The sequence below is a fragment of the Streptomyces sp. NPDC001401 genome (assembly GCF_042895385.1).
Classification (GTDB): Bacteria; Actinomycetota; Actinomycetes; order Streptomycetales; family Streptomycetaceae; genus Streptomyces.
Window position 1 is genome coordinate 1 of record NZ_JBIAWI010000022.1, and the last position, 45,012, is coordinate 45,012.

Here is a 45,012-nt window from a genome sequence, read left to right on the forward strand (position 1 = left end):
TCGAGGCCGAGCCTCACGGGGCCAGGCATCCTATCGAACAGACAGGAAAACGGCGGCCGGCCCCGGCCCGGCCCGCCTCAGAACACCAGGCCGCCGTCGACGCCCAGGACCTGCCCGGAGATGTAGCGGGCGCGATCGGAGACCAGGAAGGAGACGAGATCGGCCACCTCGCCCGCTGCGCCGAAGCGGCCCAGCGGAATCGCGTCGAGGATGTCCTTTTTGGCCGCCTCGCTCAAAGCGGCGGTCATGTCGGTGTCGATGAGGCCGGGTGCGACCACGTTGGCGCGCACACCGTACTTTCCGCACTCCTTGGCGAGGGACTTGGTGAAGCCGATGATGCCCGCTTTGGACGCCGCGTAGTTGCTCTGCATGGCGTGGCCGTGCACACCGACGGCGGACGACAGCGTCACCACGCAGCCGGTGCGGCGCGTCATGAACGAGAAGACGGCCGCGCGGCAGACGTTGTAGGTGCCGTCGAGGTTGGTCGCCATCACCGCCCGCCAGTCCTCGCCGGACATCCCCAGCAAGGGGGTGTCGCGGATCAGCCCCGCGCACGTCACCACGGCGTCCAGCGGCCCCAGTTCGCTCTCCGCGGCCTCGGTGAAGGCCCGCACCTCCTCGAGCGACGCGACGTCGACGCGGTGGGCGACCACGCGCGCTCCGCTGCCGGCGGCCGCCTCGACGGCCTCGGCGGCCGCGCCGGCGTTCGCCCGGTAGCAGAACGCGACGTCGAACCCGTCGTGTGCCAGCCGCACCACGACGGCGCGGCCGATGCCCCGGGAGCCTCCCGACACCAGGGCCACCGGCCGCCGCCTGTGCGGCGCCGGCTCCTCCCGAGTGCCGCTCACGCCGGGCCGGAGGCGCACGGGGCCGCGCGCCTGGCGGAGACCAGCTCCAGGATCTGCGGGAGGGACGTGAGGTGCTTCAGGTCGCTCTCCACCAGCCGGATGCCGTACTGCCGCTGCAGCCGGACCACGATCTCCAGCGCCATCAGGGAATCGAGATCCAGGTCTTGCACGAAGTGCGTGTCATCGGTGATCTCCTCCACGCCGAGTTCGAGGACCCGTGCCAGCAAGCAGCGCAGCTCCTCCCTGTCGACGGCGACATCGACGGCAACGGCGACGCCGGGTGCGACGGCGGGTGCGACGCCGGGTGCGGCAGCGGGTGCGGCGGCGGGTGCGGCAGCGGGTGCGGCGGCGGGTGCGGCCTGGGTGTGGGCGGTCATGCGGGGGCATCCCTTCGAAGACGTGTCGGTTGACGTGCGGCCGGCAGCGGCGGCCCGGCGTGGGTCAGCGGCGCCTGGCGGTCACCGGCACGCCGTGCCGCGGGCGGATGGTGATCCTGGCCACCGTGTCGACCGGAATCCCGGGAACGGGCTCGAACTCCCAGTGCCGCCCCAGGGTGGCCAGCGCCATGACGCCTTCCATCTGCGAGAAGGCGCTGCCGATGCACTGGCGCGGGCCGGCGCCGAAGGGGAGGTAGGCCAGGCGCGGGCGGCCGGGCTGCACCGCGTGGCCGGTCAGCTCGTCCGCCGTGTCGGCGCCCTGCGGGTTCTTCAGCCAGCGCTGCGGGGCGAAACGCTCCGGCTGCGGCCACCACGCGGGGTCGCGGTGGTTCACCCACGGGACGAGCGCGACGAAGCTGTCCTTGGGGATGCGGTAGCCGCACAGCTCAAAGTCGTCGAGGGGACGGCGGGCCATCCCCATGATCGGCGGGTACAGGCGCATCGCCTCGCAGAGCACGGCGTCGGTCCACGGCAGGCGGGGCAGGTCCTCAACGGTGGGCAGCCGGCCGTCGAGCACCTCGTCGATCTCCCGGTGCATCCGCTCCCGCGCCCGGGGGTGGTGGCCCAAAAGATGGAAGGACCAGGCGAGCGCGTTGGCGGTGGTCTCGTGACCGGCCATCAGCATGGTGATGGCCTCGTCGCGCACCTGATAGTCCTCCAACGGCTCGCCGGTGTCGGCGTCGCGCGCCGCGAGCAGCAGGGAGAGCAGGTCGCCGCCCCGGCCGTCGCCCTTCCTGCGCTCCTCTATGAGCCCGTAGACGATGGCGTCGAGCTTGTCGCGGCCCTCGAAGAAACGCTTGTTGCCGGGCAGCGGCAGCTTCGACAGGTAGCGGGCGAAGGGCAGCGAGTCCCAGCGCAGCGGGCCCTCGTCGCGCGGGATGCCGGTGCGGACGGTGCGGGCCGCCTCGCTGTCGAGCGAGACGTCGAAGAGGGTGCGGGCCACGACGGCGAGCGTCAGCTCGGTCATCTCCACGGACAGGTCGAGCCGGTCCCCGTCCGTCCAGCCGGACTGGACGGCGTCGGAGATCTCGGCGAAGGCACGGCCGTAGCCGGCGACCCGCTCGTGATGGAACATCGGCTGGATCAGCCTGCGCTGCTTGCGGTGGTAGTCGCCGTCGCTGGTGGTCAGACTGTTGCCGAAGATCACCGAGAGCGGGGCGACCCACTCGCCGCCGCCGGCGCTCATGGTGGCCTTGGTGAAGTTGCGGTGCGAGGTGACCAGCACCTCGTGGACCGCCTCCGGGTCGCTGACCAGGTACAGGTCACGGAAGCCGAGCGGGACGCGCACGACGGGCCCGTACTGTTCACGCAGATCGTTGAAGTAGTCCAGCGGATTGCCGGACATCGACAGCAGGGCGCGCAGCTTGCCGGTGGGACCGGGAACGGCGGCCACGGGGGCGGTGGACAGCGCAGTCATCAAAAAGCCTTCCTCGAAAGTGGTCACCGGTGAGCGGGCCCGCCGCGCGCTGGGCGGGCGGGCCGCTCACCGGCCGACGAAGCGTCGAAGGGCGAGCGTGACGTTCTGCCCGCCGAAGGCGAACGAGTTGGACAAAGCCGCCGACACCTCGTGGGGACGGGCGGTGTTCGGCACGTAGTCGAGGTCGCACACGGGGTCGGCCGCGTCCGCGTCCTGGTTGATGGTGGGCGGGATGACCGAGCGGTCGATGGCCAGGGCGCAGAACGCCGCCTCGGTCGCGCCGGCCGCGCCGAGCAGATGCCCGGTCATCGACTTGGTGGAGGTGACGGCCAGCCGGCTGCTGTGCGCGCCGAAGGCGGACTTGATCGCTTTCGTCTCGGCGGCGTCGGAGAACACGGTGGAGGTGCCGTGCGCGTTGATGTGGTCGATCTCGGCGGGCTTGAGATCCGCCTCGCGCAGGGCGGCGAGCATGGCGCGGGCGGCGCTGCGCCCGGTGGGGTCGGGGGCGGTGACGTGGTAGGCGTCGCTGGTCTGCCCGTAGCCGCAGATCTCGGCGTAGACGTGGACGCCGCGCGCCAGCGCCGACTCGGCGGTCTCCAGGAGCAGGACGGTGGCGCCCTCCCCCATGACGAAACCGTCACGGTCGGCGGTGAACGGGCGGCAGGCGCGGTGCGGTTCGTCGTTGCGGCGCGAGAGGGCGCGCAGGTTGGCGAAGCCCGCGATCAGCGGCGAGGCGATGCACGCCTCGGCGCCGCCGGCGAGCGCGGCCTGGGCATAGCCGTCGCGGACCAGGCGGTAGGCCTGCCCGACCGCGTCGGCCGACGAGGCGCAGGCGGTGACCGGTGCGAGGCCGGGGCCGCGGAAGCCGAAGCGCTGGGAGACCGTGCCCGCGCCCATGTTGACGATGGAGCTGGGCACGAAGAACGGGGAGACCATGTTCGGCGCCGCCACGTCCTGGAGCACCCCCGCCACCATGGTGGCGGCGCCGCCGATGGCGCTGCCGATCACGGTGGCGGCGCCGTCCGGGTCGATGCCGTCCAGGCCCGCCCGCTCCACGGCGAGTTCGGCCGCGGCGAGCGCGAAGTGGCAAAACCGGTCCAGACGCCGGGCCTCCTTGCGGGTCAGCCACATCGTCGCCTCGAAGCCCCTCACCTCGGCGGCGATGCGCACCGGCAGCCGGCCGGCGTCGAAACCCCGGATCGGCCCCACGCCACTGGTCGCGGAAAGCAGCCGCGCCCAGACCGTCTCGGTGCCGATGCCCAGCGGGTTGACCATGCCGATGCCCGTCACCACCACCCGGTGGCGTGCCGGCAGGGCACTCATTGCGGCGCACCCGGCGCGGCGAGCCCGAAGAGCAACTCCATCCGCATCGCCAGCTGCACGTCGCCGCTGATGTGCAGCCGTCCCTCGAGCAGCAGGTCCATGCCCTGTGCCGCGGCCGAGGCCATCTCCACGAAACCGACGGCATCCAGGGTGAGGGTGAGCGCGGGCTCGCCCGCGCTGCCCGGCTCGCGCACCTCGCAAACGTCCTCGGCCAGGATGAGGTCGTAGACCACGGTGGCGGCCCCTTCCCTGCGCACCTGCCAACGGGCAGTTTGCGCAGGGCCCGTGAGGCCTCCGATGTAGCGGGCGGGCATCTGCGCGAAGACCGCACGCAGCATGTCCTCGCCGTCGGGCGTGGCCAGCCAGGCCGCCAGGTCCTCGCGCGCCAGCAAGGCCAGGGCGGCGCGGACCTCGGTGAGGGAGGCGAAGCGCAGCTGCGCGAGCCGCTGCGGGGAGAAGGCGGGTTCGGCGGTCATGACAGCCCTTCCGCTGGGTGGGGCGCCCGCCCGCTGTCGGCGGTGCGGTCGGCGGCCTGCCGCAGTTCCTGCCGCGGCGAGGCGCCGGGCAGCCGGGCCAGGACATGGCCGTCGGGCCGGACGAGAACGGCCTGCGCCCCCTTGAGGGCGTAGCGGTCGGCGAAGGCGCCGGTGACATCACGCAGTCCGGGCCCGTCCGCGGTGATCACGGCCGCGGTCAGGGGCAGCCCCAGGAAGGTCTTGGCCTCCTCGGCCGCGTCCAGCCAGCGCCTTCCCCCGGCCCCGGTGAGCAGGGCGAAGCCGGTACGGGCCAGATCGGTTGTGGAGATCCGCCCGCCGGGCCCCTCCAGCCAGGCGTGCGGGGCCCGGTGGCCGGCCTCGGCGGTGGGCACGTAGGTCACCACGTCCCTGACCACCGGCTCGCCCGGGCCCGGTGCATAGCAAAAGCCCAGCGTCTGCCCCTCGAAGTCGAAGTGCGGCCGGTGCTGTTCGATGTCCGCCGCGAAGTGGGCCGCATCGGCGTCGGACTGCAGCAGCGCCCGCTTCTGCAGGGCGTTGATCTCACTGTGCCGGGCGTTGAACTCGGCGACCGGGCGCCGCTCGCGCTCGTAGGAGTCAAGGAGCGTGTCGCCGGCGCCGCCGCGCAGCACCGCGGCCAGCTTCCAGGCGAGGTTGTGCGCGTCCTGGATGCCGGTGTTCATGCCGAAGCCGCCGGTGGGCGGGAAGGTGTGGGCGGCGTCCCCGGCGGCAAGCACCCGGCCGTCGGCGCTGCGCCAGCGGTCGAGCCCGGTCGAGCCCATCACCCAGTCCCGTACCGAGTGGATGCGCAGCCCCCTGATCGCGTCGCCCGTCTTCCCGACGGCGGCCTCGATCAGCCTGCGGTGGTCGACGTCCCGCTCGAAATAGGTGCGTTCCTCCTCGGGGGTGAGGGCGGGGATCTCCAGCAACCACTCCCCGCGCCCCGGGTCGACGGTGATCAGGACGCCGCGCACGGTGTCGTTGAGGACCCAGTACAGGGCGCTCTCCCGACCCGCCGTCCAGGGCGACAGGTCGGCGCTGAAGTGGATGTCCAGGAGCCTGCCCAGCGGCGCGGCTGCGGTGTGCCCAAGGCCCACCGACTCGCGCAGCGAGCCGTGCAGCCCCTCGGCCAGGACGGCGTAGCGGGCCTCGACGACGACGGGCTGCTCGCCCGAGGCCCTCACCCGGACACCGGACGGAGTGGGGGTCAGCTCCTTGGCCCTGACACCGCGGATCAGTCGTGCGTCCTGGGGCAGCCGGTCGACGAGCAGCGCTTCCACCCGGTTCTGCGAGCAGATGACGGGCAGGACCGGGCTGTTGGCGGCGCGCTGCATCAGGGCGCCCGCCGAGGCGATGATGTCGAGGCCGGCCAGCTCGGTGCCGGCCAGCTCGGTGCACCAGGTGATGCGTGCGGTGTTCTCCAGCGGGACGCCCACCCGGCGCACCTCGGCGTCGACACCCAGGTGCCTGAGCAGCTCCATGGTGCGCGAGTTGATGACCGTGGCACGCGGGTGAGAGGACGGAGTGGAACGCTGTTCCAGGACGACGGTGCGGACCTCGTGCTGCGCCAGGAAGTGGGCCGCGGCAAGCCCGGTGGGCCCGCCGCCGATCACCACCACGTCGCATTCCAGCTGCGCGGCCGCGCGGGGCGGCTGCGGGGCGGCTGCGGTCATGAGCGCACCTCCGAGAGAGCGGCGACGACCGGCGCCAGGCGCCGGGCCACCGCGGCGTCGAATCCGGCCTTGAACAGCACGCGGGCGACGGCGACCGCGGGCAGCCCGGCGAACACGGCGCCGGTCAGCCACAGCACGAACGCCCCGGTGAGCGCGGCACGCTGAACCTCACCGCGGCGGCCCGCGGCGCGGATGACCCGGCCCCAGACCCGAAAAGCCCGGCCGGCCAGCAGATCGGCCGCGGCCAGCGAGTAATTCACCGGAGCCGCGTCATGGGCGGCGAGCAGACCGCTGACCCCATCGGCCAGGGCGTCCTCGAACGCCGGGCCGGACGCGGCGTCCTCGAAAACGGGGCCGGACGCGGGGTCCTCGAACCCGCAGCCGGACGCGGGGTCCTCGGCCGCGGGGCCGGACGCGGGCCGGGCCCGGTCCGGGGCGACCTCGGGCTGCTGCGGGGCGCGTTCGGGCCCCGGTGAGGTGCCATCGCCCGGCGCGGGGGCGCGTTCGGGCCCGTGTGAGGTGCCATCGCCCCGCTTGGGGGCGAGTGCGGCGATGCGCTCGCCCAGCAGCGCGAGCCGCTCCAGCTCGTCGCCGGCGACGCCGGCGCGCGGGAACCCCCAGGACGCCTCCCGCCGGCCGGCCAGCAGCCAGCGCAGCGTGGTGACGAAGGTGACGGCGGCGGGGGCGGTGTCCACCGCGGCGATCGTGCCCACATAGCGGCCGCCCGCGGCCCCGATCAGCCGCTGCACCTCCAGGGCGGCGGAATACCACATGTTCCGGCAGGCCACGAGACCGATGACGGCACGCCCGGCGAACGCCTCCGGTGCGCTGCCGACAAGCGCCCGCATCGGCGGCGCCGGAGCCAGATACCAGACGGGGTAGGCGAAGACGACCAGGTCCACCTCGTCGTCTGCGGCCACCGGCGGCCGGGCGGTGATACCCGGCGCCCCGCCGGGATCGACCGAGGCGGCGAACACACCGAAGAAGCGGCGTATCGGCCAGGGGAAGGGAAAAGCGTCACGGGGCCTGACCTCGACCCTGCGGACATCCCACCCCGCCTTCTGAAGCGGGCCGGTGAACGCGGACACCGCTTCCACAAGCTGACCGGTCTGCGAGTACCAGTAGACCCTCACCCGGGGCTGTGCACCCATGACCTCAGGCCTCCTCGGCAAAGCCGGCGCCGACGGCCGTCAGATGCGCGAAGGACACCGCGAACCGGCCGGACTCGGGAACCATCACCAAAAGCTTGTCGCCGGCGGCCACCAGGCCCTCGCGGAGCATCTCCTCCAGGATGACGTAGATGCTGGCGGAGCCCATGTTCCCGACCCGGGTCAGATTGCTGTACCACTTCTCCACGGAGGGGCCCCTGACCTTCTTGCGCTCGATCTCCTTGAGCACCATGGACTTCATGCGCTCGCTGGAGTAGTGCGCGGGAAACCAGGCCAGCTCGTCCGGGTCGAAGCGGCCCTCCTTGAGCAGGCGCTGGTACTCCCTGACGCCGATCCGCACGAGGTGCGGCAGCAGGCCCAGGTTCTGCCGCAGCGCCAGCGTGCCCTCGACCGCCGCCTCGGCCGCCGAGGGGTAGTCCCACCAGCTGTGCCCGGCCCCACCATCAACCGCACCATCGGCCGCACCCATGTACATGCAGGTCTGCTCGGTGCTGGCGTAGGACGTCAGCGAAATCCAGTCGATCCGCAGACTCACCCCCCCGGCCGCCGGACGGTCCTGCACCAGCGCGGCACCCGCACCGTCCGAGAGCATGTACCGCAAGAACGCCATCTCCATGGCGATCGCACCGTCCTCGGAGATGGGCCTCACGTCGGCGAACCGGTCGCTCTTGAGGAAACGCGAGGCCAGTTCGGACGCGCAGGCGATGGCGTTCTTCTTCTCCCCGGCCGCCACCTGCAGGTAGGCGTTCTTCAGCGCCATCATTCCGGTGCTGCAGATACCGTGGGTGGTGACGATCTCACAGGGCGGGCCGCCCAGTTGGCCGTGGATGCCGCTGGCGATGCCCGGCGCGATCAGATCCGGCACCGCGGTACCCGCCGCAATCAGATCGATATCGTCGACCGTGATCCCCGAACGGTCCACCGCCTGCCGGACAGCCGCAACCGCCATATCGGTATTGGAAAACAACGTCCTGCGCTGCTTGTCGATCGCGTAATACCGCGACGTGATCCCGCAACTGTCCAAAATCCGCTCACGCAACAGCGAACTCGCGGCGCCCACACTGCCGATATAGTCCTCGATCTCCTCGTTCGGCACCGGATCCCCAGGCAGAAAACGCCCCATGGCGGTGATATAGGCAGGCATGACCCACACTCCCCGTGAACTAGACGGCCCGCTTGGACTCGATCTTGGACAGGGCGAACTCCACGACATCCCCCACCGTCCGCAGCCCGCCCACCCGCTCGTCGTCCATCTCGATACCGTGCGCACCCCGAAGGGCCTGCGCCATCGCCACCAGATCCAGCGAATCGATCCCGACGTCGTCATAGAGATCAGACGCAGCCGACAGCCCCTCCGGGTCCGCATCACACCTGGCCAGCAGGAACCCCGTGACCTCCGCGTAGAGTTCGGCCCTCACCGACATGTCCACCTCCCACGCCCCACCCCCTGTGCGGCACACGAACCACTCTGGCCAACACCGCACGACGGGGCATCAGAGCGATTCACGAGACCACCCTGAATATTTCCCACCCCCACCCCACACGCGCAGGCCCAGCCCCGGGGCGCCCGGCCGTGACCCGCACCCACACCGCCACGACCGACCACACACCTCACCACCACCAGCCCCGGGCCCAGCACCGTCACACCACACCGTCACGGCCGACCACACGCCTGACCACCACCGGCCCGTCCGGGCCCAGCTCCAGGACGTCCTCACACACGGCACTGCACACGATCGTCAGAGTGATTCACGAGACCACCCTGAAATTCTTCCCGCCCCCGCCCCAGGCGCGCGGGCCCCGACCGGGGCGTGAGGCCGTGTCCGGCGCCGTCACACCACGTCGTCGCGGCTGACCACACGCCTGACCACCACCGGCCCGTCCGGGCCCACTTCCAGGACGTCCTCACACGTGGCGCTGCACAGGATGGTCGCTTGACCGCCGCGCGGGGTCTCGACGAGCAGCACGTAGAAGCGGACGGACACCGTCGTTTCCTCCTGCCCGATCACCGCCACCGTGCCCAGCACATGACGACGCCGGATACCCTGCGCCGTCACATACTCGACCGCCTGCCGGGCACCCGCCGCCAACGCCTGCCGGCCCACCGTCGGCTCCGGCTGTGCATTCGACACGAAGACACAATCCTCGGTGAAGGTGCACGCCCACGCATCCACCTCACCACTGTCCAGCAACTGCATCTGCCGCCCATAAAACTGCTGCACCTGCAGGCACAACTCCACCCAGGACCGCGCTCCCCCCACCGGGGCCTGCTGCACACTCATCGAAACTCCTCCCGTCGCCGGCCCGGGCCCAACACCCGCACCCACCCCCACCCTCCAGCCAACCCCTCGCACCCCCCTCAACAACCAATCAACCCCCCACACGACACCCACCCCCGCCCCCGGCCGGGCCGGCACCCCTGCCCCCGCCCCCCCCCCCAAGCCCCACCCCGACCCCGACCCCGGCGACGACACGACACCCAGCCACGACACGGCACCCGCCGCCGACCACACGCAACCCGCCGCTACCCACCACCCCCCACAACCACCAGGCCTCCCCCCTGCGCCGTGAACGCCCTCACCCCCAGGCCGGCAAAGCCCGCGAGCGGATGACGTGCATCCAGCCGGGGCGGCACAACCCCCGGCCGCCGCTCAACTCCCCCCGCCCGCACACGAACCTCGGCGTACATGGCCTTCACGTACCCGAGCATCCCCGCGCCGCCATCCTCGATCGCCTTGTCCCGGACGTCCTTGGCCTGACTCATCGGTGCGGGTGAGTCAGACCCCCAAGGTTCACGGGAAGGGGCTTTCACGGGGCAGGAGTTGCCGTGCAGAGTCCAGCTCTCCGTCCCTTACTTGGGCGAGGGATCCCATTGCACTCGGGCCGGGCCCGCTTCAACTGGCGCTTCCAGGAGGCGCGGTCGGCGTGGTCCAACTTCCTGGCCGAGATCAGCGATGAAGCCATAAACGTGATACTCGCCGCTTTCGCCACGGTCCCATCGCCGATGACCACGGTGATCATCGAGCACAATGGCGACGGCGCGATGAACCGAGTCGGCCCGGACCAGACCGCGTTCGGTCACCGGGACTGGTCCTACAACCTCCTCATCACCTCCCTGTGGGCGGACCCCGCGCACGCGGAGACGAACATCGCCTGGACACGCGCGCTCTGGGAGGCGGTGCAGCCGTTCACCCGTGACGGGGTCTACGTGAACTACCTGGGCGCAGAAGGGCAGGACAGGGTACGTGCGGCGTACGGCCCCAACTTCGACCGGCTGGTTGCCATCAAGAACAAATACGACCCCGCGAATGTCTTCCGTCTCAACCAGAACATCGAACCGACCGTGGGCGCAGCGGCCGCATGACAGAAGCAAGTGCCAACTCGCATACAGACACTGCCGACTCGCACGACAGACTCTTCTCCCGGACCAGCCTGCAGACCCATGTCATTCCGTCCCGCTGCCACACCGCCGGGAAACGGCCCTCCGGGGCCGCCCCAGTCACTATCGACGAGGGTCCACTGAGGAATGTGACTTCGAGCGATAGGCGGCCAGGGGCACTCGGATCCTCCCTGGTCAGCCCTCCGTAACGATTCGCACGACACGGTCGTCACCCGCCGGTCACTCGACCACCCCGTCCACGAGCTGTTTCCCGGCCTGCCACGGCAGAAGTGGAAGCGCCCTTCCTGCGGCGCGGGAGCTCACGGTTGGCGGATCTTCGACTAGGGCCTGTCTGACAATGCCCAGGGCCGTATCGACGGTGTCTATGGGGGCGGTGTGGGACGCGGTCTAGGACGCGCCGTCGCTGGCAGCCTCGCTGCGGTGCGGCTCCAGGCGATCGACCGCTTGCTCGCTCCATGCCCGGATGACTGATGCCTGATCGGGGGTCAGTGAGTCGAGGAAGTGGCGGCGGATGTTGCCGCCGTGCACGAGGATGGCGCTCTGGGCGGCGCGGCGGCCCTCGGCGGTCAGCCCGATCCCCGCGCGGCGACCATCGGCCCCGTACTGGGTGCGCTTGACGAAGCCGCGTTTTTCCATGCGCGTCAGCTGGTGTGAGACGCGGCTCTTGTCCCAGTCGAGCGACTCGGCGAGCTCGCCGACACGCATCTCACGGCCGGCGGCCTGCCACAGCGTCACCAGCACGCTGAACTCGGCCTTCGAGATGTCGCAGTCATGCTGGAGACCACGCTCCAGCTCCCTGGTGAGCAGGCGCTGCGCGCGCATCCAGGTATCCCAGAACTCCCACTCCTCGGGTTCCAGCGATTGAGTCTCCGTCATGTCGCCGAGGATATCGCGACCAGCAGAGTTGTCACTTCAACTCCCTCCAATCTAGAGTTGACGTGACAACTCTCTTGGAAGGAAGTCCATGTCACTTCGCATCGCAGTCATCCTCGGAAGCACCCGCCCCGGACGCCGCGGCGACCAGATCGCCGCCTGGGCGCTGGAGGCCGCCCGTGCCCACGGCGGCGCCGACTACGAACTCATCGACCTCGCCGACCACGACCTCGGCAACCTCGACGAGCCCGGCAACCCGAACCTCCAGCAGTACCAGCACGACCACACCCGCGCCTGGGGCGCACTCATCGACAGCTTCGACGGCTACATCTTCCTCGTCCCCGAGTACAACCGCTCCTACCCCGGAGCCCTGAAGAACGCCCTGGACTACGTCTACCGGGAGTGGAACGACAAGGCCGCCGGGATCATCAGCTACGGCGGCTGGGTCGCCGGGGCCCGGGCCGCCGAGGCGCTGCGGCTCGTCCTCGCCGAACTCCAGGTGGCCACGGTCCGCGCCCAGCCCACCATCTCGACACACCCCTCGTTCCACACCGGCACCTTCGTCCCCCAGGAGGGCCTCGACACCGCCGTGGGCGACATGTTCGACCAGGTGATCGCCTGGTCCGGCGCCCTGCGCGGGGTGCGCCAGGCCAAGACACAGACGCCGACGGCTGCATGAGGCCCAGTTCGTGACCGAGCACGTGACAGGACACGGCGAGCTGACGGACGCAGCACGGAGGCGCTGAAGCCCCTGCTGCCGGCTACCGATGGACCAGGCCGTCCGTGGCGCGACCACCGGCAGGTAATCAACGGCGTGTTATGGCGGTTGCGCACCGGTGCTCCCTGGCGTGACCTGCCGGAACACTACGGACCGTGGCAGACGGTCTATGAGCGGTTCGCCCATTGGGAGCGGGACGGGACCTCGGCCCGCCTCCTGGAGCAGATTCAGGCGCGGGACGACTCCGTCGGAGCGGTGGAATAGACGGTGTCGGTGGACTCCACCATCAACCGCTCCCACCAGCACGCGGCCGGCGCCCGGAAAAGGGGGCGGGCGCGAACGGCGGGCTGGAAGGTTCGGCACGCTCGGCGGCCGACCAGGCACTGGGCCGCTCCCGCGGCTAGCTGACCACCAAAGTCCATCTCGCCTGCGACGGCCGGGGCCTGCCCCCGGGCTGTCGTCCTCACCCCCGGCAACGTCAACGACTGCACCGTGTTCAAAGCGGTACTGGAATCTGTGCGGGTGCCTCGGACATGCGCCGGGCGGCCGCGGCAAAGACCCGCCCGGCCCAACCGGCCAACCCACACATGCGTATGAGACGCACGCCTCCCGCAAGAACCGCGCCTACCTGCGCCGACGTGGTATCCGCTGCACCATCCCGGACCAGGCCGACCATGCCCGCAACCGCAAGAAACGCGGCTCCCGCGGCGGTCGGCCGCCGAAGTTCGACCCGGCGGACTACAAGGCGCGGCATGCAGTGGAGTGCGGCATCAATCGCCTCAAGAGGCACCGTGCCGTGACGACGCGCTATGACAAGCTCGCGGTCCGCTACGAGGCGACCGTCCTCGTAGTGGCCATCAACGAATGGCTGTGACCACTCACGCGGCTCGTTCCATGCAGACCAACTGGTCCCGCTCGTCCCACGACTCGGTGACGGTGAATCCGAGCCGCTCGTACAGGGCGATCGCGCCTGCCCGCCATTTCCACACCGACAGCCGTACCGTGCGGACGCCGCTTTCCGCAGCATGCACGAGCGCGGCGCTGACCAGGCTGGACGCAATGCCCCGCCCCCGGAACGCCGGGTCCGTCCAGAGCCTTTTGACCTCGGACCGTCCGTCGACAGAGGCGGTCACCACCAGGCAGCCCACCGCGGTGTCTGCGCTCAACGCCAGCAGCACGACATCGTCAACGAACACGGCCTGTGGATCCGCGATCTCCACCCGGTAGCGGTCCGGCAACCCATCCACACCGGCGACGGCCTCACCCTTCTCGGCCTGCGTCTGCAGATGGTAGGCCGCCAGCAGATCCGCCAGCCCATCCTGGGCGGAAGGGGCCTGGCCTGGCCAGCGGACGATGACAACCTCACGTTGATCAGTCACGACGTGAGCATCGCATGACACATGCCAGGGCCAGAACAAGTATCTTGATCCACTTTCGGTACACGCCCTAGCTTGTCTTTTGACCTCCGTGCGCCTGGGGCTGCGGGTGGCTCTCCGTAGAGTGCGGTTTCTGATCACACGGACGGGGAGAGCTGTCCGCGCACCCATTCGGGGTCGGGGTTGGTGTGTGGCTGGCCCGCCACGATGACGGTCGGCACGGTCTCGTTGCCGTCGTTGGCTGCTCTCACCGTTGCGGCTCCTGCCGGGTCGCGCCAGATGTTGACCCAGTGCAACTGGTAGGCGCCGCGGCCCAGCCGGATGCGCAGTCGTATGCAGTACTTGCAGCCGGGCCGCCAGAAGACGACCGGTCGGCCGTCGACCGCGCTGCGGCGTTGTGCCTCCTGCGCACCGATCGACCTCGGGAAGATCAGGGGTGAGTTCACGCCGGCGAGCGCCAGGAACGCCAGCAGGAATGCTGCGGCTGTGCCGGGGCTCCCCTGGAAGATCTGCCCGGCCGCGACGGCTGAGCCGCTGAGCACAAGCAGCATCGGCAGGATCCAAGCGCGCATCATGGTGATGCAGGTTACCGGCGAGTCGAATTGGTCCTCGAACTAGGTCGTTCACCTGGGTGTTCGCCGGACGGTGAGGCGGCCTTCGTCTGATCATGTGCTCCGACCAAGGATGCACGTGACCACGACGAAGGCCCTGAAGGTGAGTCTGCTGCCTGACCATGCTCGGGGGAAGCGGCCGATCCGACGAGTGCTCGCTGGCCTCAGGCACGTCGGTGAGTCTCGTGCGCTCCTCGGGGGCTTCCGAGCGCCATCACGCCGGGAATACCGGTACAGCAGGGCCGCGACCGGGAATACTCCCAGCCCATTCACACCTGTGCCAACGAGCACACATTTTCAGGAAGCCTGCCACATGACCCCTGTACGCCGGTTCGTCACCGCGGGAGCAGCAACCGTCCTTCTCGCACTTGGCAGTATCACGCTAGCCACCCCCGCTCAGGCCGCTCCTGGCCCACTTGGAGGGGTCGCGGACGGCGTCTGGAACGTCACCGAGTCAACCGTAGGCCTCCTCGGGAAACCTGTGAGTCTTTGAGGGGGGATGAACGGCTAGCTTGATCTTTAACCTGTGCGCCGTGGGCGAGGGGTGGTTGACTTCTTCTTCTTCCGTTTCGCAGTGTCCGTTTTGCGGACTGTGTGGACGTCGTGGCGCGGGGTCGGGCGAGCGTTCTTGCGGCCTGGCGGCCGCCCTGGCCCTGGGCTGGTGGGTTTCGGTGCACCAGCCGGGCAGATGGCCTTCGGCCGGTGCCGAAAGTCGCGCCGGACGCGGGCGGGAGTGAGCTTGTGCGGTTCGCTGGGCCTCTCCCAGGGGCGTCGCAGATCGGCTGCCAACGGGCGGGCGAGCCGGAGCTGGGCATAGACGGCGAGGATCAGCCAGGTCCATCGGTCAGCCGCCTCGGGGGTGCGGATCTTCGGGCAGGTCCAGCCCAGGGTCTGCTTGAAGAACCGGAAGGTGTGCTCGATGTCGAAGCGCCGCAGGAACGCCTGCCAGAGCCGGTCGACCCCCGCGGCGGTAGCGCCGGTGCCCGACCACCACAGCCACACCGGCTTCGGGGTGGCCCCGCTGGGCAGGTGCTCGACCCGCAGATGGATCACAGTGCCCTCAATGACCGGGAGGGCGCCCAGCTGGGCGGTCCAGGCGGCGCCGCCTGGCAGAAGGAAGGCATTTTCGACCAGCTCAACGGCCTGCTGCGTCGATTGGTGCGTGAGGCCGAAGGCCGGGATGCCGAGCCGAGCGCCTGCGTGCTGGACGCAAACACGTGGCCGACGAGTTCGTTGATCCGCGTCAGCGGTCCAGGCGCACCCGTCAGGAAAGACTCCAACGCTGGCTCGTCGCGCCTGTGCCCGTTTCTTGCGCCACCGCCGCCCCGCTGGTGGTCGAGGCGTTCGCGACACTGATTTCCAGGTCGCTGCCCACGCCGGCGAGCATGTAGGTGCTGCCGGTGGAGCTGCCGACCAGGTCGAGGAACCACTGCTGGTTGGTCCCGCCGTTACAGGTCCACTGCTCCAACTGGACGCCGGTGTCGGTCGAATGGCTCGGTACGTCCAGGCACAGGCCGCTCCTCACGCTCTTGAGCGTGTAGATGTTGTCCGCCACCCGCGTGAGCGTCCACTGCTGGTTGGTGCCGCCGTTGGACGGCCACTGGATGATCTTGGCGCCGTTCGCCGTGGAGCCGCTCGACACGTCCATCAGCAGAGAGCTGTTGACGTTTTTCAGGGTGTGGACACCCTCAGCGGGGATCCCGCTGTCGGCCGTCCAGGTTCCCGCCGAGGTGTCGAGTGACCAGGAGGGGTACTGGCCGAGGTTCACCGTGGTGCCCCTGATGGTCAGGGGCAGCCAGATCAGTTTCGACGCGCCGAGGTCGGAGGTGTTCCAGCGGTCGCCGGCGTAGATGTAGGTGGTGCCGGAGGAGCCCTGGACGGTGATGACGTTCGCCGTCTGGCTGCCGTAGGTGTGGGTGCCGGGCGCGGCCAGGTTCCGGAAGGACGACCAGGGGCCGGCCAGTGACGTGGCGGTGGCGTAGATGTTGTCGTTGAGGCTCCAGCCCGTCAGGCGGGAGCCGAAGACGTAGTAGGTGCCGTCTTTCTTGATCATGGCGGGGGCCTCGACGCTGCCGCTGCTGCCGCTGCTGCCGAGCACCGCCACCGCGCTGTCCACGGACAGGTAGTCGGCGGACAGTTTGTCGATGCGCAGGCCGTTGTTGCGGTCCTCGCTCAGCAGGTAGCCGGTGCCGTCGGTGTCCTGGAACAGGCCGAGGTCACGGCTGACGTTGCCCAGCGGCCGGAAGCTTCCCCGGTAGGTGTAGGGGCCGCACGGGGTGCTGCTGGTCGCCACGCCGACCTTGGCCTCGGAGTAGTTCTTGCTGTCGATGTGCATGTACATCACGTATGTGCTGGTCGACTTGTTGTAGATGACCTTGGGTCGCTCCACGATGCGGCTGGGGCCGAGGTCGCCGCTGCTCTGCCGGCTCAGCGCCTGGCCCTGGTAGGCCCAGTCGGCGAGATTGGTGGAGGAGTAGCAGGCGATGTCCTGGAAGGACGTGTCCGACGAGGTCTCGCCGGTCTTGTCCTCGCCGAAGCCGTACCAGGTGTTGCCCACCTTGATGATGCCGAGGCCGTGCAGCTGCAGGGTGTTGCCGTTCTGGTCGGTGCGTGCGGCACCCGTGGTGAACGACACCGTGGCCGCGTGCGCCTCGGTCGCCGGAAGCAGCAGCGCCGCAAGGCCTCCCAGGAGGGTCAGGAACGCTGCGGCCCCGCGCCACCATCGGCCGGCGGGCGGCCGGGGAACTCCCTTGAACATGTGCGTCCCTCTCGGTCGAGGTTCGACGATCCGTTGATGTCGCGGGGACCAATGAGAGTCGTGGCACGTTCGTGGCGTCAAGGATCGCGTTCGAGTTTGTTTAATTCGTGACCCGCTCTGGGAGCACCTAGTGGGGCTCGTAGGGGTCGCAAGTCGCCCGTACCGTACGGGATTTCGGACATGTGGGGAGTGGATGCGAGGGGTTGACCTTTAGGTCGGGGGAGGCGTAGAAACTTCGCGACGGTCAGAATCTGTTACTTGCTGGTTGAGTTTGTTGGAAACCATATCCAAGCGAGGTGGACCGGCTGTGAACATGCCAGGGCGTCAGGAACCTTCCCGCCGCAGGGTGCTCAAGGGCGCGGCTGTCACCGCCGCAACGGCCGCGCTGGGCATCGGCAGCACGTATCCGGCCGAGGCCGCAGACGCCTCGGTCACCGCGACGTCGCTCGACGGCACCACCAGCATCGCCATGTCGCTGACGGGCGGCTCGCTCCAGTGGTCGGCCCGGCGTAACGGCGAGACAGTCGTGGCCAGTTCGGCCATGGGGCTGCGGCTGAGCGACGGAACCACCCTCGGCACCGACGCCGTTCTGACGAACTATCAGCACTGGCACGTCGACACCACCTGGAACCCGTTGTACGGGCGCAACGCGACCGTCTCCGACGCCTACCAGGAGATGCGCTGGAACCTCCGGGACAACCGCACCTCCATCAACTTCGGTGTCCAGATCCGGGCCTACGCGACCGGCGTCGCGTTCCGTTACGTCCTGCTGGACTCGGGCACCGCCACCATCGCCGGTGAACTGACGACGTTCGTCTTCCCGGACGGCACACTCGTCTACAGCGCGCGGGACGAGGACGACTACAACCCGGTCGCGCCCGGCTCCATCCCGTCCACCGGAACCTCATCCACGGACACCGGTCCCCTGACCGACCTCCCCCTCACCGCGACCTACAGCAGCGGGCTCATCGCCTGCGTCTGCGAGTCGGCCCGCACCAACTACCCCCGCACGATGCTCAGTTCGGTCTCCGGACAGCCCAACACCCTCGCGGCGTACCTGATGCGGCACACGGCCCGCGGCTCGGGACCGGTCCAGACGACCTCCGCCGTCACCACACCGTTCGCCACGTCCTGGCGCGCCGTGGTGATCGGCTCCACCCACGCCGAACTGGTCGACAACGCGGAGCTGGTACTCAACCTGGCCCCGGCCGGCGCCCTCGCCGACACGTCGTGGATCAAGCCGGGCAAGGTCTTCCGGTGCAATCTGACCACCGCGGACGGGCTGGCGGGCGTCGACTTCGCCGCCGCCCGCGGCCTGCAGTACATCGAGTACGACTCGGGGTGGTACGGCCCCGAGCACACCTCGACCGACGCCACGCAGCCGATCCCCGCCATCGACATGCCCAAGGTCATCTCCTACGCCGCCGGCAAGGGAATCGGCGTCTTCCTCTACGTCAACCCCATGGCCATGAGCAGCTCGGACAGCCTGTTCGCCCTGTACCGGAGCTGGGGCGTGGCGGGCGTCAAGCTGGGCTTCATCAACGACGGCACCCAGGCGATGACGAACCAGATCATCGCCTGGGCCAGGACGGCGGCGACGCACAAGCTGCTGATCGACATGCACGACGACGTGCGGCCGTTCGGCTACGAGCGGACCTACCCCAACTGGATCAGCCTGGAGGGCGTGCGGGGCAACGAGCACTTCCCCACCGCCACCCACAACGTCACCCTGCCCTTCGCCCGCAACATCGGCGGGCCGATGGACTACACCATCTGCTACGGCCAGTCCCGCGACCGGACGACCAACGCCCACCAGATGGCGATGGCCGCCGTGTACTACCAGCCCCTGAACTTCCTGTACTGGTACAGCACCCCCTCGCAGTACTCCACCCCCGCCAACTGGCCCGGGCTGCCCTGGTTCGACGCCATCCCCACCGTCTGGGACCAGAGCCGGACCCTGGCCGGTTCGATCGGCGAGTACATCGCCGTCGCCCGGCGCAGCGGCACCACCTGGTACCTGGGGGCGATGACCAACGAGACCGCCCGGACCCTCTCGATCCCGCTGTCCTTCCTCGGCAGCGGCACCTACACCGCCACGATCTACGCCGACGGAACGCCGGGCAGCAGCCCGTACCAGACCCCCGTCGCAGTGAGCACACGGACCGTGACCTCGTCGACCACGCTGCGCGTCGCGATGGCCCCCGCGGGCGGCCAGGCAGTCGTCCTGAGCCATGAATGAGCGGCCGTAACCTGGGATTTCGCCGGATCGGGGCTGGCCCGCAGGGGGTGTCCGCCCCCCTGCACGCCCTACGGCACCCAGCTCGATGTCCTCGTCCACCGCAGCGGGCGACCTCGTGGCCCGTTTTACGACAGCAGTACGGTCCGTCTCGGCGAAGAACGGGCGACTGTCCATCAACCGCGCCAAGGTCAAGGCCGAGAGCGTCTCGACGGCAGTACTTGCTGACCTTCTCGCACGGCTGCTGATTTCGCCCGAGCGGGGGCACCCCCACCGAGGGCTCTCTGCGCCTTGCGATGCGCATGATCCTGCGGCACCACGGCTGGGTGCTACCACGCCTGACCCGATCGGAGGACCGGTGCCGCCCGGCACGGTAGCCGGTCCGGGACCATCGGCGCCTGGCGCGTAGACATGCCATGTTTTCGCATTGAGTAACCGGCAGTTTTGCAGACACAAACGGAGAAAAGCGCAGCCTGAACGTGCTTTTCATCCCTGCACACCCGTTGACACGGGCATGGCGAGTGCCGCAGTTTCATGCGTGACATCAGGCACACGCAGCTAAAGGGTCTCCGAGAAGATCCAGGAGCCGAAAGGGCACGCGGCGGTGCTGCCGTACGGGAACGGAGTGAGGACATGCCGTCGGGAAGCTGCTCCACCGCAGGCCCCCTGGAGTCCGCAAACTCTGTCGCCGTTCGCAGCGGCGGACGCGCTCCATCCACCCGGCTCCCGCAGCAGACATCGTCGCCCGCAAGCCGTGGCGCCGCGTCAGCCGCCCGCCGACCGCGCCCGGTCCGGGGTGCGTCGCGTACGTCGCACTCACCGTCACCGGAAGTACGCCCCCTGGTCACAGGCCCTGGTCTCCCACCACAGCTCCGACCTCCCACCACAGCTCTGAACGACCAAGCATCGCTCTCCCGTCACGGAAAGGTGCAAGATGTCTTCCTCCGTCAGCAGACGGCGCCTCCTGCAAGTGGCGGGGGCCACCGCCGCCGCTTCTGCCACCGGATCCTTCATCGGCGCATCTCCCGCCCAGGCGGCGATACCTCCCGCACGGGCCGACATCGGAGTCTCCGCGCACCCCTTCGAACTCGGCCGGGTCCGGCTCACCGCGAGCCGGTGGCTGGACAACCAGAACCGTACGTGGAACTACCTGCGGTTCGTCGACGTCGACCGGCTGCTGTACAACTTCCGCGCCAACCACCTGCTGTCCACCAACGGTGCGGCTGCCACCGGCGGTTGGGACGCGCCGACGTTTCCCTTCCGCACCCACGTCCAAGGGCACTTCCTAACGGCATGGGCGCAGCTGTACGCCGTGACCGGGGACACCACCTGCCGGGACAAGGCAACCCACATGGTTGCGGAGTTGGCCAAATGCCAGGCCAACAACAGCGCCGCCGGTTTCAACGCCGGGTACCTCTCCGGCTACCCCGAGTCCGACTTCACCGCTCTTGAGCAGCGGACCCTGACCAACGGCAACGTGCCGTACTACACCATCCACAAGACCCTCGCCGGCCTCCTGGACGTATGGCGCCACATCGGCAGCACACAGGCCCGGGACGTGCTGCTCGCCCTGGCGGGATGGGTCGATTGGCGCACCGGCCGACTGAGCAGCCAGCAGATGCAGGCCATGCTGGGAACGGAGTTCGGCGGCATGAACACCGTGCTGACCGATCTCTACCAGCAGACAGGCGACGCACGGTGGCTCACCGTCGCTCAGCGCTTCGACCACGCCGCGGTGTTCGACCCCCTGGCGTCCAACGAGGACCAGCTCAGCGGACTGCACGCCAACACCCAGGTACCCAAGTGGATCGGGGCCGCCCGGGAATACAAGGCCACTGGCACGACCCGCTACCGCGACATCGCCTCCAATGCCTGGAAGTTCTGCGTCAATGCGCACACCTATGCCATCGGCGGGAACAGTCAGGCGGAGCACTTCCGCGCGCCGAATGCCATCTCCGGCTATCTGAACAAGGACACGTGCGAAAGCTGCAACACCATCAACATGCTCACCCTCACCCGGGAACTGTTCACGCTGGACCCGGACCGGGTCGCACTGTTCGACTACTACGAGCGGGCCTGGCTGAACCAGATGATCGGCCAGCAGAACCCGGCCGACGACCACGGCCACGTCACCTACTTCACTTCGCTCAACCCGGGAGGCCGGCGCGGTGTGGGCCCGGCGTGGGGCGGCGGCACCTGGAGCACCGACTACGGCACCTTCTGGTGCTGCCAGGGCACGGGCCTGGAGATGCACACCAGGCTGATGGACTCCGTCTACTTCCGCAGTGACAACACCCTGATCGTGAACCTGTTCGTGCCCTCGGTGCTCAACTGGTCGGAGCGGGGAATCACGGTCACCCAGACCACGTCGTACCCCGTCAGCGACACCACGACCCTGCAGGTCACCGGCAGCGTCAGCGGAACGTGGGCGATGCGCATCCGCATCCCGGGCTGGACCACCGGGGCCACCATCAGTGTCAACGGCGTCGCGCAGAACATCACCACCACGCCCGGCAGTTACGCCACCCTGAGCCGCTCGTGGACCTCCGGCGACGCGGTCACCGTCCGCCTGCCCATGCGGGTCGTCATGCGAGCAGCCAACGACAACGCGAACGTCGCCACGATCACCTACGGCCCGGTGGTCCTGTCCGGCAACTACGGCGACACCGCGCTCAGCGCCCTTCCTACGCTGAACACGTCCTCGATCACACGGACCAGCAGCAGTTCGCTCGCCTTCACCGCCACCGCCAACGGCTCCACCGTCAACCTGGGCCCGTTCCACGACGCACACGGCTTCAACTACACCGTCTACTGGAACACCAGCGCCACCGTCCGTCTCGCCAATGTGGGCAGCGGTCTCCTGCTGGGCATCCAGAACATGTCCACGGCCGACGGTGGCCGCGCTCTGCAGTGGTCGGACAACGGCACCGCCGACCACAACTGGCAAATGATCACCGACGGAAACGCGGTCCGCTTCCGCAATGCCCACAGCGGCAAGGTGCTTGGCGTCTTGAACATGTCCACGGCAGACGGAGCGACCGCCCTGCAGTGGTCGGACAACGGCACCGCCGACCACAAGTGGACGCTGCTCGACCAGGGCGACGGGACCTACAAGATCCGCAACGTGAACAGCGGCAAGCTGCTCGCCATCGCGGACAACTCCACCGCGGTCGGCGCGTTCGCGGTCCAGGACGCGGACGACGGCACCGCCGACAACCGGTGGCGCATCTTGCCGAACTAGGCCGGTTGCGGAACTTGGCCGCTCTCCACCCTCCAGCCCGCCCGACATTTCGACCATCGTTCGGCATTACGAACACTACTCAAGGATGATGAGGTCCCCCATGCACCGACTCAGTTTCAGCCGCAGACGCCCGTCAGCGGTGCTCGCCACCGCGGTTGCGGCCCTGGTCTCGTTGGCGGCGCTGCTCGTCGCCAGTCCGGCCCAGGCGGCCACCACCGGCGCCTTGAAGGGTGCCGCTTCCGGTCGGTGTCTCGATGTGCCGGGCGCCAGCCAGAGCGACGGCACGAACGTGCAGATCTGGGACTGCACGGGCGGGTCCAACCAGCAGTGGACGCTCACCGACAGCAGCCGGCTGACCGTGTACGGCAACAAGTGCCTGGACGTCCCGGGCCACGCCACCACGGCCGGGACCAAGGTGGAGATCTGGTCCTGCAACGGCGGCGCGAACCAGCAGTGGCGGGTGAACACCGACGGCACGATCACCGGCGTGGAGTCCGGGCTGTGCCTGGACGTGTCGGGTGCCGGAACGGCCAACGGCACGGCGGTGCAGCTCTGGAACTGCACCGGCGCCGGCAACCAGAAGTGGACCGGCCTGTCGGGGACGACCAACTCGTGTGCTCTTCCGTCGACGTACCGGTGGACCTCGACCGGTCCGCTGGCGCAGCCGGCCAACGGGTGGCTCTCGCTGAAGGACTTCACCACCACGACGTACAACGGCAAGCACCTGGTCTACGCGACCTATTCCGACGGCAACTGGCACTCGATGGGCTTCAGCCCCTTCACGAACTGGTCGGACATGGCGTCGGCCGGGCAGACCGCGATGAACTCGTCCGCTGTGGCGCCCCAGGTGTTCTACTTCGCGCCCAAGAACATCTGGGTGATGGCCTCTCTGGGGTGGGGTACCGCCTGGCCCTTCACCTACCGCACGTCCAGCGACCCCACCAACCCCAACGGCTGGTCCGCGCCGCAGGCGCTGTTCACCGGCAGCCTCCCCAGCGGCGGCCCGATCGACCCGACCCTGATCGCCGACGACCAGAACATGTACCTGTTCTTCGCCAATGACAACGGCAGCATCTTCAAGTCGACCATCCCGATCGGGAACTTCCCGGGCAGCTTCGGCTCCTCGTACACCACGGTCATGACCGACACGGTGAAGAACCTGTTCGAGGCGCCGCAGGTCTACAAGGTCCAGGGCCAGAACCAGTACCTCATGATCGTCGAGGCTCGCGGTGCGAATGAGGACCGCTTCTTCCGTTCGTTCATGGCCTCCAGCCTGAACGGTCCGTGGACCGCACAGGCCGCCACCGAGAGCAACCCCTTCGCGGGCAAGGCCAACAGCGGCGCCACCTGGACCAACAGCATCAGCCACGGTGACCTGGTCCGCAACAACCCCGACCAGACCATGACCATCGACCCCTGCAACCTGCAGTTCCTCTACCAGGGCCTGGACCCCAACACACCGAGCACCACCCCCTACGAGAGGCTGCCGTACCGGCCGGGCCTGCTCACCCTGCAGCGCTGACCCGCGCCCGCCTGACCAGAAGCTTGTGACCGTGCCTGTCAGGGACGGTCACAAGCGGCTTCCGCGCTGTCTCCCAGGAAGGAATCCTGCATGGTTCCCATGCACAGACGACTGCTGCGTCTCCTCACAGCCACCGCGCTGACGCTCTCCGCCTGCGTCACCGCCTCCGCCGGCGCGACCGCCGAGGCCGCACCGGGCAGCCCCGCGCTCACCCCGCCGCTGGGCTGGAACAGCTGGAACAGCTTCGGATGCGGTGTCGACGAGACGCAGGTCCGCCAGGCCGCCGACGCGATGGTGTCCTCGGGCATGAAGGACGCGGGCTACCGATACGTCGTCGTCGACGACTGCTGGTTCGACCCGCAGCGTGACAGCGCGGGCAACCTGCGGGCCGACCCGGCCAAGTTCCCCAGTGGGATGAAGGCGCTCGGGGACTACATCCACAGCAAGGGGCTGAAGTTCGGCATCTACGAGGCGCCCAACGAGCGCACGTGCGCGCAGGGCGTGGGCACCTACCCCGGCTCCACCGGCAGCAAGGGCCACGAGGCCCAGGACGCCGCCACGTTCGCCTCATGGGGCGTGGACTACCTCAAGTACGACTGGTGTTCCTCCAGCGGCACCCTGGACCAGCAGGTCGCGCAGTTCACCCTCATGCGCGACGCCCTGCGCGCCACCGGGCGGCCGATCGTCTACAGCATCAACCCCAACAGCTTCCACGCCATCACCGGCGCCACCTACAACTGGGGCGAGGTCGCCGACCTGTGGCGGACGACCGAGGATCTGCTCGACATCTGGCAGAACGGCAACACCAACAGCTACCCGATGGGCGTGGGAAACGTCCTCGACATCGACGCGCCGCTGGCCGCTCAGTCGGGTCCGGGACACTGGAACGACCCCGACATGCTCGTAGTCGGCCGTCCCGGTCTGTCACTGAACGAGTCCCGCTCCCACTTCGCCCTGTGGTCGCTGCTCTCGGCCCCCCTCATCGCAGGCAACGACATCCGCACCATGTCCAGCGACGTGAGCGCGATCCTGCGCAACCCCCGCCTGTTGGCGGTCAACCAGGACTCGCTCGGCGCGGGCGGGCGCAGGGTGCGCGACGACGGTGACACCGAGGTGTTCGCCAAGCCCCTGTCCGACGGCTCGGTCGCCGTGGGCCTGTTCAACCGCGGGAGCGGCACCGCGACCGTCACCGCCACGGCCGCACAGGTCGGCCTCACCGGAGGGCCGTTCACCCTCACCGACCTGTGGACCGGCGGCACGTCGAGCACCTCCGGCCAGATCTCGGCAAGCGTCCCGGCGCACGGTGTCGCCGTGTTCAAGATGACCGGCGGCAGTCCGCTGGCCTCCACCACCGCACGCCTGCGCGGTACCGGGTCCGGCCGCTGCCTGGACGTGGATCGCGCCTCCACCACGGCCGGGACGACGACGCTGATCTGGGACTGCCACACCGCCGCCAACCAGCTGTGGACCACGTGGGCCGGAGGCGAGATCCGCGTCTACGGCGACAAGTGCCTGGACGCCTCCAACCAGGGCACCACCAACGGTACGCCGGTCATCATCTGGCCCTGCAACGGCCAGGACAACCAGAAGTGGACCACGCAAGCCGACGGGTCGATCCGCAACGTCCACGCCGGGCTGTGCCTGGACGCCCAGCAGGCAGGAACCGCGAACGGGACCTCAGCCATCCTGTGGACCTGCAGCGGCCAGAACAACCAGAAGTGGACCGCGCTCCCGTAACCCGCCACCCCCGCCCGCGCAGGCAGATACCCGATCGGAAGAGGGCAGTCCCAAGACAGCAAGTCACGCTGTGGGGACTGCCCTCTCGCGGGACCGCCCATCGCCGTAGTCACCGCCCGGACCTCTGACCGCCCAGCCAGCTCAACAGCGGGTTGATGCGGCCGTCGCCGCAGTCGCCCTGCCCGATCTCGCCGGTGACCAGCGGGCTACTCCGCGATGACCGGGGCGCTCTGGCTGTTCCAGCAGGACGCGGTGTTACACGCGTTGAAGCCGGAGGAGTGCCAGCACGCGGCCAAGTTGCCCTTGGGATCACCGGGCCTGTACTGGTTCCACTGCGCTCCACCAACCACCTCTTGGGCAGCACGATGAACCCCCAGATGTCGTCGGTGCGCTTGACCACCGTCAACGCCATCCCAAGGACGCGGTGGGCGAAGTCGACCAGCTGCCCGACGTAGCCGCCGTCGGCCCGCACCTCCGTGAGCCTCCAGTGCCGTTCGCGCAGCGGTCGCCCGAGAAGCGCGTGCATCCGGCGCCTGTGCGCGCCGGATGCACGTTTCTTTCGATCCTCTGTCAGGAGGGGGTGATCTGCCACTGCTGCTGGGGGATGGCGGTGTAGGTCCACTGGTTGATGGCGGCTCCGTCGGCGGTGGAGCCGCTGTCGACGTTGAGGGAGAGGCCGCTGAGCCGGTTGGTGAGGAGGTAGTAGCCGTCGCCGGTGGGGGTGATGGCCCACTGCTGCTGTGGCGCGCCGGCGTCGCTCCAGATGTCGGCGGTTCCGCCGTCCACGCGGGAGAGTCCGCCGATTTCCATGAGCGTGCCGCTGTTGACGTTGCGGATCTTGTAGTAGCCGCTGTCGGCCGGGACGATGGTCCACTTCTGGTTGGCGTGGTTCTGCCAGGGCCACTGCAGGATGGCGGTGTTGTTCGCGGTCTTGGCCCCCGAGACATCGGCGACCTTGCCGCTGTGGCGGGTGACGAGGCGGTACACGGTGCCGTCGCCGGGGAAGAGGGCGGAGACCAGGGCGGGTGCCGCGGTGCGGCCGCCGACGCGCAGGTTGCCGATGTTGGCGTAGCCGCCGGTGCCGGCGGTGACCTGGATGCGGACGAAGGCGGCGTTGCGGGCCGGCCATTCGACGACTTTGGTGGTGCGGTCACCGGCCCAGCGGGCGGTGGCGGCCTGGGTGAAGGTGGTGCCGTCGGTGCTGGTCGAGATGGTGCAGGCGGTGATGTCACCGTCGGTGGTGTTGCTGCGGTTCCACTGCTTGGGCAGGTACTCCAGGGTGGAGATGTTGCTCCACACGCCGCCGAGGTCGATGGTGATGCTCTGGGGCAGCGTGAGGCTCCAAGTGGACCAGCAGGTCTCGAAGTTCTTGTCGCTGAGGCCGTCGATGGCATTCATGGGGCCTTCGCCGGTGTGGTAATCGGTGGCGTAGGCGGCCACGGGGGTGACCGGGTGTTCGGCGCGGAGCATCTGGGCGGGCAGGGGCGGCCGGGAGGTGTCGGGGCCGCTCCAGGCGGCGCCGACCTCGGAAAGCCGGTTGACGATGTTGGTATCCAGCACACCATTGCGGTTGGGCGGGCAGTTGAGGATGAACGAGGTGTACTTGGGCTCCAGATCCGCCAGATGCGACAGGATCGCCGCCTTGCTCATCGGATCGGACGTGGGCGTCGTCGGATGCCAGAACCACCCGTTGCTGATCGTCTGGCCCTGCAGCGAGGCGTAGGTGTTGCCTGCCGGTGAGCTGATGCCGAGGGGCTCCTCGAAGTAGATCGCGTCGCCGAGGTAGGGCACCGACAGCCCGCCGTGGTCGATCATCACGATGTCGGGCTGCAGGGACTTCACATGTTCTCTGATGCGCTGGTAGGGGACGGACTGCTGGCCCATCTGCCAGGCGTAGCCGTCGGTGACGAACATGTCGATGGTGCCGTAGTTGGTGAGCAGTTCGGTGATCTGGTTGAGGATGTAGGTGATGTCACCTGGCTGGATGGCCTGGTCGGAGGCGACTTTGTGGCGGGTGTCGTAGGCCTGCACGTTGTAGGTGCGGTCCCAGATGGAGAAGTACAGGCCGACCTTCAGGCCCTGGGACCGGAAGGCGGTCACGTACTGCGCGACAACGTCATGCTTGTAGGAACTGTTGGAGACGTTGTAGGTGTTGTAGGCGCTGGGCCACAGGCAGAAGCCGTCGTGGTGCTTGGTGGTCAGGACCCCGTAGCTCATCTTCGCCGCCGCCGCGGCCGCCGCCCACTGGGCGCAGTCGACTGCCGTCGGCGCGAACAGAGCCGGGTTCTGGTTCGGGGCGGCCCACTCCTGGTTGGTGAACGTCCCCATGTTGAAGTGGTTGAACATGCCGAACCGCATGTTCACCAGGTTGCTGAGATTGGTCTGCAGGTCCGCAGCGGCCGCCTGAGGGAGCAGGCGGGAGAAGCCGGGAGCCACGGACAACGCGCTCGCGGCCACAGCGGCACCCGCGGAGCCCAGCAGGGTACGACGGGACAGTCTTCCTGACGACATGGGTGTACTCCCGGGTGTTGGGCGGCTCTGATACGTCGGGGCCCACGGCCCGAAGGGCTTCAGGCCGCGACCCTGCCTCTGGACTCCGAGTGCCGGACGTTACGCATGAAGTTCGATGACGTAACTGCTCCGTGTCAACAGGTAAGTGGATGAAAGTAGACAGGCGACGGGCAGAAGAGGCCATTTTGTTAGCTTTAGCGGCTATTCAATCTGCTGAAACATGCCATGTTTCAGCAGATGTTCAGGGCGCGAAGCCTCGCCCCACGCGGCCAACCCACACTGCAGCCCCCGCAAGGGCGTTCACCGTCCCATGACGTGAGAGGGCGTGAGAGGTCGACGGTGACAGGGTCCACTAAATGAGTACTACTCATTTTGGGAGGGTGGTCATTGGCTGGGCTGGCCGCAGTCGGTCGATCGCCGTGATCAACAGCGCTTTCAACTGGTGTGATTCTTCGCGGAGGGTGGTGCGCGCAACGCCGTCCCCGACGCTCTATATGTCATCCGTGTTGCGCCAGTGAAAAAATAGATATGCCTATCACCTTGACTGCGTCGGCATCCTGCACCGATAAATGCAACTCATAGGAAGCCAGGGGGGGTTGGAGGAGGGACACCACGGATGAGACCCCTACGCATCGGCGCGGGGACGGTCAAGGCGCTCGCAGCGGCGGCCGTCGTCTTCGCGGCCGTACTGCCCGCTCAACCCGCCTACGCGGCCACGACGAACTTCTACGTCGACCCAGTCAGCGGTAGTGACAGCAATTCAGGAACCAGCCCTGCCACAGCGTTCCGGACCATCCAGGCCGCCAAGGCTGCGGTGCGAGCTGTGAACGCGAACATGTCCGACGACATCGTCGTGAACCTGCGCGGAGGCACCTACCCCCTCACCAGCCCCATCACCTTCGGCACCGGTGACTCGGGCACCAACGGCCACACGGTCGTCTACCAGGCGTACAACGGCGAGACGCCCGTGGTCACCGGCGGAAAGTCGATCACCGGCTGGACCGCGGCCGCGAACGGCGAGTACAAGGCGTCCGTGGGCAGCCTCAACTTCCGGCAGCTGTACGTCAACGGGGTCCGCGCCACCCGGGCCCGCTACCCCGACCTCGGCTCGGACTTCCAGCTGCAGGGCAGCGACAAGACCAACAAGCTGCTGAAGGTGCTCAGTTCGCAGGTGTCCAACTGGGACCACCTGAGCCAGGTGGAAATGATGCTGGAGACGCAGTGGGGCGAGAGCTACCTGCGGCTGAAGTCGGTCAGCTCCGCGGGCGGCACTGCCGACGTGTCGATCCAGGACCACGAGGCGGGCATCCTGTTCCCCCGCCCCTTCCCGGTTCTCTCCAACGGCTCTCCCCTGCACTTCGAGAACGCCCACGAATTCCTCAACGAACCGGGCGAGTTCTACGTCGACACGGCCACGCAGACCGTCTACTACAAGCCCCGCCCAGGCGAGGACATGTCCACGGCCACCGTGCAGGCGCCCACGGTGCAGACGCTTTTCGACATCAAGGGCACCAACCTCGACAGCCCCGCCCATGACCTGCGCTTCTCCGGGATCACCTTCACCCGGACCACCTGGATGGAGGCGACGAACAACGGCTACCTCAACGGCCAGGGCGGCAACTACAACCTGTCGGCCGACACCTCCAACAAGCAGTACGTCGGCCGTCCGCCGGCCGGGGTCCAGGCCTCGTACGCCGACCGCGTCTCCTTCACCGGCAACGCCTTCACGCAGATGGGCTCCACCGCCCTGGACCTGCACCACGGCGTGCACGACAGCACCGTGACCGGCAACGTCATCCACGACATCGCGGGCAACGGAATCATGGTCGGCAAGTTCTCCGACCCGACCGTGGAGTACCACACCGTCTACAACCCGCCCACCTCACCGGCCGGTGAGGACGCCCGGGAGGTGGTCAAGAACGTCACCGTCAAGGACAACCTGATCACCCGGATCGGTGAGGACTACCTCGGCACCGCGGGCATCAATGCGGGCTTCGTCAACAGCACCACCATCGACCACAACGACATCTCCGACACCCCGTGGGCCGGTATCTCGCTCGGCTGGGGCTGGCAGTCGGCGGCCAACGCCGAAGGCAACAACAGCATCAGCTACAACCGCATCGGCAACGTGATGAACCGGCTCTGCGACTCCGCCGGCGTCTACCACCTCTCCAACGACCCCGGCACCGTCATCAACGGCAACTACGTGCACGACGTGATACGGGTGCCGTCCGCGTGCGGCTCGGCCGTGTCCGGGCTGTACATGGACGAGGGGTCGAACAACATGACCCTGTCGAACAACGTGCTGTCCCACACCGACGGATTCATCAACCAGAACGTCAACGGCTCCAACGTCACGCTCACCAACAACACGACGTCCGGAGACTCCGTGATCAAGGCCTCCGGTCTTGAGTCGGCCTACCAGGGCCTGGCGGCAAAGCTCAACCTCGCCTACAACAAGCCGGCGTCCGCCTCCTCGGTGAACGGCTCCGCCTGGGACGCGGCCAAGGCCAACGACAACAACAGTGCCACCGGCTGGTCGCCGACCGGGAGCGACACCTCGGCCTGGTGGCAGGTCGACCTGGGACAGGCCTACCAGCTCGGACAGTTCTCGCTGACGGCCCGCCAGGACCTGGACCAGCCCGAGACGCGCGGCAACTTCGAGATCCGGGCCTCCAACGACCCGTCCTTCGGCACCTACACCGTCGTCGGACGCCAGACGAGCACCCTGCCGCTCGCCTCGACGCTCACGGGCAACATCGACGTCCGCCAGAAGTTTCGCTATGTGCGGGTCGCCAAGACCGACGGCGCGTACTTCTTCATCGCCGACTTCAGTGTGCAGCAGGCCGGCGGTGCGCTGGAGGACGCGACCGGTACGCCGAACATCAACCCGTCGACGAACTACACGATCAAGAACGTCAACAGCGGGAAGTTGATGGACGTGTACCAGAACTCCACCGCCGACGGCGGGAGCGTCATCCAGTGGCCGAGCAACGGTGGCGCCAACCAGCAGTGGAACATCGTTCCGGTCAGCGGTCAGCTCTACAAGATCGTGAACAGGAACAGCGGCAAGGCCCTCGACGTCAACGCCTCCAGTCACCGGACGGGGACCGCGCTGCAGCAGTACACCTACAACGGCGGCAACAACCAGCTGTGGTACTTCGAGCCGACCGGCGGTGGGTACGTCATCCGCAACTTCGAGAGCAGGCAGGTCCTGGAGGTCGGTGGCGGATCGACGGCCGACGGAGCCGCCATCAGTCAGTGGATGCCGCTGACCCAGTCCAACCAGGCTTGGACGATCCAGTGACAGGGTGCCCCGACGCGTCGGCGAATCCGCTCGCCCGGACGCGTCCGCCCACCGTCAGCACCCCTCAGCCCGCCCCCAGCCCCACGACGAACCCGGTTGGGGGCGCGGCTTGCTGTCCCGTAACGATGAACAAGGGAGTTCATGGTGCCTGAACTGCTCATTTTCCGAAAACTGCGCCGCGAAGTGGTTGTCTGCCTGGCCGCGGTGGCGCTCGCCTGTACCGGTCTCATCGCCTTCAGCGGCGCCTCGCAGGCCGCTGCCCAAGGGCCCTGCGACATCTACGCGGCGGGCGGCACGCCGTGCGTCGCGGCGCACAGCACCACCCGCGCGCTGTTCGCCTCCTACAACGGCCCGCTCTACCAGGTGCAACGGGCATCGGACAGTACGTTGCATGACATCGGACTGCTGTCGGCCGGAGGTGTCGCCGACGCCGCAACGCAGGACTCGTTCTGCGGGGGCACCACCTGCACCATCACCCGCGTCTACGACCAGACCGGCGGCGGCAACAACCTGGTCTACCAGGGACCCGGCGGGACCGGCGGCGCCGACACGGCGGCCACCGCGACCACCGAAGCGATCAGCGTGGGTGGCCAGAAGGCGTACGCGCTCTACATCAAGCCCGGCAACAGCTACTTCGCCTACAACTCCGCCGGGGGCGTGCCGACCGGCAGCTCACCCGAGGGCGAGTACATGGTCACCAGCGGCACCCACGTCAACAACGGCTGCTGCTTCGACTACGGCAACACGGAGATCGACCACAAGGCCGACGGCAACGGCGCCATGGACGCGATCAACTTCGGCACGGAATGCTGGTTCGGCAGTTGCAGCGGAACCGGGCCGTGGGTGCAGGCGGACCTGGAGAACGGCCTGTTCTCCGGCGGCAGCAAGACGTGGAACCCCAACCAGGTCTCGCAGACCAGCCGCTTCGTCACCGCGATGCTGAAGAACAACGGCACCACGCAGATGGCGCTCAAGGGCGCGAACGCCCAGTCCGGGAGCCTGACCCAGCTCTACAGCGGCGCACTGCCCGGCGGATGGAACCCGATGCACAAGCAGGGGGCCGTCATCCTCGGCAGCGGTGGCGACTGCTGCCAGACCAACCGCAACGCGAGCGCAGGCACCTTCTACGAGGGCGCCATGGTCAAGGGCTACCCCTCCGACGCCACCGACGCCGCCGTCCAGGCCAACATCGCGTCAGCCGGATACAGCACCAGCACCACCACCCCCTTCACCCCGGGCGCGAAGGTCTCGTTGCAGGCAACCACCTCCTGCTGTACCGGCGACTACCTGCAGCACGACCCCAGCGACGACAAGGTCGTGATCGCGCCGGTGACCTCCAGCAGCCCGGCCACCGACAAGGGCGACGCCACCTGGATCGTCCGCGCCGGCCTGGCCAACAGCAACTGCGTCTCCTTCGAGTCGGCCAACGCTTCCGGCAAGTACCTCAGGCACTACGCCTTCCAGCTTCACCTGCAGCCCGACGACGGCTCCAGCCAGTTCGCCGCCGATGCCACCTTCTGCCCCAAGCCGAGCAACAGCGGCACCGGTTACTCCCTGCAGTCCTTCAACTATCCGGCCAAGTACATCCGCCACTACCGATTCACCGGCTACGTGGCAAGCAACGGCGGTACCAACGCCTGGGACACCACGTCGTCGTGGACCCAGGACACCAGCTGGCTCGCCGGCGCCCCCTGGAGCTGACGAACAACGAAAGTGTCGACGCACCCCACTATGTTCGCAGAGTCGGACGGCGTCCGAAAAGTCGAACACCGGGGTTCGTCGACGCCTCACCGCACAACCCACCTCGTGAAGGAGCATTTCATGATCAAACCACCGTGGATACGCAGCGTCAGACGCGCGCTGCTCGCGGCCGGTGCCACCGTCGCACTCGCCGCCGGCCTGCTCACCGCCACGACCACCACCTCGCAAGCCGCCACCCAGCAGCCATGCGACATCTACGCCGCAGGCGGCACTCCCTGCGTTGCCGCACACAGCACCACCCGCGCCCTGTATGCGACGTACAACGGCCCGCTGTACCGGGTCAAGCGTGCCTCCGACAACGCGACCAAGGACATCGGCCTGCTGAGCGCCGGCGGTGTCGCCGACGCCGCCCAGCAGGACTCCTTCTGCGCGAACACCAGCTGCGTCATCACCGTCATCTACGACCAGTCCCCCAAGGGCAACAACCTCACCCAGGCACCCGGGGGCGGAGCCGCCGGCGGGCCGGACAACCTGGCCAACGCCTTCGAGGCGCCGGTCACTGTCGGCGGACACAAGGCGTACGGCGTCTACATCGCCCCCGGCACCGGCTACCGGAACAACAACACCAACGGCATCGCCACCGGCGACCAGCCCGAGGGCATGTACGCGATCTTCAACGGCAAGCACTTCAACGGCGGCTGCTGCTTCGACTACGGCAACGCCGAGACCAACAGCCTGGACACCGGCAACGGCCACATGGAGGCCCTCTACTTCGGCAACAACAAGGGCTGGGGCTGGGGCAGCGACAACGGCCCCTGGGTCATGGCCGACCTGGAGAACGGCCTGTTCTCCGGGGTCAACCGCGGATTCAACGCCAATGACCCGAGCGTCGACCACCGGTTCCTGACCGCCATGCTCAAGGGCGGCGCGAACCAATGGGCCCTCCGCGGCGGCGACGCCCAGTCGGGCGGCCTGTCCACCTTCTACAACGGAATACGCCCCACCGTCTCCGGCTACAACCCGATGCACAAGGAAGGCGCGATCATCCTCGGCATCGGCGGTGACAACAGCAAGTGGGCCCAGGGCACCTTCTACGAAGGCGTCATGACCCAGGGCTACCCCTCGGACGCCACCGAGAACGCCGTACAGGCCAACATCACCGCCGCCAACTACGACGGCGGCTCGACCAGCACAGGCTCACTGACCCCCGGCTCCCGGATCTCCCTGAAGGCCACCACCTCGCCCTGCTGCACCTCGCACTACCTGCGCCACAACGACGCCGACACCAAGATCGTCATCTCCAGCATCAACTCCACCAGCTTGGCCACCGACAAGGCCGACGCCACCTGGATCGTCCGCGCGGGCCTGGCCAACACGTCCTGCCTGTCCTTCGAGTCCGCCAACAAGCCCGGCCAGTTCCTGCGCCACTTCAACTACCAGCTCAACCTGAACTTCGACAGCGGCTCCAGCGCCTTCGCGCAGGACGCCACCTTCTGCCCCACCACGGGCAACAGCGGCGTCGGCACCTCCTTCCAGTCCGTCAACTACCCGACGAAGTACATCCGCCACTACAACTACACGGCCTACATCGCCAGCAACGGCGGCTCCAACGCCTGGGACTCCACGAAGTCGTGGGCCCAGGACACCAGTTGGCTCACCGCATCTCCCTGGAGCTGACAGCAGCCAGCCTCTCCGCGCGTCTCCAGCAGCGAGCACGGCAGCCCTACACGGGCGCGGGGAGGCCGTGCTCGCTCAGGCCCGGCTGCGCTACCAAGACGCCGAGGCCCGCCGTGCCGGCCTGCCGCCGAACGTGGCCGCACGGGTCACCTCCATCGACCCCGAGGCGACCACCGTCGAACTCGTCAACCTCTCACCCGAGGCCGAGCGCACGGTGATCGTCCAGGCCGGCGCCTTCGCCGAGCACACCATCACCACCGTCCGCTACACCACCTGCTGCTGACGATCGGCGTCCGCACCGAAAGGACCCTGACCTCGCGATGACACTCGCAGTCCGTTACAAACCCGTCACCTCCATCATCCGCCAGGTGTCAGCAGTGCTTGCGATGGCTTGCTCCGCAGCGCTGCTGACATCCCTCACGACGCCGACCCCGGCCTCGGCCGCGACCCAGGCGACGTACTACGTCGCCCCCAACGGCGACGACGCCAACGCCGGGACGATCACCGCACCGTTCAAGACCCTGCAGCACGCCCGGGACGTCGTGCGCACGGTCAATCGCAACATGACCGGAGACATCAACGTCTATCTCCGCGGCGGCAACTACCCGGTGACCAGCACCATCGACTTCACCTCAGCCGACTCCGGAACGAACGGCCACCATGTCGTGTACGCCGCCTACCAGAACGAGAAGCCGGTGCTGAACGGAGGCGTTCAGGTGACCGGCTGGAGACAGCACAGCGGGAACATATGGAAGGCCACGCTCAACCGCGACCACAAGCTCCGCGCCCTCTACGTCAACGGCAAGCGCGCCCAGATGGCCTCGAAGACGATCAACTCGGCCGGATGCTACGGGACCTACACCGTCACGGCCGGCCAGGCTCCCTGGGCCTGGGAGTCGGGTTCGCAGTGCGACGGGGCCAAGTACAGCCTCTCCGATCTGCCCGCCGTCGCGTCCAACCAGGACGATGTCGAGATCGCGTCGGCGTCGACCTGGAACACGGCGATCGTGGGCGTCCGTCAGATCACCACGAGCTCGGACGGCGCCAATCGCGTGGCCCTGTTCCAGCAGCCGGGTGCGGCCATCGCCCAGGGGTCGCCGTACGGCAAGTTCAACCCCGGCGGCAGCCACACCTTCATGAACGCGTACGAGTTCCTGGACCGGCCGGGCGAGTTCTACTTCGACAAGACGAATCACACGCTGTACTACTACAAGGCCGGCTCCGAGGACATGACCACGGCGAAGGTCTTCGCGCCGAACAACGTGTCCACCCTCCTCAAGATCGCCGGCACGTCCACGACCAACCACGCGCGAAACATCACCTTCTCCGGGCTCACCGTCGAGCACTCGGACTGGAATCTGGTCGACGTCGCGGGTTCCGTCTTCCGGCAAGGCCAGCAGGGCAACGCCAGCTCGACCGTGTACTCGAGGAAGAACTTCCACGCGTACACCTACCGCAACGTCGACCTGCCGCCGGGGATCATCCAGATCGAGAACGCGGACGGGATCGTCCTGCAGCGCAATACGGTGCAGCACACCGGCGCCGACGGGATCACCCTGGCCAACGACGTGACGGACTCACAGTTGACCGGCAACTACACCAATGACATCGCCGGATCCGCCATCACCGTGGGACATCCCCAGCACGTGTACATCGGGGACTACACCTCGACCAACCACGAGAAGTACCCGGTGAACGTCGAGGGCGTCTGCAAGAACATCACCGTCACAGACAACTACCTCTACGACAGCGCGGTCCTGTTCCAGGGGTCTAGCCCTGTATCGGCGTACTTCGTCGATTCCCTGTCCGTGCAGCACAACCGGATCGAGAAGTCCCCGTGGGCGGGCATCACCCTCGGCTGGGGATGGTGGAACTTCGACGGATCGACGAACTCGATCCGCCCCGGCGTGCCGACCACCACGGCAAGGAACAACACCATCAGCCACAACCAGATCGTCGACACAATGCAGGTGCTAGGCGACTCAGCGCCCATCTACACGCTGGGCAGCCAGCCTGGAACCGAAATCAGCAACAACTACATCCAGGGCGTTCCGGCCGGCCACAAGTACGGCCTGCACCCCGACGAAGGCTCCGCCTTCATCAACGAGCACGACAACGTGCTCGACGTCGACCCGGGCGTGTACTTCGCCATCAACTCCGGCACCTGGGGCCGGCAGCACGACCTGAGCATCACCAACACCTACGGCACAGTGAACAAGATCGCCAGCAAGAGCGTCCCCAACAGCACTATCCAGGACGTGCGCGCGTACTCGGACAACGTGTGGCCGTCACAGGCGTACGACATCGCCGTGAAGTCCGGTCTGGAGGACGCCTACAAGGACCTCGTCCCCGAGAGCAACCTGGGCCTGCAGGACTACGCCCTGCCCGCGAGCACCTTCACCGGCAAGGGCGTGTCGTCCATCCCCGTCCGCGCCATCGGTGACGCGACCAGGACGGTCTGGCTGGCCCCCTCCGGTACGACGACGTTCGCCGTCGGCCCCACCATGACGAAGGCGGCCGGAACCGCGACGACCATCAACGTCCCACCGACGGTCGGCGACTACCGCCTCTACGTCGTGGACGCCCAGGGGAACGCATCCCCCGCCTCGAAGTCGCTCGTACGGCAGCGTTGGGCCTACGTCGACGACAAGGACTCCACTCTCACCTACTCCTCCGGCTGGTCGAACTGGAACGACTCGCAGGACTTCAAGGGATCCGAGAGGTTCACGAACAGGGCGGGCGACTACGTCCAGTACGCGTTCACCGGCTCGGGCGTTCGGTATCTCAGCATGAAGCAGCCGAACCTGGGGAAGGTCGACGTCTACATCGACGGCGCCCTGGCGCAGTCGGGCATCGACGCCTATTCCTCGACGGTGACGAAGCAGGTGCCGCTGTTCGAGAAGACGGATCTCGCCGCGGGACCCCACACGATCAAGGTCGTGTGCACCGGAACCAAGAACGCGTCGGCTTCCAACACGGTCTGCGCGCTGGACGCGTTCGCCTCCATCCCCTTCCCCTCCAAGAACGCGTTCTACAAGGTCCTCAACAAGAACAGCGGCAAGACGATCGACGTCTCGGGCGGATCGACCTCCGCCGGGGCGAATGTCCTCCAGTGGAACGACACCGGAGCGCAGAACCAGCACTGGCGGTGGGTCTCTGTCGGTGACGGCAGCTACGAGATCGTCAACCGGAACAGCGGTCAGTTGCTGGACGTCACCAGCGGGTCCACCACGGATGGCGCGACCATCATCCAGCAGCTCGACAACAACGGTGCGAGCCAGCACTGGACACTGATCGCCAGTGGGAACGGCTACTACAAGATCAAGAATGTGAACAGCGGCAAGCTGCTCTCCGTGTCCGGCTCCTCGACCGCAGCAGGCGCTCAGCTCGTTCAGACGACGGACACGAACGCCGACAGCCAACTGTGGCAGGCGGTGAACGTGGACTGACCCCCTCTGACCTGAGGGACGGTGCCTGCGGAACGCCGCCCGGCACCGTCCCCGTGAACCTCTGCCACCGCGTACTCGCATCGGAAAGCACCTCCTTCAGATGTGATGGCTCTCAACCAAGGACGGACATCGTGGACATCACCAGAAGACAGCTCGGCCGGCTCGCCGCAGTCGGCACCGGGGCCTTCCTGCTGCCGGGCCTGCTGCCATCGAGCGGGGCGGCGGCGGCCACACCACCGGCCGGTACGTGGGGCGATCAGGGCGACGGCACCTACGTCAACCCCGTCCTCCCGGGCGACTTCAGCGACTGGGACTGCATCCGGGTCGGCGCCGACTACTACGGCATCACCAGCACGTTCGGGTACTCGCCCGGCATGGCCGTCCTGCACTCGAAGGACCTGGTCAACTGGCGGACGATCGGCGGCGTGGTCGACGATGTCACCCGGATCGGACCGCTGCTCAACTGGGACCGGATGAACCGCTTCGGCCGTGGCGTGTGGGCCGGGGCCATCCGCTTCCACGCGGGCCGGTACTGGGTGTACTTCAACACGCCCGACGAAGGCTTCTTCATGTCGTCGGCCCCGTCGCCGGCCGGGCCCTGGGAGCCGTTGACGGCGGTGTGGCGGACCTCCGGCTGGGACGACCCGTGCCCGTTCTGGGACGACGACGGCCAGGGCTACCTGGTCACCACGCACTACGCGGACAGCTACAAGATCCACCTGTTCAAGCTGTCCGAGGACGGCAAGTCACTGGTCGGCCCGTCCACGGTCATCCACCAGTCCCCGGGCAGCGAGGCCAACAAGCTGTACAAGATCAACGGCCTCTACTACCACCTGTACAGCGAGGTGAAGTCCGAGGGCCGGGTGCTCATGATGAACCGCGGCTCCAGCCTCACCGGCCCGTTCGAGACTCGGCAGCTGGAGCACGTCAACACCTCGTTGGACCGCGAGCCCAACCAGGGCGGGTTGGTCCAGGCTCCCAATGGCACCTGGTACTTCGTGACCCACCACGGCCATGGCGACTGGGAGGGACGGCCGCTGTCCCTGCTGCCGGTGACCTGGGTGGACCGCTGGCCGATCCTGGGCCAGGTGGGCGCGGACGGCATCGGCAGCATGGTGTGGACGGGTCAGGTTCCCGTCGGCGGCACGCCCGGTATGCCGGTCGACGCGCTGCCTTCCGTGGTGACCAGCGACCTGTTCACCGACACCCGCATCAAGCCGCAGTGGGAGTGGTACTACCAGCCCCGCGCGGACCACTGGTCGCTGACCGAACGCCCCGGCTACCTCCGGCTCAAGGCGTACGCACCGCTGGCAGCCGACAACCTGACCAAGGTGGGCAACACCCTCACCCAACGGGTGCTGCGCAATGCAGGCGGCGCGACGGTGACCGTCCGCCTCGAACTGGCCGGCCTCGCCGACGGTCAGCACGCCGGGCTGTGCCACTACGCGGCCACCTACGCCGGGCTGGGCGTCCGGCGCTCGGGGACCACCACCACGCTCGCGCACAACGTCGGCGGCACCCTGACCAACGGTCCGGCGATCACCCAGAACGCCGTGTGGCTGCGCACCACGTGGGACGTCAGCGGAGTCAGCCGGTTCTCCTACAGCCTCGACGCGAACACGTTCACCTCGTTCGGCGGCACCTACCAGCTCACCTGGGGCGGTTACCGCGGTGACCGGGTCGGCATCTACACCTACAACCCGAACAACACCGGCTACGTCGACGTCGACTCGGTGCAGTACACCATCGCTCCCACCAGGGCCTACAAGTGCGTCAGTGTGCGCAGCGGCAAGGTCGCCGACGTCTCCGGTGCCTCGAAGGAGGACGGCGCCACAGTGCTGCAGTGGCCCGACACCGGCAGAGCGAACCAGCACTGGGCCTTCCAGTCCACAGCGGACGGCTACCACATCATCACCTGCGTCGGCAGCAGCAAGGTGCTCGACGTGGCAGGGTCCTCGACGGCGGACGGCGCGCCGGTCGTGCAGACGACCGCCGACGGCCGGGCGAGCCAGCAGTGGCAGCTGCGCCCGCAGAGCGGGGGCGAATTCGTCCTGGTCAACCGCAACAGCGGCAAGGTGCTCGACGTCAAAGGGGGCAGCACGGCCGACGGCGCCGCACTGATCCAGTACCACGACGTCGGCAGCTCCAACCAGCGATGGACCTTCCACCGCGTCACCGGCTAGGGACAATGTGGTCTGCCCTGGGTCTGATGGAGTCGGGTCGCTGGAGAATTGACCGTTCCAGCCGTCTCCGGAGGCCGTCATGCGCCGCAGCCATCCGCCCGAGTTCCGCCGCCGTGTCCTCGATCTGGTCGAGTCCGGCCGGAAGGTCGCCGAGGTGGCGAAACTCCTCGGCATCAGCGATGCAGACCATCTATGGCTGGCGCCGCCGATCGCGAGGCCGACAGCAAAGACCAGGTCTGTGGCGTACTGATCGGTGCGGGAATCACCGTTGCTTCGAGGCGTACTTGCCTGTTTGGGCCAGGCCATGAGCGGGCGGGAGCAGACCCAGCGGGGCATGAAGGCCGTCCGGTCGTCGATGCGGACCGACCGTACGCCGTGGACGGTGTGGGCTGCGTCGGTGTCCACGGCGCTGGCTTTGGCGATCTGGTCGGCGACTACGGAGGGTTCGATGTAGCGCAGGGCTGAGTGGGCTGGGTTCCGAGCCGGTCGGCGATCACGGTGACGTTGTGGGCGAGGACGTTGGTCACCGCTATGGAGACGACGCCCAGCCCTCGGGTGAGGAGTTCGGCTCCGGCCCGTCGGCCCACCGTCGGGGACCCCGGTATCCCGACCTTCCTCGCATGTCGTCGGGGATCCTGACGGGGCTTCATCGCCCCCCGGCGACCGCCGCGCTGTCCCGCAGGAACCCCGCGAAGGCCTCGGCGGCCGGGGTCAGGGCGTGGTCGCTCATGCGTACCAGGAGGATGCGGCGCACCGGGGCCGGGGGCAGGAGCGGCAGGACGCTTACGCCTCCTCGGATACCTTCCAGGGCGAGGGTGGGGGCGAGGGCGACGCCGATGCCGGCGGCGACCATGGCCTGGGCCTCCTGGTAGTCGTGGGCCTCGTAGGCGATCTGCGGCTCGAAGCCGACCGCGCGGCAGCTTCGGGTGAGAGCCTCGGCCACCGGGTGGTGGTCGGCACGGGTGATCCACGCATCGTCGGCGAAGTCGGCGAGGGCGGCCGAAGACCGGCCGGCGAGAGGGTGGTCCTTGCCGACCAGGAGTGCCGGAGGGTCGTCGACGAGCGAGGTGACGACGATGTCCTCGCGGTCGATGCGGTTCCAGTCGTAGTCCCACATCAGGGACATCTCGATCTCGCGGTTCTCCAGCATTGCCCACAGCCCCGCGATACGGGCGCTGCGCACCGTCAGCCGTACGTCGGGGTGTGTCTGGCGAAAGGCGATCACTGCCCGCGGGAGGAGGGAAGCGCCGACGGTGGGGAAGGTTCCGACGCGGAGCGTGCCCGCTCGCAGTCCCGCGAAGTCGGCGAGTTCGTTCTCCGCGGCCGTCAGTTCACGCTCGATCCGCTCTCCCCGCTCGGCCAGCGCGCGCCCCGCGTCGGTGAGTGTGACGCCCCGCGCATGGCGTTCGAGGAGCGGTTGCCCGGCCTCCGCCTCCAGGCGGCTGACCTGCTGCGACACCGCTGATGGCGTGTAGTTGAGGGCTCGTGCGGTCGCCGTGACCGAACCCCGCCGGGCGACCTCGGTGAACAGCAGGATGCGCCGGACATCGAGCATCTCGCCACCTCCAGCATTTACTTCAACTTAATACCCATGCAGATTTCCGAGATTGTACTTCACGCTGCCGTAACCCACCGTGGAGGGCACCACGCACGGCGAGACCGTCGGTGGGCTTCCCCTTCCATGTCTGTGAGGAGACAGTTGTGCTGCGTCTGCAGGGCGAGATGATCCGCGGAGGTACCAGCAAGTGCTGGATCTTCGACCACCGCGACGTGGTCGCCACGGGCGTGGATGTCGATGCCCTGCTGCTCGCCGCCTTCAACGCCGCCGACCCCCGTCAGATCGACGGCGTGGGCGGCGCCTCCTCCACCACCTCCAAGGCCGCCGTCGTACAGGCGTCGACCCATGCCGGTGTGGATGTCGAGTACGCCTTCGCACAGGTCGGCATCGGCGACGAGCGCGTGGAGTGGGCCAGCAACTGCGGCAACTGCGCCACCGCCGTGGCCCTGTACGCCGTCCACCACGATCTCGTGCCGATCACGTCGGACACCACCACCGTCCGCATGCTCAACGTCAACACCGGGGCCCGCCTCACCGGCACCATCCCCACCCCCGCGGGCATGGCCCCGGAGCAGGGCACGGCCGTGGTCCCTGGTACCTCGGCGCCCGGCGTGCCGGTCCTGCTCGGGTTTCAGGACCCGGCGGGCTCGACGACCGGCCGCGCCCTGCCGACCGGCCGGGCACTGGACGAGCTGACCGGCCCGGACGGTCCCGTCGAGGCATCCCTGGTGGACGCCGGCGCTCCGGCCGCGCTGTTCGAGGCCAAGGCGTTCGGCCTCGACGGCACGGAATCCCTCACCGCGTTCGCCACCGCAGTGCCCGCGCTGACACTGCTGCGCCGCCAGGCAGCGCTGGCCATGGGCCTGGCCCGCGAGGGCGATCCGGTCAGCCACGCGGTGCCGAAGGTGGGCATCGTCGCCCGGCCTGCCCCCTATCGCACCACACAGGGCATACTCGTCAACCAGGACGAGTACGACCTGGCCGTGCGCATGGTCTCCATGCACGCCCCGCACCCGGCGATCGGCCTGACCTCCGCCGTGGCCCTGGCCGCGGCCGCCGCCACCCCCGGCACCCTCGCCCACCGCGTCGCCCGGCAGACCGCCGACGGCACGCTGCGCCTGGGCACCCCCGCCGGCGTGATCGCCACCCAAGCCGTCCCCGCACCGGACGGCGCGTCCCCCACGGTGCTCCTGCACCGCGCCGCCCGGCGTATCGCCCGAGCCGAACTCCTCGTTCCCGTCCTGGAAGGACGCCCCGCATGAGCCGCAACGACGCCGCCCCGGGTACCGTCACCGCACCACCGGGCCGCATCCGCCGGATGCTGTCCCACCTCTACATCCAGTGCCTGATCGCCGTCCTCCTCGGCGCCGCCGTGGGCTGGCTGTGGCCATCCGTCGGCGCTGACCTGAAGCCGCTCGGCGACGGCTTCATCGCGCTGGTGAAGATGTTCATCGCGCCGATCATCTTCTGCACGGTCGTCCACGGCATCGCCTCCATGGGCAACGCCCGCGCGGTCGGCCGCGTGAGCCTGAAGGCTCTGGTCTACTTCGAGGTGCTGACCACCGTGGCCATGGTGATCGGCCTGGTCGTCGTCAACGTCGTCAAGCCGGGCAGCGGTCTGCACGTTGATGTCTCGACCCTGTCCGCCAAGGGCCTGCCGCCGGAGGCGACCACGGCCCATGAGGGCTTCGCCGAGTTCGTCCTCGCCATCATCCCGGCCACCCTGGTCAGCGCCCTGACCGGCAACGAGATCCTGCCGGTGCTGCTGGTGTCGGTGCTGTTCGGCTTCGGCCTGCACGCCAGCGGAGAGGCGGGCCTGGGCATCGCCCGGGGCATCGAGAAGTTCTCCACGGTCCTGTTCACGCTCATCCGCTGGATCATGCGGCTCGCGCCCATCGGCGCGTTCGGCTCGATGGCCTTCACCATCGGCAACTACGGCCTGGGCACCCTGCGCCATCTCGCCCTGCTGGTCGGCTCGTTCTGGCTGACCGCCCTCTTCTTCGTCCTGGTCGTCCTCGGGACCGTGATGCGCCTGAACGGACTGCGGCTGCTGCCCTTCCTGCGCTACATCAAGGAAGAACTGCTGATCGTCCTGGGCACCTCCTCAACCGAGCCCGTCCTGCCGCGCATGATGGCCAAGCTCCAGCACGCGGGCGCCTCGAAACCGGTCGTCGGCATCACGCTGCCCGCCGGGTACTCCTTCAACCTCGACGGCACCGCCATCTACCTGACCATGGGCTCGGTCTTCCTCGCCCAGGCCCTCGGTATCGACCTCAGCCTCACCCAGCAGCTGACCATGCTCGCCGTCATGCTGCTCACCTCCAAGGGTGCCGCAGGCGTCACCGGCTCCGGCTTCATCGCCCTGGCCGCCACCCTCAGCGCCATCCCGCACGTCCCGGTCGCCGCCCTCGCGCTGATCTTCGGCGTCGACCGGTTCATGTCCGAAGCCCGCGCCCTGACCAGCCTGGTCGGCAACGGCGTCGCCACCCTGGCCGTCGCCCGCTGGGAGGGCGAGCTCGACGAGGACCGCGCCAAGGCCGTCCTGCGCGGAGAGATCCCCTACGTCCCCACCCCCGCTCCCTCCGCGGTGACAGCCGAGCCCGATCCGAAGCAGACGCCCGCACCCGAGGCGATGCCCGAACCAACCCGCGACCCGGTTCCCGCCGCAAGCTGATATTGCGTGGGCGGGGGGGGGCCCCGCCCCGGCGGGGGGGGGGGGCCCCCCCCCCCCCCCCCCCCCCCGGGACCCCCCCCCCCCCCCCCCCGCCGCCCAGGGGCCGCCCCGCGCCCCCC

31 protein-coding genes and 5 pseudogenes are annotated in these 45,012 nt (G+C 68.3%); 18 read left to right on the plus strand and 18 right to left on the minus strand.

The window, feature by feature from the left end; all coding sequences use genetic code 11:
- Window positions 1–77: 77 nt before the first annotated feature.
- The 10 genes from fabG to ACFY10_RS46115 all read right to left on the minus strand — a co-directional run bounded on the left by fabG (window position 78) and on the right by ACFY10_RS46115 (window position 9,643).
- Window positions 78–803, minus strand: coding sequence for a 3-oxoacyl-ACP reductase FabG (gene fabG, locus ACFY10_RS46070; RefSeq protein WP_390671367.1), 726 nt, complete (start codon window positions 801–803; stop codon window positions 78–80).
- Window positions 804–844: 41 nt separating this feature from the next.
- Window positions 845–1,225, minus strand: a complete 381-nt coding sequence (locus ACFY10_RS46075) for an acyl carrier protein (protein ID WP_390671368.1) — start codon at window positions 1,223–1,225, stop codon at window positions 845–847.
- A gap of 64 nt (window positions 1,226–1,289) precedes the next feature.
- Window positions 1,290–2,702 carry a cytochrome P450 gene (locus tag ACFY10_RS46080; protein WP_390671369.1) on the minus strand — a complete coding sequence of 471 codons (1,413 nt, stop codon included), beginning with the start codon at window positions 2,700–2,702 and terminating at the stop codon, window positions 1,290–1,292.
- 66 nt (window positions 2,703–2,768) lie between these two features.
- Entirely contained in the window at window positions 2,769–4,025 is a 1,257-nt protein-coding gene (gene fabF / locus ACFY10_RS46085; protein WP_390671370.1) for a beta-ketoacyl-ACP synthase II, read from the minus strand.
- Window positions 4,022–4,501, minus strand: a complete 480-nt coding sequence (locus ACFY10_RS46090; RefSeq protein WP_390671371.1) for an SCP2 sterol-binding domain-containing protein — start codon at window positions 4,499–4,501, stop codon at window positions 4,022–4,024. The genes fabF and ACFY10_RS46090 overlap by 4 nt, the downstream gene beginning before the upstream one ends.
- Window positions 4,498–6,192, minus strand: a complete 1,695-nt coding sequence (locus tag ACFY10_RS46095; protein WP_390671372.1) for an FAD-dependent oxidoreductase — start codon at window positions 6,190–6,192, stop codon at window positions 4,498–4,500. Before ACFY10_RS46095 ends, ACFY10_RS46090 begins: the two co-directional genes overlap by 4 nt.
- Window positions 6,189–7,343, minus strand: coding sequence for a hypothetical protein (locus ACFY10_RS46100; protein ID WP_390671373.1), 1,155 nt, complete (start codon window positions 7,341–7,343; stop codon window positions 6,189–6,191). The genes ACFY10_RS46095 and ACFY10_RS46100 overlap by 4 nt, the downstream gene beginning before the upstream one ends.
- Before the next feature lie 4 nt (window positions 7,344–7,347).
- Window positions 7,348–8,505, minus strand: a complete 1,158-nt coding sequence (locus tag ACFY10_RS46105) for a 3-oxoacyl-[acyl-carrier-protein] synthase III C-terminal domain-containing protein (protein ID WP_390671374.1) — start codon at window positions 8,503–8,505, stop codon at window positions 7,348–7,350.
- A 19-nt stretch (window positions 8,506–8,524) separates the two neighbouring features.
- Window positions 8,525–8,779, minus strand: coding sequence for an acyl carrier protein (locus ACFY10_RS46110; protein WP_390671375.1), 255 nt, complete (start codon window positions 8,777–8,779; stop codon window positions 8,525–8,527).
- 414 nt (window positions 8,780–9,193) lie between these two features.
- A complete protein-coding gene (locus tag ACFY10_RS46115; RefSeq protein ID WP_390671376.1) occupies window positions 9,194–9,643 on the minus strand; it encodes a nuclear transport factor 2 family protein in 450 nt (149 codons plus the stop codon).
- A gap of 590 nt (window positions 9,644–10,233) precedes the next feature.
- On the opposite strand from ACFY10_RS46115, the gene ACFY10_RS46120 reads away from it, so the two are divergent.
- Both ACFY10_RS46120 and ACFY10_RS46125 read left to right on the plus strand, forming a co-directional pair.
- The gene (locus tag ACFY10_RS46120) at window positions 10,234–10,725 is read left to right on the plus strand and encodes a BBE domain-containing protein (RefSeq protein WP_390671377.1); all 492 of its coding nucleotides are present in this window, start codon (window positions 10,234–10,236) and stop codon (window positions 10,723–10,725) included.
- Window positions 10,726–10,956: 231 nt separating this feature from the next.
- Window positions 10,957–11,082: pseudogene (locus tag ACFY10_RS46125) on the plus strand (IS701 family transposase); the annotation flags it as partial.
- Window positions 11,083–11,148: 66 nt separating this feature from the next.
- Here the strand turns inward: ACFY10_RS46125 and ACFY10_RS46130 are convergent.
- The gene (locus ACFY10_RS46130; RefSeq protein ID WP_390671378.1) at window positions 11,149–11,637 is read right to left on the minus strand and encodes a MarR family winged helix-turn-helix transcriptional regulator; all 489 of its coding nucleotides are present in this window, start codon (window positions 11,635–11,637) and stop codon (window positions 11,149–11,151) included.
- Between the two features lie 88 nt (window positions 11,638–11,725).
- Between ACFY10_RS46130 and ACFY10_RS46135 the strand changes: the two genes are divergently transcribed.
- Complete coding sequence (locus tag ACFY10_RS46135) at window positions 11,726–12,313, plus strand: NADPH-dependent FMN reductase (RefSeq protein ID WP_390671379.1); 588 nt, start codon at window positions 11,726–11,728, stop codon at window positions 12,311–12,313.
- 22 nt (window positions 12,314–12,335) lie between these two features.
- A pseudogene (locus tag ACFY10_RS46140) lies at window positions 12,336–13,226 on the plus strand (IS5 family transposase).
- Window positions 13,227–13,230: 4 nt separating this feature from the next.
- On the opposite strand, the gene ACFY10_RS46145 reads toward ACFY10_RS46140, so the two are convergent.
- From ACFY10_RS46145 to ACFY10_RS46155, 3 genes and pseudogenes are all read right to left on the minus strand, one after another.
- Window positions 13,231–13,731, minus strand: coding sequence for a GNAT family N-acetyltransferase (locus ACFY10_RS46145; RefSeq protein ID WP_390671380.1), 501 nt, complete (start codon window positions 13,729–13,731; stop codon window positions 13,231–13,233).
- A gap of 134 nt (window positions 13,732–13,865) precedes the next feature.
- The gene (locus ACFY10_RS46150; protein WP_390671381.1) at window positions 13,866–14,303 is read right to left on the minus strand and encodes a glutaredoxin domain-containing protein; all 438 of its coding nucleotides are present in this window, start codon (window positions 14,301–14,303) and stop codon (window positions 13,866–13,868) included.
- A 555-nt stretch (window positions 14,304–14,858) separates the two neighbouring features.
- Window positions 14,859–15,440 (minus strand): annotated as a pseudogene (locus tag ACFY10_RS46155) (transposase); the annotation flags it as partial.
- Here ACFY10_RS46155 and ACFY10_RS46160 point away from each other — a divergent pair.
- Window positions 15,441–15,552: pseudogene (locus tag ACFY10_RS46160) on the plus strand (IS5/IS1182 family transposase); the annotation flags it as partial. It abuts the pseudogene before it with no gap.
- A gap of 51 nt (window positions 15,553–15,603) precedes the next feature.
- On the opposite strand, the gene ACFY10_RS46165 reads toward ACFY10_RS46160, so the two are convergent.
- Window positions 15,604–17,097: an RICIN domain-containing protein gene (locus ACFY10_RS46165; RefSeq protein ID WP_390671382.1), complete on the minus strand. Its 1,494-nt coding sequence runs from the start codon at window positions 17,095–17,097 to the stop codon at window positions 15,604–15,606.
- A gap of 313 nt (window positions 17,098–17,410) precedes the next feature.
- Between ACFY10_RS46165 and ACFY10_RS46170 the strand changes: the two genes are divergently transcribed.
- From ACFY10_RS46170 to ACFY10_RS46185, 4 genes are all read left to right on the plus strand, one after another.
- A complete protein-coding gene (locus ACFY10_RS46170; RefSeq protein WP_390671383.1) occupies window positions 17,411–19,336 on the plus strand; it encodes a glycoside hydrolase family 97 catalytic domain-containing protein in 1,926 nt (641 codons plus the stop codon).
- Between the two features lie 931 nt (window positions 19,337–20,267).
- On the plus strand, window positions 20,268–22,574 hold the full coding sequence (locus ACFY10_RS46175) for a beta-L-arabinofuranosidase domain-containing protein (protein WP_390671384.1): 2,307 nt from the start codon (window positions 20,268–20,270) through the stop codon (window positions 22,572–22,574).
- A gap of 100 nt (window positions 22,575–22,674) precedes the next feature.
- The gene (locus ACFY10_RS46180; RefSeq protein ID WP_390671385.1) at window positions 22,675–24,096 is read left to right on the plus strand and encodes a non-reducing end alpha-L-arabinofuranosidase family hydrolase; all 1,422 of its coding nucleotides are present in this window, start codon (window positions 22,675–22,677) and stop codon (window positions 24,094–24,096) included.
- Window positions 24,097–24,186: 90 nt separating this feature from the next.
- Window positions 24,187–25,833, plus strand: coding sequence for a glycoside hydrolase family 27 protein (locus ACFY10_RS46185; protein ID WP_390671386.1), 1,647 nt, complete (start codon window positions 24,187–24,189; stop codon window positions 25,831–25,833).
- 570 nt (window positions 25,834–26,403) lie between these two features.
- On the opposite strand, the gene ACFY10_RS46190 is transcribed toward ACFY10_RS46185, so the two are convergent.
- On the minus strand, window positions 26,404–28,344 hold the full coding sequence (locus ACFY10_RS46190) for an RICIN domain-containing protein (RefSeq protein ID WP_390671387.1): 1,941 nt from the start codon (window positions 28,342–28,344) through the stop codon (window positions 26,404–26,406).
- Between the two features lie 616 nt (window positions 28,345–28,960).
- Here ACFY10_RS46190 and ACFY10_RS46195 point away from each other — a divergent pair.
- The 7 genes and pseudogenes from ACFY10_RS46195 to ACFY10_RS46225 all read left to right on the plus strand — a co-directional run bounded on the left by ACFY10_RS46195 (window position 28,961) and on the right by ACFY10_RS46225 (window position 40,911).
- Entirely contained in the window at window positions 28,961–31,651 is a 2,691-nt protein-coding gene (locus tag ACFY10_RS46195; protein ID WP_390671388.1) for an RICIN domain-containing protein, read from the plus strand.
- A gap of 141 nt (window positions 31,652–31,792) precedes the next feature.
- Window positions 31,793–33,352: an alpha-L-arabinofuranosidase B gene (locus ACFY10_RS46200; RefSeq protein WP_390671389.1), complete on the plus strand. Its 1,560-nt coding sequence runs from the start codon at window positions 31,793–31,795 to the stop codon at window positions 33,350–33,352.
- Window positions 33,353–33,472: 120 nt separating this feature from the next.
- The gene (locus tag ACFY10_RS46205) at window positions 33,473–35,029 is read left to right on the plus strand and encodes an alpha-L-arabinofuranosidase B (RefSeq protein WP_390671390.1); all 1,557 of its coding nucleotides are present in this window, start codon (window positions 33,473–33,475) and stop codon (window positions 35,027–35,029) included.
- A gap of 70 nt (window positions 35,030–35,099) precedes the next feature.
- Window positions 35,100–35,306 (plus strand): annotated as a pseudogene (locus ACFY10_RS46210) (hypothetical protein); the annotation flags it as partial.
- A gap of 91 nt (window positions 35,307–35,397) precedes the next feature.
- Complete coding sequence (locus ACFY10_RS46215) at window positions 35,398–38,478, plus strand: RICIN domain-containing protein (RefSeq protein ID WP_390671391.1); 3,081 nt, start codon at window positions 35,398–35,400, stop codon at window positions 38,476–38,478.
- A 131-nt stretch (window positions 38,479–38,609) separates the two neighbouring features.
- A complete protein-coding gene (locus ACFY10_RS46220) occupies window positions 38,610–40,661 on the plus strand; it encodes a family 43 glycosylhydrolase (RefSeq protein WP_390671392.1) in 2,052 nt (683 codons plus the stop codon).
- Between the two features lie 79 nt (window positions 40,662–40,740).
- Entirely contained in the window at window positions 40,741–40,911 is a 171-nt protein-coding gene (locus ACFY10_RS46225; RefSeq protein ID WP_390671393.1) for a transposase, read from the plus strand.
- A gap of 184 nt (window positions 40,912–41,095) precedes the next feature.
- Here the strand turns inward: ACFY10_RS46225 and ACFY10_RS46230 are convergent, their stop codons facing one another.
- Window positions 41,096–41,248: a hypothetical protein gene (locus tag ACFY10_RS46230; RefSeq protein WP_390671394.1), complete on the minus strand. Its 153-nt coding sequence runs from the start codon at window positions 41,246–41,248 to the stop codon at window positions 41,096–41,098.
- A 59-nt stretch (window positions 41,249–41,307) separates the two neighbouring features.
- Complete coding sequence (locus tag ACFY10_RS46235) at window positions 41,308–42,216, minus strand: LysR family transcriptional regulator (RefSeq protein WP_275768464.1); 909 nt, start codon at window positions 42,214–42,216, stop codon at window positions 41,308–41,310.
- A 146-nt stretch (window positions 42,217–42,362) separates the two neighbouring features.
- Between ACFY10_RS46235 and ACFY10_RS46240 the strand changes: the two genes are divergently transcribed.
- On the plus strand, window positions 42,363–43,481 hold the full coding sequence (locus tag ACFY10_RS46240; RefSeq protein ID WP_390671395.1) for a PrpF domain-containing protein: 1,119 nt from the start codon (window positions 42,363–42,365) through the stop codon (window positions 43,479–43,481).
- A complete protein-coding gene (gene dctA, locus ACFY10_RS46245) occupies window positions 43,478–44,893 on the plus strand; it encodes a C4-dicarboxylate transporter DctA (protein ID WP_390671396.1) in 1,416 nt (471 codons plus the stop codon). The genes ACFY10_RS46240 and dctA overlap by 4 nt, the downstream gene beginning before the upstream one ends.
- Window positions 44,894–45,012: the final 119 nt, after the last annotated feature.

Bases quoted from the DNA above. Each gene is read 5' to 3' on its own strand.
- ACFY10_RS46180 (WP_390671385.1), top strand. From the start codon at position 22,675: ATGCACCGACTCAGTTTCAGCCGCAGACGCCCGTCAGCGGTGCTCGCC.
- ACFY10_RS46195 (WP_390671388.1), top strand. From the start codon at position 28,961: ATGAGACCCCTACGCATCGGCGCGGGGACGGTCAAGGCGCTCGCAGCG.
- ACFY10_RS46090 (WP_390671371.1), bottom strand. From the start codon at position 4,501: ATGACCGCCGAACCCGCCTTCTCCCCGCAGCGGCTCGCGCAGCTGCGC.
- dctA (WP_390671396.1), top strand. From the start codon at position 43,478: ATGAGCCGCAACGACGCCGCCCCGGGTACCGTCACCGCACCACCGGGC.
- ACFY10_RS46115 (WP_390671376.1), bottom strand. From the start codon at position 9,643: ATGAGTGTGCAGCAGGCCCCGGTGGGGGGAGCGCGGTCCTGGGTGGAG.
- ACFY10_RS46075 (WP_390671368.1), bottom strand. From the start codon at position 1,225: ATGACCGCCCACACCCAGGCCGCACCCGCCGCCGCACCCGCTGCCGCA.
- ACFY10_RS46205 (WP_390671390.1), top strand. From the start codon at position 33,473: ATGATCAAACCACCGTGGATACGCAGCGTCAGACGCGCGCTGCTCGCG.
- ACFY10_RS46200 (WP_390671389.1), top strand. From the start codon at position 31,793: ATGGTGCCTGAACTGCTCATTTTCCGAAAACTGCGCCGCGAAGTGGTT.
- ACFY10_RS46105 (WP_390671374.1), bottom strand. From the start codon at position 8,505: ATGCCTGCCTATATCACCGCCATGGGGCGTTTTCTGCCTGGGGATCCG.
- ACFY10_RS46135 (WP_390671379.1), top strand. From the start codon at position 11,726: ATGTCACTTCGCATCGCAGTCATCCTCGGAAGCACCCGCCCCGGACGC.
- ACFY10_RS46080 (WP_390671369.1), bottom strand. From the start codon at position 2,702: ATGACTGCGCTGTCCACCGCCCCCGTGGCCGCCGTTCCCGGTCCCACC.
- ACFY10_RS46095 (WP_390671372.1), bottom strand. From the start codon at position 6,192: ATGACCGCAGCCGCCCCGCAGCCGCCCCGCGCGGCCGCGCAGCTGGAA.
- ACFY10_RS46100 (WP_390671373.1), bottom strand. From the start codon at position 7,343: ATGGGTGCACAGCCCCGGGTGAGGGTCTACTGGTACTCGCAGACCGGT.
- ACFY10_RS46175 (WP_390671384.1), top strand. From the start codon at position 20,268: ATGTCTTCCTCCGTCAGCAGACGGCGCCTCCTGCAAGTGGCGGGGGCC.
- ACFY10_RS46185 (WP_390671386.1), top strand. From the start codon at position 24,187: ATGGTTCCCATGCACAGACGACTGCTGCGTCTCCTCACAGCCACCGCG.
- ACFY10_RS46170 (WP_390671383.1), top strand. From the start codon at position 17,411: ATGCCAGGGCGTCAGGAACCTTCCCGCCGCAGGGTGCTCAAGGGCGCG.
- ACFY10_RS46235 (WP_275768464.1), bottom strand. From the start codon at position 42,216: ATGCTCGATGTCCGGCGCATCCTGCTGTTCACCGAGGTCGCCCGGCGG.
- ACFY10_RS46190 (WP_390671387.1), bottom strand. From the start codon at position 28,344: ATGTCGTCAGGAAGACTGTCCCGTCGTACCCTGCTGGGCTCCGCGGGT.
- ACFY10_RS46225 (WP_390671393.1), top strand. From the start codon at position 40,741: ATGCGCCGCAGCCATCCGCCCGAGTTCCGCCGCCGTGTCCTCGATCTG.
- fabF (WP_390671370.1), bottom strand. From the start codon at position 4,025: ATGAGTGCCCTGCCGGCACGCCACCGGGTGGTGGTGACGGGCATCGGC.
- ACFY10_RS46165 (WP_390671382.1), bottom strand. From the start codon at position 17,097: ATGTTCAAGGGAGTTCCCCGGCCGCCCGCCGGCCGATGGTGGCGCGGG.
- ACFY10_RS46130 (WP_390671378.1), bottom strand. From the start codon at position 11,637: ATGACGGAGACTCAATCGCTGGAACCCGAGGAGTGGGAGTTCTGGGAT.
- ACFY10_RS46150 (WP_390671381.1), bottom strand. From the start codon at position 14,303: ATGATGCGCGCTTGGATCCTGCCGATGCTGCTTGTGCTCAGCGGCTCA.